The 54,950-nt window shown below is 67.8% G+C and carries 56 protein-coding genes and 2 pseudogenes (2 of these 58 running past the window's edge); 30 read left to right on the forward strand and 28 right to left on the reverse strand.

Going from position 1 to position 54,950, the window contains the following annotated elements; all coding sequences use genetic code 11:
* The 3 genes and pseudogenes from VL129_RS17085 to VL129_RS01685 form a co-directional block, all read right to left on the reverse strand.
* Nucleotides 1–300: the 5' portion of a methyl-accepting chemotaxis protein gene (locus VL129_RS17085; protein ID WP_414705111.1), read on the reverse strand. 564 nt of this gene lie to the left of the window's left edge; 300 of the gene's 864 nt are visible here — the first part of the coding sequence; the start codon lies at nt 298–300; its stop codon lies beyond the left edge, outside the window.
* Nucleotides 301–339: 39 nt separating this feature from the next.
* Nucleotides 340–1,356, reverse strand: a pseudogene (locus tag VL129_RS17090) (methyl-accepting chemotaxis protein); the annotation flags it as partial.
* 214 nt (nt 1,357–1,570) lie between these two features.
* A complete protein-coding gene (locus tag VL129_RS01685) occupies nt 1,571–2,350 on the reverse strand; it encodes an exodeoxyribonuclease III (RefSeq protein ID WP_325409411.1) in 780 nt (259 codons plus the stop codon).
* A gap of 233 nt (nt 2,351–2,583) precedes the next feature.
* Here VL129_RS01685 and pyrE point away from each other — a divergent pair, with 233 nt between their 5' ends.
* Nucleotides 2,584–3,225, forward strand: a complete 642-nt coding sequence (gene pyrE, locus VL129_RS01690; protein WP_325409413.1) for an orotate phosphoribosyltransferase — start codon at nt 2,584–2,586, stop codon at nt 3,223–3,225.
* Between the two features lie 202 nt (nt 3,226–3,427).
* Nucleotides 3,428–4,906 (forward strand): DUF3360 family protein, encoded by a 1,479-nt coding sequence (locus VL129_RS01695; RefSeq protein WP_325409415.1) that lies wholly within the window; start codon nt 3,428–3,430, stop codon nt 4,904–4,906.
* Nucleotides 4,907–5,061: 155 nt separating this feature from the next.
* Here VL129_RS01695 and argB read toward each other — a convergent pair whose 3' ends face one another.
* The 4 genes and pseudogenes from argB to coaBC form a co-directional block, all read right to left on the reverse strand.
* Nucleotides 5,062–5,964, reverse strand: a complete 903-nt coding sequence (gene argB, locus VL129_RS01700) for an acetylglutamate kinase (protein ID WP_325409417.1) — start codon at nt 5,962–5,964, stop codon at nt 5,062–5,064.
* Between the two features lie 86 nt (nt 5,965–6,050).
* Nucleotides 6,051–7,433, reverse strand: a pseudogene (locus VL129_RS01705) (phosphomannomutase/phosphoglucomutase); the annotation flags it as partial.
* A gap of 15 nt (nt 7,434–7,448) precedes the next feature.
* On the reverse strand, nt 7,449–7,904 hold the full coding sequence (dut, locus tag VL129_RS01710) for a dUTP diphosphatase (RefSeq protein ID WP_325409419.1): 456 nt from the start codon (nt 7,902–7,904) through the stop codon (nt 7,449–7,451).
* Between the two features lie 8 nt (nt 7,905–7,912).
* Complete coding sequence (gene coaBC, locus VL129_RS01715) at nt 7,913–9,121, reverse strand: bifunctional phosphopantothenoylcysteine decarboxylase/phosphopantothenate--cysteine ligase CoaBC (RefSeq protein WP_325409421.1); 1,209 nt, start codon at nt 9,119–9,121, stop codon at nt 7,913–7,915.
* A 159-nt stretch (nt 9,122–9,280) separates the two neighbouring features.
* Here coaBC and radC point away from each other — a divergent pair, with 159 nt between their 5' ends.
* The 3 genes from radC (at nt 9,281) to rpmG (ending at nt 10,569) form a co-directional block, all read left to right on the forward strand.
* Nucleotides 9,281–9,955: a RadC family protein gene (gene radC, locus VL129_RS01720; RefSeq protein WP_325409423.1), complete on the forward strand. Its 675-nt coding sequence runs from the start codon at nt 9,281–9,283 to the stop codon at nt 9,953–9,955.
* 211 nt (nt 9,956–10,166) lie between these two features.
* Nucleotides 10,167–10,403, forward strand: coding sequence for a 50S ribosomal protein L28 (gene rpmB / locus VL129_RS01725; protein ID WP_003457710.1), 237 nt, complete (start codon nt 10,167–10,169; stop codon nt 10,401–10,403).
* A 10-nt stretch (nt 10,404–10,413) separates the two neighbouring features.
* Complete coding sequence (gene rpmG, locus VL129_RS01730) at nt 10,414–10,569, forward strand: 50S ribosomal protein L33 (RefSeq protein WP_003464575.1); 156 nt, start codon at nt 10,414–10,416, stop codon at nt 10,567–10,569.
* A 263-nt stretch (nt 10,570–10,832) separates the two neighbouring features.
* Here rpmG and VL129_RS01735 read toward each other — a convergent pair whose 3' ends face one another.
* Complete coding sequence (locus tag VL129_RS01735) at nt 10,833–12,023, reverse strand: alpha-hydroxy acid oxidase (protein ID WP_325409426.1); 1,191 nt, start codon at nt 12,021–12,023, stop codon at nt 10,833–10,835.
* A 200-nt stretch (nt 12,024–12,223) separates the two neighbouring features.
* Here VL129_RS01735 and VL129_RS01740 point away from each other — a divergent pair, with 200 nt between their 5' ends.
* Nucleotides 12,224–13,714 (forward strand): aldehyde dehydrogenase, encoded by a 1,491-nt coding sequence (locus VL129_RS01740; protein ID WP_325409427.1) that lies wholly within the window; start codon nt 12,224–12,226, stop codon nt 13,712–13,714.
* A gap of 172 nt (nt 13,715–13,886) precedes the next feature.
* Here the strand turns inward: VL129_RS01740 and VL129_RS01745 are convergent, their stop codons facing one another.
* Together VL129_RS01745 and VL129_RS01750 are read right to left on the reverse strand one after the other, a co-directional pair.
* A complete protein-coding gene (locus tag VL129_RS01745; RefSeq protein WP_325409429.1) occupies nt 13,887–15,425 on the reverse strand; it encodes a phospholipase D family protein in 1,539 nt (512 codons plus the stop codon).
* A gap of 29 nt (nt 15,426–15,454) precedes the next feature.
* Nucleotides 15,455–16,414 carry an AraC family transcriptional regulator gene (locus VL129_RS01750; protein ID WP_325409431.1) on the reverse strand — a complete coding sequence of 320 codons (960 nt, stop codon included), beginning with the start codon at nt 16,412–16,414 and terminating at the stop codon, nt 15,455–15,457.
* Between the two features lie 140 nt (nt 16,415–16,554).
* On the opposite strand from VL129_RS01750, the gene VL129_RS01755 reads away from it, so the two are divergent.
* Nucleotides 16,555–17,880: a tetratricopeptide repeat protein gene (locus VL129_RS01755; RefSeq protein WP_325409433.1), complete on the forward strand. Its 1,326-nt coding sequence runs from the start codon at nt 16,555–16,557 to the stop codon at nt 17,878–17,880.
* A 3-nt stretch (nt 17,881–17,883) separates the two neighbouring features.
* On the opposite strand, the gene VL129_RS01760 is transcribed toward VL129_RS01755, so the two are convergent.
* Entirely contained in the window at nt 17,884–19,179 is a 1,296-nt protein-coding gene (locus VL129_RS01760) for an NAD(P)/FAD-dependent oxidoreductase (RefSeq protein ID WP_325409434.1), read from the reverse strand.
* A 75-nt stretch (nt 19,180–19,254) separates the two neighbouring features.
* Nucleotides 19,255–19,743 carry an Lrp/AsnC ligand binding domain-containing protein gene (locus VL129_RS01765; protein ID WP_325409436.1) on the reverse strand — a complete coding sequence of 163 codons (489 nt, stop codon included), beginning with the start codon at nt 19,741–19,743 and terminating at the stop codon, nt 19,255–19,257.
* 125 nt (nt 19,744–19,868) lie between these two features.
* On the opposite strand from VL129_RS01765, the gene VL129_RS01770 reads away from it, so the two are divergent.
* From VL129_RS01770 to VL129_RS01785, 4 genes are all read left to right on the forward strand, one after another.
* Nucleotides 19,869–21,170, forward strand: coding sequence for a D-amino acid dehydrogenase (locus VL129_RS01770; protein WP_325409438.1), 1,302 nt, complete (start codon nt 19,869–19,871; stop codon nt 21,168–21,170).
* Nucleotides 21,171–21,239: 69 nt separating this feature from the next.
* The gene (locus VL129_RS01775; RefSeq protein ID WP_325409440.1) at nt 21,240–21,596 is read left to right on the forward strand and encodes a RidA family protein; all 357 of its coding nucleotides are present in this window, start codon (nt 21,240–21,242) and stop codon (nt 21,594–21,596) included.
* 95 nt (nt 21,597–21,691) lie between these two features.
* The gene (locus tag VL129_RS01780; protein WP_325409443.1) at nt 21,692–22,240 is read left to right on the forward strand and encodes a cupin domain-containing protein; all 549 of its coding nucleotides are present in this window, start codon (nt 21,692–21,694) and stop codon (nt 22,238–22,240) included.
* Nucleotides 22,241–22,395: 155 nt separating this feature from the next.
* Nucleotides 22,396–22,818 carry a c-type cytochrome gene (locus tag VL129_RS01785; protein ID WP_325409445.1) on the forward strand — a complete coding sequence of 141 codons (423 nt, stop codon included), beginning with the start codon at nt 22,396–22,398 and terminating at the stop codon, nt 22,816–22,818.
* 84 nt (nt 22,819–22,902) lie between these two features.
* On the opposite strand, the gene VL129_RS01790 is transcribed toward VL129_RS01785, so the two are convergent.
* A complete protein-coding gene (locus VL129_RS01790) occupies nt 22,903–23,475 on the reverse strand; it encodes a xanthine phosphoribosyltransferase (protein ID WP_325409447.1) in 573 nt (190 codons plus the stop codon).
* 204 nt (nt 23,476–23,679) lie between these two features.
* On the opposite strand from VL129_RS01790, the gene VL129_RS01795 reads away from it, so the two are divergent.
* Nucleotides 23,680–24,318 (forward strand): peroxiredoxin, encoded by a 639-nt coding sequence (locus VL129_RS01795; RefSeq protein WP_325409449.1) that lies wholly within the window; start codon nt 23,680–23,682, stop codon nt 24,316–24,318.
* A 28-nt stretch (nt 24,319–24,346) separates the two neighbouring features.
* On the opposite strand, the gene VL129_RS01800 is transcribed toward VL129_RS01795, so the two are convergent.
* From VL129_RS01800 to rph, 7 genes are all read right to left on the reverse strand, one after another.
* Nucleotides 24,347–24,640 (reverse strand): cyd operon YbgE family protein, encoded by a 294-nt coding sequence (locus VL129_RS01800; RefSeq protein WP_325409451.1) that lies wholly within the window; start codon nt 24,638–24,640, stop codon nt 24,347–24,349.
* Complete coding sequence (gene cydX / locus VL129_RS01805) at nt 24,630–24,746, reverse strand: cytochrome bd-I oxidase subunit CydX (RefSeq protein WP_325409453.1); 117 nt, start codon at nt 24,744–24,746, stop codon at nt 24,630–24,632. The genes VL129_RS01800 and cydX overlap by 11 nt, the downstream gene beginning before the upstream one ends.
* Before the next feature lie 69 nt (nt 24,747–24,815).
* Entirely contained in the window at nt 24,816–25,958 is a 1,143-nt protein-coding gene (gene cydB, locus VL129_RS01810) for a cytochrome d ubiquinol oxidase subunit II (protein ID WP_325409455.1), read from the reverse strand.
* Nucleotides 25,959–25,970: 12 nt separating this feature from the next.
* Entirely contained in the window at nt 25,971–27,545 is a 1,575-nt protein-coding gene (locus VL129_RS01815) for a cytochrome ubiquinol oxidase subunit I (RefSeq protein WP_027591308.1), read from the reverse strand.
* A gap of 28 nt (nt 27,546–27,573) precedes the next feature.
* Entirely contained in the window at nt 27,574–27,759 is a 186-nt protein-coding gene (gene cydP / locus VL129_RS01820; protein WP_325409458.1) for a cytochrome oxidase putative small subunit CydP, read from the reverse strand.
* Nucleotides 27,760–28,029: 270 nt separating this feature from the next.
* Entirely contained in the window at nt 28,030–28,401 is a 372-nt protein-coding gene (locus tag VL129_RS01825) for a DUF4870 domain-containing protein (protein WP_325409460.1), read from the reverse strand.
* 6 nt (nt 28,402–28,407) lie between these two features.
* Nucleotides 28,408–29,130, reverse strand: coding sequence for a ribonuclease PH (gene rph, locus VL129_RS01830; protein ID WP_325409462.1), 723 nt, complete (start codon nt 29,128–29,130; stop codon nt 28,408–28,410).
* Between the two features lie 138 nt (nt 29,131–29,268).
* On the opposite strand from rph, the gene VL129_RS01835 reads away from it, so the two are divergent.
* The 5 genes from VL129_RS01835 (at nt 29,269) to VL129_RS01855 (ending at nt 33,771) form a co-directional block, all read left to right on the forward strand.
* Complete coding sequence (locus VL129_RS01835) at nt 29,269–30,132, forward strand: YicC/YloC family endoribonuclease (protein ID WP_325409464.1); 864 nt, start codon at nt 29,269–29,271, stop codon at nt 30,130–30,132.
* Nucleotides 30,133–30,142: 10 nt separating this feature from the next.
* Nucleotides 30,143–30,763 carry a guanylate kinase gene (gmk, locus tag VL129_RS01840; protein ID WP_325409466.1) on the forward strand — a complete coding sequence of 207 codons (621 nt, stop codon included), beginning with the start codon at nt 30,143–30,145 and terminating at the stop codon, nt 30,761–30,763.
* A 103-nt stretch (nt 30,764–30,866) separates the two neighbouring features.
* On the forward strand, nt 30,867–31,133 hold the full coding sequence (rpoZ, locus tag VL129_RS01845) for a DNA-directed RNA polymerase subunit omega (RefSeq protein WP_027591302.1): 267 nt from the start codon (nt 30,867–30,869) through the stop codon (nt 31,131–31,133).
* Nucleotides 31,134–31,201: 68 nt separating this feature from the next.
* A complete protein-coding gene (gene spoT / locus VL129_RS01850; RefSeq protein ID WP_325409468.1) occupies nt 31,202–33,328 on the forward strand; it encodes a bifunctional GTP diphosphokinase/guanosine-3',5'-bis pyrophosphate 3'-pyrophosphohydrolase in 2,127 nt (708 codons plus the stop codon).
* A 62-nt stretch (nt 33,329–33,390) separates the two neighbouring features.
* Complete coding sequence (locus VL129_RS01855; protein WP_325409470.1) at nt 33,391–33,771, forward strand: RidA family protein; 381 nt, start codon at nt 33,391–33,393, stop codon at nt 33,769–33,771.
* A gap of 63 nt (nt 33,772–33,834) precedes the next feature.
* Here VL129_RS01855 and VL129_RS01860 read toward each other — a convergent pair whose 3' ends face one another.
* Complete coding sequence (locus tag VL129_RS01860) at nt 33,835–34,692, reverse strand: NAD-dependent epimerase/dehydratase family protein (protein WP_325409472.1); 858 nt, start codon at nt 34,690–34,692, stop codon at nt 33,835–33,837.
* 142 nt (nt 34,693–34,834) lie between these two features.
* On the opposite strand from VL129_RS01860, the gene exbB reads away from it, so the two are divergent.
* From exbB to VL129_RS01890, 6 genes are all read left to right on the forward strand, one after another.
* Nucleotides 34,835–35,791 (forward strand): tonB-system energizer ExbB, encoded by a 957-nt coding sequence (exbB, locus tag VL129_RS01865; RefSeq protein WP_325409474.1) that lies wholly within the window; start codon nt 34,835–34,837, stop codon nt 35,789–35,791.
* 3 nt (nt 35,792–35,794) lie between these two features.
* Nucleotides 35,795–36,220, forward strand: coding sequence for a TonB system transport protein ExbD (gene exbD / locus VL129_RS01870; protein WP_325409476.1), 426 nt, complete (start codon nt 35,795–35,797; stop codon nt 36,218–36,220).
* Complete coding sequence (locus VL129_RS01875; protein WP_325409478.1) at nt 36,217–36,975, forward strand: energy transducer TonB; 759 nt, start codon at nt 36,217–36,219, stop codon at nt 36,973–36,975. Before exbD ends, VL129_RS01875 begins: the two co-directional genes overlap by 4 nt.
* An 82-nt stretch (nt 36,976–37,057) precedes the next feature.
* On the forward strand, nt 37,058–37,990 hold the full coding sequence (locus VL129_RS01880; protein WP_325409479.1) for a hydrogen peroxide-inducible genes activator: 933 nt from the start codon (nt 37,058–37,060) through the stop codon (nt 37,988–37,990).
* A complete protein-coding gene (gene recG, locus VL129_RS01885; RefSeq protein WP_325409481.1) occupies nt 37,987–40,062 on the forward strand; it encodes an ATP-dependent DNA helicase RecG in 2,076 nt (691 codons plus the stop codon). The genes VL129_RS01880 and recG overlap by 4 nt, the downstream gene beginning before the upstream one ends.
* Nucleotides 40,063–40,146: 84 nt before the next feature.
* A complete protein-coding gene (locus VL129_RS01890; protein ID WP_414705106.1) occupies nt 40,147–41,574 on the forward strand; it encodes an HDOD domain-containing protein in 1,428 nt (475 codons plus the stop codon).
* Nucleotides 41,575–41,657: 83 nt separating this feature from the next.
* On the opposite strand, the gene VL129_RS01895 is transcribed toward VL129_RS01890, so the two are convergent.
* From VL129_RS01895 to VL129_RS01910, 4 genes are all read right to left on the reverse strand, one after another.
* On the reverse strand, nt 41,658–42,032 hold the full coding sequence (locus VL129_RS01895; RefSeq protein ID WP_325409483.1) for a helicase: 375 nt from the start codon (nt 42,030–42,032) through the stop codon (nt 41,658–41,660).
* Nucleotides 42,033–42,158: 126 nt separating this feature from the next.
* Nucleotides 42,159–42,431 (reverse strand): HU family DNA-binding protein, encoded by a 273-nt coding sequence (locus VL129_RS17095; RefSeq protein WP_414705107.1) that lies wholly within the window; start codon nt 42,429–42,431, stop codon nt 42,159–42,161.
* Nucleotides 42,432–42,635: 204 nt separating this feature from the next.
* Entirely contained in the window at nt 42,636–43,790 is a 1,155-nt protein-coding gene (locus VL129_RS01905) for an NAD(P)/FAD-dependent oxidoreductase (protein WP_325409485.1), read from the reverse strand.
* Complete coding sequence (locus VL129_RS01910; protein ID WP_325409487.1) at nt 43,790–43,960, reverse strand: rubredoxin; 171 nt, start codon at nt 43,958–43,960, stop codon at nt 43,790–43,792. Before VL129_RS01910 ends, VL129_RS01905 begins: the two co-directional genes overlap by 1 nt.
* Nucleotides 43,961–44,094: 134 nt before the next feature.
* Between VL129_RS01910 and VL129_RS01915 the strand changes: the two genes are divergently transcribed.
* Together VL129_RS01915 and ubiA are read left to right on the forward strand one after the other, a co-directional pair.
* Nucleotides 44,095–44,640 carry a chorismate--pyruvate lyase family protein gene (locus VL129_RS01915; protein ID WP_414705108.1) on the forward strand — a complete coding sequence of 182 codons (546 nt, stop codon included), beginning with the start codon at nt 44,095–44,097 and terminating at the stop codon, nt 44,638–44,640.
* A gap of 24 nt (nt 44,641–44,664) precedes the next feature.
* Nucleotides 44,665–45,555 carry a 4-hydroxybenzoate octaprenyltransferase gene (ubiA, locus tag VL129_RS01920; RefSeq protein ID WP_325409489.1) on the forward strand — a complete coding sequence of 297 codons (891 nt, stop codon included), beginning with the start codon at nt 44,665–44,667 and terminating at the stop codon, nt 45,553–45,555.
* A 239-nt stretch (nt 45,556–45,794) separates the two neighbouring features.
* Here ubiA and VL129_RS01925 read toward each other — a convergent pair whose 3' ends face one another.
* Nucleotides 45,795–46,166, reverse strand: coding sequence for a COG4315 family predicted lipoprotein (locus tag VL129_RS01925; protein ID WP_414705109.1), 372 nt, complete (start codon nt 46,164–46,166; stop codon nt 45,795–45,797).
* A gap of 154 nt (nt 46,167–46,320) precedes the next feature.
* Between VL129_RS01925 and phoB the strand changes: the two genes are divergently transcribed.
* The 3 genes from phoB (at nt 46,321) to VL129_RS01940 (ending at nt 49,743) form a co-directional block, all read left to right on the forward strand.
* Nucleotides 46,321–47,010: a phosphate regulon transcriptional regulator PhoB gene (gene phoB, locus VL129_RS01930; protein WP_325409491.1), complete on the forward strand. Its 690-nt coding sequence runs from the start codon at nt 46,321–46,323 to the stop codon at nt 47,008–47,010.
* A gap of 2 nt (nt 47,011–47,012) precedes the next feature.
* Nucleotides 47,013–48,335, forward strand: coding sequence for a phosphate regulon sensor histidine kinase PhoR (phoR, locus tag VL129_RS01935; RefSeq protein WP_325409493.1), 1,323 nt, complete (start codon nt 47,013–47,015; stop codon nt 48,333–48,335).
* Between the two features lie 67 nt (nt 48,336–48,402).
* On the forward strand, nt 48,403–49,743 hold the full coding sequence (locus VL129_RS01940; protein WP_325409495.1) for a hemolysin family protein: 1,341 nt from the start codon (nt 48,403–48,405) through the stop codon (nt 49,741–49,743).
* A gap of 57 nt (nt 49,744–49,800) precedes the next feature.
* Here VL129_RS01940 and ligB read toward each other — a convergent pair whose 3' ends face one another.
* Complete coding sequence (gene ligB / locus VL129_RS01945) at nt 49,801–51,486, reverse strand: NAD-dependent DNA ligase LigB (protein WP_325409497.1); 1,686 nt, start codon at nt 51,484–51,486, stop codon at nt 49,801–49,803.
* 200 nt (nt 51,487–51,686) lie between these two features.
* Between ligB and VL129_RS01950 the strand changes: the two genes are divergently transcribed.
* Nucleotides 51,687–51,917: a hypothetical protein gene (locus tag VL129_RS01950; RefSeq protein ID WP_325409499.1), complete on the forward strand. Its 231-nt coding sequence runs from the start codon at nt 51,687–51,689 to the stop codon at nt 51,915–51,917.
* A gap of 9 nt (nt 51,918–51,926) precedes the next feature.
* On the opposite strand, the gene yccS is transcribed toward VL129_RS01950, so the two are convergent.
* Nucleotides 51,927–54,113, reverse strand: a complete 2,187-nt coding sequence (gene yccS, locus VL129_RS01955; RefSeq protein WP_325409501.1) for a YccS family putative transporter — start codon at nt 54,111–54,113, stop codon at nt 51,927–51,929.
* Nucleotides 54,114–54,432: 319 nt separating this feature from the next.
* On the opposite strand from yccS, the gene VL129_RS01960 reads away from it, so the two are divergent.
* Nucleotides 54,433–54,950 carry the beginning of an NfeD family protein gene (locus tag VL129_RS01960; RefSeq protein WP_325409535.1) on the forward strand. 811 nt of this gene lie beyond the right edge of the window, so 518 of the gene's 1,329 nt are visible here — the first part of the coding sequence; its start codon is at nt 54,433–54,435; its stop codon lies beyond the right edge, outside the window.

The following is a 54,950-nucleotide window of genomic DNA, read 5'->3' on the forward strand; positions in this document are numbered from 1 at the left end:
GACCTCGTTGGCCAGGCGCTCGATCTGCGCAATCACTTCGTTGACCACCCGGTCGCCGTCGCGGGCCTGACTGTCCGCGTCGTTGGCCGCCTTGGCCGCCAGCTCGGCGTTGCGCGCCACGTCCTGCACGGTGGCGGACATCTCGTGCATCGCGGTGGCGACCTGATCGGTTTCCACCTTCTGCTTGCCAACGCCCTGGCTGGTCTGGTCGGTCACCACCGACAGCTCTTCGGCGGAGCTGGCGATCTGGTTGGCGCTGTCGCGAATCCCGGCGATCAGCTCGCGCAGGGTACCGGCCATGTCCTGGATGCCCTGCTGCAGGGTGCCCAGCTCGTCGCGGCGGGTGACCCGGGTGTCGCTGGTCAGGTCGCCGGCGGCGATACGCCTGGCGATCTCCAGGGTCTGCTGCAGCGGCTGGGTGATCTGGCGGGTGATCACCACGGCGGCGAGCAGGCTGAGCAGCAGCGCGCCCAGGGCGCCGGCGATCTGCAGCAGGCGGGCCTGGCTGCTGTCGTTGTCGCGGTGTTCGACCTGGTTCCGCTGCAGCTGCTCGGTCAGACGCAGCAGCTCGTTGGCATGCTCGGTCATGTGCGGGCCGATTTCCTTCACCGCGCGCAGGCTGCGCTTGTAGTCGTCCAGCGAGGCGAAGTAGCCCTGCAGGGCGCTCTTGAGCTGCTCCAGATCACCGGGGAACAGGCGGGCGAACAGCGGCTCGATCTGCTCCAGGGCGGCCAGGGTGGTCTTCATCTGGTTGTCCAGGGTGCGCTCGCGATCGGCCGAGCCGGTCATCATGAAGCCGCGCACCTCGTAGCGGGTGACCAGCATCTGGTCGTTGAAGCCGGTGAACGCCTGGAACAGCCGGGCGCGCTGTTCGGCCGAGTCCTGCTCGTCGATGCGTGCGCGCACGGCGTTGATGCGGCCGACCACCCGGTTGCCCTGGGCGATCATGTCCCGCCGCGCGACCTGCGTGCCGGCCACGGCGGCGAGCATCTGCTCCAGCGCTTCTTCATAGTCGGCGATACCGCCGGTCATGTCCTTGAGCAGGCGGATGTCGGCGGGGTAGGCGGCCAAGCGCTCGACGTGCTCGCGCAGGTCGCGCAGCGCCTTCAGGTCGGCCTGCGCGGTGCGCGCGGCCTCGGCGTCGCCATCGGTGAGCATGTACTCCAGGCGACTGACCTGCACCCGGTTGGTGGCGGCGGCGAGGTCGGTGATCAGCGTCATGCGGTCGCTGCGGTGGATCATGTTGTCCAGGCTGTTCCAGCCGATCAGGGCCAGGGCCAGGGTGAAGAGCAGAACCAGGCCGAAGCCCAGGCCGAGCTTGCGATTCACGCTCAGGTTGCCGAACCAACTCAACATCAGGTGTTCTCCAGATTTCCCGAAAAGTGGGCGGAAAAGGCTGAGGCTGGAGAGAATTCTTGGCGCCAGCTTTTTGCCATTACGAGGGGGCTATCGGCCACTCCGGTAGGGGCTTGAATGGAGTCCGCCAGGCGAAATTGGATTTCGATTCGGGCGGATTTCGCCACCAATGAAAACGCCGCAGGGGGCTGCGGCGTTTCGGGGCGCGGTCAGGTCAGACGCTGAGCAGCCAGTCGTAGTCGACGGTCAGCGGCGCATGCTGGGAGAAGCGCGGCTGGCGCGGCAGCCGGGCGGTGCGCACGAAGCGGCGCATGCCGGGGGTGAGCAGCTGGTAATCCAGACGCCAGCCGAGGTTGAGGGTTTCGGCCTGTTCGCTGTCCGGCCACCAGCTGTACAGATCGCCTTCGCGGGTCACCTCGCGCAGCGCGTCCACATAGCCCATGCTGCCCAGCACCTCGTCCATCCAGGCGCGTTCGGGCGGCAGGAAGCCCGGCAGTTGCTGGCAGTCGCGCCAGTTCTTCACGTCCAGCTTCTGGTGAGCCAGGAACAGCGAGCCGCAATAGCAGTACTCGCGGCGCTTGCGGCGCTGCTTGTCCAGGTAGCGGGCGAAGTCTTCCATGAACTTGAACTTCTGGTTCAGCTGCTCGTCGCCGCCATGGCCGCTGGGCAGCAGCAGACTGGCGATACTCAGCTTGTCGAAGTCGGCCTGCAGGTAGCGGCCATAGCGGTCGGCCAGTTCGAAGCCCAGGCCGTTGATCACCGCCTTGGGCTGCAGACGCGAATACAGCGCCACGCCACCCTGGCTGGGCACTTCGGCCTCGGCGGCGTACAGGTAGTAGCCGTCCAGCTGGAAGGCCGAATCTTCCAGCTCATAGACGGATGCACGGGTGTCCTGCAGGCAGATCACATCGGCATTCTGGGCCTGCAGCCAGCTGAGCAAGCCTCGTTCGGCGGCTGCCTGAATGCCATTCACGTTCAGGTTGATGATCCGCATAGATGATCCCAATAGGTCGGGTGGGGGCGAGCGGAAACGATTTCCGGCCCCGAGAATCGCTGGATAAGCGATTCGGGCGTTCAGAGAAAACCGGCTTCGTGAGCCAGTCGGCAAGATGGGGCGAATCTTATCACTGCCAGGCGCCGGAGCGCAGCCGGCGCCTGCAAATGCGGCGGGCGCGGCGCGGGTGTATCATGCCGCGCGTTTGCAACCGGCCAACTTCGGATTTCCTCATGCAGGCGTATCAGCGCGACTTCATTCGTTTTGCCATCGAGCGCGGTGTTCTGCGTTTCGGTGAGTTCACCCTCAAATCCGGGCGCACCAGCCCCTACTTCTTCAATGCCGGGCTGTTCAACAGCGGCGCCGCGCTGGCCCAGCTCGGACGGTTCTACGCCGAGGCCGTGGTCGACAGCGGACTGGCCTTCGACGTGCTGTTCGGGCCGGCCTACAAGGGCATCCCGCTGGCGGCGGCCACTGCCGTGGCGCTGGCCGAGCAGCATGACCGCGACCTGCCCTGGTGCTTCAACCGCAAGGAAGCCAAGGATCATGGCGAAGGCGGCACCCTGGTGGGCGCGCCGCTGCAGGGCCGCGTGCTGATCATCGACGATGTGATCACCGCCGGCACCGCGATCCGCGAGGTGATGCAGATCATCCAGGCCCAGGGCGCCACGCCGGCCGGCGTGCTGATCGCCCTCAATCGCCAGGAGCGCGGCCAGGGCGAGCTGTCGGCGATCCAGGAAGTCGAACGTGACTTCGGCATGCCGGTGGTCAGCATCGTCTCGCTGGAGCAGGTGCTCGAATACCTGGCCGGCGACGCGCAGCTCAAGCAGTACCTGTCGGCGGTGGAAGCCTACCGCGCCCAGTACGGGGTCTGAGGTCGCTCGCAGCGTGGCCGCTGGTCCGAATCCCGGCACGGCGGCGCGCAACGCGGGGCTTCGCGGGTCCAAGCGCTAGAGCCCTTGCGTTGCCCGCTAGCAAAGAACGCCCTGCTTTCACAATAGGGTAATGGTCGGGGCGAGGATTGCCGGCTTGCGCTGTACCTTGCGCGCGCTTTTCTGTTTGCGTGCGGACCCCGTTATGAACGACAAGACCCAGAGCTATCAGGCGCTCCACAAGCCCAGCACGGCGTTCGCGCGGCGGGCGGACTATCTGGAGCACGAGCTGACCATCATGGCGCCACGGCGCTGGCGGCCCAACCTTCCCTTCCGTGACTACCGTTTCGAGTACGAGGACTGGGTGCCGGCCATGGCCGCCACCATCGGCAAGATCGTCATGGTCGCCGCAGTGGTCGCCGCGTTCGCCGGTCCGCTGGGGCTGTCCAACGACTTCGTCATCGAGAACGTGCGCTACGAGATGCTGATCGCCGCGCTGCTGTTCGTGGTGGTCTTCTCCGGCTTCCTGATTCCCACCGCCAACCTGGCCGGCACCCACGGGCCGCTGATTCCGCTGATTCCGCTGATCGTCGCCTCCGGCGGCCATCCCATGGCGCTGGGCATCATGGTCGGTATGCTGGGCTTTCTGCTCGGCGTGCTGCGCGGCGGCAGCCTGCTGGCGCGGCTGACCAGCGACGGGGTGTGCGGCGGGCTGCTGCTCTACCTGGGCTTCATCGGCGTGGTGGCGCAGATCAAGTCGCTGTTCGCCTGGGCGAACGGCTTCGACATGGGCTACCTGGCCTTCGTGGTGGTGCTGGCCACCATCGTGCTGTACGCCTATCTGGAGCACCTGCGTGCGCGCTGGCTGGCGATTCCGCTGGGCTGCGCGCTGGCCGCGCTGATCGCCTTCGCCCTCGGCGCGCCGTTCGAGTTCCATACCGAGCCGGGCATTCCCAACCTCAATCCGATGTACTGGTGGGGCGAGAACAGCGGCTGGCAGCTCGGCCTGCCGCAGCTGGAGCACTTCGTCGCCGTGGCGCCGTTCGCCGTGCTGGCGGTGGCCATGTGGTCGCCGGACTTCCTCGGCCATCGCATCTTCCAGCAGCTCAACTACCCGCATAAGGCGCAGAAGGTGTTGATGAACATCGATGACACCATGTGCGTCGCCGCCGCGCGCCAGGCGGTGGGTACTGCGCTGGGCGGCGGCAACCTGGCCTCGTCCTGGGGCACCTACATGGTGCCGGCGGCCATCGCCAAGCGGCCGATCCCGGCCGGGGCGATCCTCACCGGCCTGCTCTGTGTGGTGGCGGCGCTGTGGGGCTACCCGATGGACCTGGCGATCTGGCCGCCGGTGCTCAGCGTGGCGCTGATGGTCGGCGTGTTCCTGCCGCTCTTGGAAGCCGGCATGCAGATGACCCGCGAGGGCAAGACCTCGCAATCGGCGGCCATCGTGATCTTCTCCTCGGCGCTGGTGAACCCGGTGTTCGGCTGGTCGCTGACCGTGCTGCTCGACAACCTCGGGCTGATCGGCGACAAGGAGCGCGGCAAGGGCCTGGGCCACCTGCAGCGCTGGATCATCCCGCTGCTGATGTTCGCGCTGCTGTGCGGCGTGATGGCGGCCATCGGCATGTTCCCGGGCGTGCCGGCGCTGATGGAATCGTTCCGCGGCCTGAGCGCGGCGTAGCGACCCGATGGTTGCCGTGGCTCGACTGTAGGAGCGGCTTCAGCCGCGATGCTTTTGGCTGTGTAGCCGATCGCGGCTGAAGCCGCTCCTACAGGTTGGGTGTGGTGAATGAAAAAGGGGAGCCCGAGGGCTCCCCTTTTTCGTACGCGTAGCGGTTAGGCGGGACGGTTGTTGGTGATCAGCGTGCCGACGCCGGAGTCGGTGAAGATCTCCAGCAGCACCGCGTTGGGCACGCGGCCGTCGACGATGTGCGCGCTGTTCACGCCCCCCTGCACGGCTTCCAGGGCGCAGCGGATCTTCGGCAGCATGCCGCCGTAGATGGTGCCGTCGGCGATCAGTGCGTCCACCTGCTCGGTGGACAGGCCGGTCAGCACCTTGCCCGACTTGTCCATCAGGCCGGCGATGTTGGTCAGCAGCATCAGCTTCTCGGCCTTCAGCGCCTCGGCCACCTTGCCGGCCACCAGGTCGGCGTTGATGTTGTAGGACTCGCCGTCCTTGCCCACGCCGATCGGCGCGATCACCGGGATGAAGTTGCCGTTCACCAGGCGGTTGATCAGCTCGGCGTTGATGCTTTCCACCTCGCCGACCTGGCCGATGTCGATGATCTCCGGCTGAGTCATTTCCGGGGTCTGGCGGGTCACCTTCAGCTTGCGGGCGCGAATCAGGTTCGCGTCCTTGCCGGTCAGGCCCAGGGCCTGGCCGCCGTGGCGGTTGATCAGATTGACGATGTCCTTGTTCACCTGGCCGCCGAGCACCATTTCCACCACGTCCATGGTGGCGCTGTCGGTGACGCGCATGCCGTCGATGAAGTGGCTCTCGATGGACAGGCGCTTGAGCAGGTCACCGATCTGCGGGCCGCCGCCGTGCACCACCACCGGATTGATGCCCACCGCCTTCATCAGCACGATGTCGCGGGCGAAGCCGGTCTTCAGCTCGTCGCTTTCCATGGCGTTGCCGCCGTACTTGATCACCAGCGTCTTGCCGACGAAGCGGCGAATATAGGGCAGCGCCTCGGACAGGACCTTGGCGACTTGGGTGGCATCATCACGGCTGAGCATGCGGAACTCCGATGGAACCAATCAGGGTTGGGGGCGAATAACGGCAATTAGACGCCCGGGTGATACGAAAAGTCAGTGGCGCCGCCTCAGAAGGGCAGCGTCAGTTCAGGCGCGACACGCTGCAGGCGTGAACGGAACACCGCCTGGATGCGCGCCAGTTCCTTGGCGCTTTCCGCCTCGAAGCGCAACACCAGCACCGGGGTGGTGTTGGAGGCGCGCACCAGGCCCCAGCCGCGCGGGTAATCCACGCGCACGCCGTCCAGGGTGGCCACGTCGGCCTCGGCGCCCCAGTCGGATTCGGCCTGCAGGGCCTGGATGATGCCGAACTTGCTCTCGTCGGTGACCTTCACGTTGATCTCCGGCGTGGCCAGATCGCCCGGGAAACCGGCGAACAGTTCGTCGGCGCCCCGCGCCTGGTGGCTGAGGATCTCCACCAGACGGGCGCCGTTGTACAGGCCGTCGTCGAAGCCGAACCAGCGCTCCTTGAGGAACATGTGGCCGCTCATCTCGCCGCCCAGCAGGGCGCCGGTTTCGCGCATCTTCTTCTTGATCAGCGAGTGGCCGGTCTTCCACATGCGCGGCTGGCCGCCGTGGCTGCGCACCTGCGCGGCGACATGGCGGGTGCACTTCACGTCGTAGATGACTTCCGCGCCGGGATTGCGCGACAGCACGTCCTGGGCGAACAGCATGAGCAGGCGGTCGGCAAAGATCATGTTGCCCTGCTCGGTGATCACGCCCACGCGGTCGGCGTCGCCGTCGAAGGCCAGGCCCAGGTCGGCCTGTTCGGCGCGCACGCGCTCGATCAGGTCTTCCACGTTTTCCCGATGGCTCGGGTCCGGGTGGTGGTTGGGGAAGGTGCCGTCCACGTCGCAGAACAGCGGGATGACGGTGCAGCCGATGGCTTCGAACAGTTCCTGCGCCACCACGCCGCCGACGCCGTTGCCGCAGTCGATCACCACCTTCATGGGCCGCGCCAGCTTCACGTCGTTGCGGATGTAGTCCACATAGGCCGGCAGGATGTCGACCGCTTCCACACTGCCCTGGCCGCTGGCCAGATCGCCGTTGTCGATGCGGGTCTTCAGCGCGGTGATCTGCTCGTTGGCCAGGGTGTCGCCGGCGACGACGATCTTGAAGCCGTTGTAGTCCGGCGGGTTGTGGCTGCCGGTGATCATGATGCCGGTGCGGCCCGGCAGGGTGTTGGTGGCGAAATACAGCACCGGGGTCGGCACCATGCCCAGGTTGCTGACCTGGCAGCCGCAATCCACCAGCCCACGGATCAGCGCTTCGAGCAGCTCGGGGCCGGACAGGCGACCGTCGCGGGCCACCGCCACGCGCGGCTCGCCCTGGGCCAGGCTTTCCGAGCCGACGGCGCGGCCCAGCCAGTAGGCGGTTTCGGCGTTCAGGGTCTGGCCGACGATGCCGCGCACGTCATAGGCGCGGAAGATGCTGGCCGGAAGGTTGGGTGCTTGCATGTCGAGTTCCTTTCAATGGCTGCCGGAATGGCCGAAACCACCCGCGCCGCGTTCACTGTTGTCGAATTCGTTGACCAGTTCGAAATGGGCCTGCACCACCGGCACCAGCACCAGCTGGGCCAGGCGCTCGCCGACCTTGAGGGTGAAGGTGTCGTTGCCACGGTTCCAGCAGGAGACCATCAGCTCGCCCTGGTAGTCCGAGTCGATCAGGCCGACCAGGTTGCCGAGCACGATGCCGTGCTTATGGCCCAGGCCCGAGCGCGGCAGGATCAGCGCGGCCAGGCCGGGATCGGCGATGTGAATGGCCAGGCCGGTGGGAATCAGCACGGTCTGGCCGGGCTCCAGGCTCAGGTCGTCCTTGAGCATGGCGCGCAGGTCGAGGCCGGCCGAGCCGGGCGTGGCGTAGCTGGGCAGCGGAAAGTCGCTGCCCAGGCGGGGATCGAGAATCTTGGCTTGCAGGGCGTGCATGGGTGGTCTCAGCGGGCTTGGTAGCGGTCGGCGATGAAGGCGATCAGCTGGCGGGCGATCTTGCCCTTGCTGGTCTGAGCGAAGGAAGTCTGCCGCAGTTCCCGATCGATCACGGTGATGGCGTTTTCTTCGCTGTTGAAGCCGATGCTCGGGTTGGCGACGTCATTGGCGACGATCAGGTCGAGGTTCTTGGCCTTGAGCTTGCGGGAGGCGTATTCCAGCAGGTTCTCGGTCTCGGCGGCGAAGCCGACGCTGAACGGGCGATCCGCGCGTCCGGCCAGGGTGGCCAGGATGTCCGGGTTGCGCACCATCTGCAGGAACAGGCCGTCGCCGCTGTTGGGGTCTTTCTTGAGCTTGTGCGCGGCCACCACTTCCGGACGGTAATCGGCCACGGCGGCGGCCGCGATCAGGATATCGGCGGGCATGCCGGCTTCGCAGGCGGCCAGCATGTCGCGGGCACTGACCACGTCGATGCGCTGCACGCGATCCGGCGTGGGCAGGAACACCGGGCCGCTGACCAGCGTCACCTGGGCGCCGGCTTCCACCGCTGCTTCGGCGAGGGCGAAGCCCATCTTTCCGGAGCTGTGGTTGGTGATGTAGCGCACCGGGTCGATGTTTTCCTGGGTCGGCCCGGCGGTGATCAGCAGGCGCACGCCATCCAGCACGTTGCGCTGGAAGCAGTCGGCGGCCCGTTGCGCCAGATCGTCGGCTTCCAGCATGCGCCCCATGCCGATATCGCCGCAGGCCTGGCTGCCGGCGCCCGGACCGAACAGGCGGATGCCACGCTGTTGCAGCAGTTCGGCGTTGGCCTGGGTGGCCGGGTCGCGCCACATGGCCTGGTTCATGGCCGGCGCCAGCGCCACCTGGGCGTCGGTGGCCAGCACCAGGGTGGTCAGCAGGTCATTGGCGATGCCCTGGGCCAGGCGGGCCATCAGGTCGGCGGTGGCCGGGGCGATCAGCACCAGATCGGCCCAGCGCGCCAGCTCGATGTGGCCCATCGCCGCCTCGGCGGCGGCGTCCAGCAGGTCCAGGTGTACCGGATGCCCGGACAGCGCCTGCAAGGTCAGGGGCGTGATGAACTCGCGTCCGCCCTGGGTCATCACCACGCGCACTTCGGCGCCCTGGTCGCGCAACCGGCGCACCAGTTCGGCACTCTTGTAGGCGGCGATGCCACCACCCACGCCCAGGACGATGCGTTTCCGATACAACCGCTGCATGGTCGGCCTTTTATAAGAAGGAATGGAGGAGGGCGCGACGCGGTGCGCCGCGCGCGCGGTGGGCTACGATAGCACAGCCCCCATGGGCCTTCGGAGCGGTCAGGGGCGGGATTTTCGCGCGGGGAAAGGGAGTTTCCCCCACAACGACAAGGAGAGGTCATGAGCATTCGCGACTGGCCGGCGGCCGAGCGCCCCCGGGAAAAACTGCTGGAGCAGGGGCCGGCGGCGCTGTCGGACGCCGAGCTGCTGGCCATCTTCCTGCGCACCGGCGTGGCCGGCTGCAGTGCGGTGGATCTGGCTCGCCAGTTGCTGAGCGATTTTGGCAGCCTGCGCGCCCTGCTGGAGGCCGACCGGGTCGGCTTCAGCGCCCGGCTGGGCCTCGGCCCGGCCAAGTACGCGCAGCTGCAGGCGGTGCTGGAAATGGCCCGCCGCCATCTGGCCGAACGCCTGCGCCGCGACTCGGCGCTGGAAAGCCCGCAGGCGGTGCGCGATTACCTCAAGGCGCAGCTGCGTCACGAGCATCACGAGGTGTTCGGCTGCCTGTTCCTGGACTCCAAGCATCGGGTGCTGGCCTACGAAGCGCTGTTTCGTGGCACCATCGACGGCGCCAGCGTGTATCCGCGCCAGGTGGTCAAGCGCGCCCTGGCGCATAATGCCGCCGCGCTGATCCTGACTCACAACCACCCGTCGGGTGTCGCCGAGCCAAGCCAGGCCGACCGGCTGCTTACCGAGCGGCTCAAGGACGCGCTGGCGCTGGTGGATATCCGGGTGCTGGACCACTTCATCGTCGGCGACGGCGAGCCGCTGTCGATGGCCGAACGGGGCTGGATGTGAGGATTCGCCATGTGTGACGCGCCATGGCATTTCTTGCGAGCCCTGGGACCTTCTGGTATAAAGCAGCGCTCTTTTCTGGGGGCCCGGTTCCTGCTCGCGCAGTGGCCGCCGAACGACCCCGGCGAATCTGGCGCCCCGCGCGCTAAAAGAAGCAGAGATCAAGCGGCCAACCCATGCCGGGTTGGGCATGTGGTTTATAGAGGGCTGAGGCATGTCGAGAGTCTGTCAAGTTACCGGTAAGGGTCCGGTAACCGGGAACAACATTTCCCACGCTAACAACAAAACCCGTCGTCGTTTCCTGCCGAACCTGCAGCATCACCGTTTCTGGGTCGAGTCCGAGAAGCGTTTCGTGCGTCTGCGCGTTTCCGCCAAGGGCATGCGCATCATCGACAAGCGCGGCATCGACGCAGTTCTGTCCGAACTGCGCGCCCGCGGCGAAAAGGTTTAAGGAGACTGTCATGCGTGAACTGATCCGTTTGGTGTCCAGCGCCGGTACCGGCCACTTCTACACCACCGACAAGAACAAGCGCACCACTCCCGACAAGATCGAAATCAAGAAATTCGATCCGGTTGTGCGCAAGCACGTGATGTACAAGGAAGCCAAGATCAAGTAATTGGTCCGCTTTCGCTGAAAGAGCCCGCTTCGGCGGGCTTTTTCATGCCTGGGATTCGGGGTTTGAGAGGGAAAATCCGGGTTGCTCATGTGGGGCCGGGTTTATCCCGGCCAGCGAGGTAGCGGCCCTCACCTGAGGCGTCAGACCCCCAACCCCGTCGGCCGGGATAAACCCGGCCCCACACGGCCCCCAACCCGCCGGCACGGCGGACAAACCCGGACCGGCGTAGGGCGGCCAACGCAGTTGGCCGCCGATGGGGCCACTCACCCCGCCAACACCGAACGCAACGCCACCAGCCTGCTGCGATCCAGCTCCGCCAGCCTGGGCGTCCCTACCAGCCCCAGCACGCGGCGCAGCTCCTGCTCCAGCAGGTTCAGGGCGTGGGCCGCGCCGGCCTGGCCGCCGACCGCCACGCCGAACAGGGTGGCGCGACCCAGCAGCACGGCGTCGGCGCCCAGCGCGCAGGCCTTGGCGATGTCGCTGCCGCGGCGGATACCGCTGTCCAGCAGGACGGTCAGTTGGCCGCGTACCGCCTCGGCAATCGCCGGCAGGCAGTCGATGGTCGCCGGCGCGCCGTCCAGCTGGCGCCCGCCATGGTTGGTGACCACGATGCCGTCCAGGCCCATTTCCATGCAGCGTCGGGCGTCGGCGGCGGTCTGCACGCCCTTGAGGATCAGTCGATGCGGCCAGCGCTTGCGCAGTTGCGCCAGGCTGTCCCAGCACAAGCCCATCTCCATCTTGTGGGCCATGAAATGCGCGGCGCCGGCGGTGTTGCTGGCGTCGGCCGGCAGGTAGGGCAGCAGGTTGCCCATCTTCGGCATGCCCTGTGGCCACAGCGCCTGGCGAATCCAGCCCGGATGGCGCAGCACGTCGAACTTGTTGCGCCAGGTGAGCTGCAGCGGGCGGGCGAAGTTGCGCCGGTCCCACTCGCGGTTGCCGATCAGCACCGCGTCGCTGGTCAGCAGCAGGGTGCGCACGCCGGCGGCCTCGGCGCGGCGCAGCAGGTCTTCCTGCACGTCGGCATCGTTGAGCCAGTAGAGCTGGAACCACAGCTCGCCGTCCGGCACGGCGGCGGCCACTTCCTCCAGCGAGTTGCTGGACACGGTGCTCAGGCTGAACGGCACGCCCTTGTCACGGGCGGCGCGGGCCAGGGCGATGTCGGCGTCCTTGTGCAGCATGCCGTTGAAGCCGGTCGGGCCGATGGCCAGCGGCAGCGGCCGGGTGGTGCCGAACAGCTGGCGGGAGGTGTCCAGCTCGGCGCAGGAGATCAGCGTCGACGGCAGCAGGCCGATGTCGGCAAACGCCTGGCGGTTGCGGCGCAGGGTGATTTCCTCCTCGGCGCCGCCGGCCAGGTATTCCCAGGCGAAGTTCGGCAGTCGGCGGCGGGCCATGTGTTCCAGTTCGGCGATGCTGTGGGCCTGGTCGAAACGGGTGTCGGAGCGGTAGCGGCGCATGGGTGGATCCTGATACGGCAAGGTCAGGCGACAGGTTACCCGATGCCCACCGCCGGTCGGCAGAGGCGTTACCGTCGATCTCCACGACTAAGCTGCCTTGTTTGATAAAACGCACGCTGCAGCCAGTGCGTCAAAAATATTGAAAAGGCCGCGCCCTCTGCGTAGGGTTCGAGGCCGTAACCCCTTCAGAGGAACCTGCCATGAGCCTGACCCGCCAGGAGTGGGAGCGCCGCGCCCGCGAGCTGCGCATCGAGACGCGTGCCTTCATCGACGGCCATTACCGCGCGGCGGTGGAGGGCGACACCTTCGACTGCCTGAGCCCGATCGACGGGCGCAGCCTCGGCCAGGTGGCCAGTTGCGGGCCGGCGGATGCCGATCTGGCCGTGCAGGTGGCCCGTGAGCGCTTCGAGTCGGGCGTCTGGTCGCGGCTGGCGCCGGTCAAGCGCAAGCAGGCGATGATCCGCTTCGCCGAGCGGCTCGACGCGCATCGCGACGAGCTGGCGCTGCTGGAAACCCTCGATATGGGTAAGCCGATTACCGATGCCCTGAAGGTGGACATTCCCGCCGCCGCGCGGGCGCTCCGCTGGTGCGGCGAGGCGATCGACAAGCTCTACGACGAGGTGGCGGCCACGCCCCATGACGAACTGGGGCTGGTCACTCGCGAGCCGATCGGCGTGGTGGCCGCCATCGTGCCCTGGAACTTCCCGCTGCTGATGGCCTGCTGGAAGCTCGGTCCGGCTCTGGCGGCCGGCAATTCGTTGGTGCTCAAACCCTCGGAGAAGTCGCCACTCACCGCCATCCGCGTGGCGCAGCTGGCGGTCGAGGCCGGCATTCCGGCCGGCGTGTTCAACGTGCTGCCCGGCTACGGCCACACGGTGGGCAAGGCGCTGGCGCTGCACATGGATGTGGATTGCCTGGTGTTCACCGGCTCCACCCGCATCGCCAAGCAGCTGATGATCTACGCCGGCGAATCGAACATGAAGCGCGTCTGGCTGGAGGCCGGCGGCAAGAGTCCGAACATCGTATTCGCCGATGCGCCGGACCTGCAGGCGGCGGCCGAGGCGGCCGCCAGCGCCATCGCCTACAACCAGGGCGAGGTGTGTACCGCCGGCTCGCGGCTGCTGGTGGAAAACAGCATCAAGGACGACTTTGTCGCCCGGGTGGTCGAGGCCCTGAAGACCTGGCAGGTGGGGCACCCGCTGGACCCGGCCAGCAAGGTCGGCGCCCTGGTGGATCGGCAGCAGATGGAGACGGTGCTCGGCTATATCGAGGCCGGACATCGCGAAGGTGCGCGACTGCTGTGCGGTGGCCAGCGGCTGCTGGAGGACACCGGCGGCACCTACGTGGCGCCGACCCTGTTCGACGGCGTGGACAACGCCATGAAGATCGCCCGCGAGGAAATCTTCGGGCCGGTGCTCTCGGTGCTCGGCTTCGATGGCGATGAAGAAGCCGTGCGCATTGCCAACGACACCCCCTACGGGCTGGCGGCGGGCGTGTGGACCAGCAACCTGTCGCGCGCCCACCGCGTGGCCCGGGCGCTGCGCGCCGGCAGCGTGTGGGTGAACCAGTACGATGGCGGCGACATGACCGCGCCGTTCGGCGGCTTCAAGCAGTCCGGCAACGGTCGCGACAAGTCGCTGCACGCTTTCGACAAGTACACAGAGCTCAAGGCGACCTGGATCAAGCTGTAGGGGCAACGCTGTTCCTTGTCCACCACGGCCGCCGCACGACGGCCCTGTGGCGGCCAGAAAAGCACTGGCCGCCCTACGGTGCGGGTAGGAGCGGCTTCAGCCGCGATTGGCTTGCAAGGGCATCGCGGCTGAAGCCGCTCCTACAGTCCATCCGCCACATCGCAGCGGGCGCTCACAGCATCTTCTCCAGCCCCAGCCGGCGCGCCAGCCAGGCGTGCAGGTGGCGCCACAGGCTGCCGGGCTCGCGGCGCAACGTTTTCAGCTCGCCATCCTCGTCGGTGGCCAGCCAGACCAGTTGGTCCCCTTCCAGCGCCACCTGATAGCTCACCCCGTGGCTCATGCCTTCCAGCAGCAGCTCGCGCACCTGGCTGGCCAGCACCGGGCTGTCGACCAGCACCCCGACCTCGGTGTTCCACAGCACCGAGCGCGGGTCGAAGTTGAACGAGCCGATGAACACCTTGCGCCGGTCGATGACCAGCGCCTTGCTGTGCAGGCTGGACTCCGACGAACCGCCGAAGCTGTAGCTGCTCTTCTCGTCGGGCTGGCGGCGCAGCTCCCACAGCTGGATGCCAGCCTTGAGCAGGCTGCGCCGGTAGGGCGCATAGGCGCCGTGGACGATCGGCACATCGGTGGCTTCCAGCGAATTGGTCAGCAGGCGCACATCCACGCCGGCCCGGGCCGTCTGACTCAGGTTGAGCAGGCCCTGCCGCGCCGGGATGAAATAGGAGGACACCAGCAGCAGCTCCTCACGCAAATCCTGCAGGTGGGGCTCCAGCTGGGTGATCAGCAGCCACTCGGGAGCCGGCTCGGCTTGGGCCAGCAGCTTGTTCGGCGCATCCCACAGCGCCAGCCCGTGTGCCCAGGTAAGCGTGCTCAGCCACTGGTTCAGTTGCGGCTCGCGGTGGTAGCGGATCAGGCGCGCATAGCGCTGCGGATCCTGCTGGCGGTCCCGGGCGATGTCCCGGTCCAGCCGATGGCGCGCGCGGATCAACTGCGACGGTCCCGGCGGCCGGCGCAGGAACTGCTGCAGCGGCACGCTCAGCCGGTGATTCCAGAATTGGTCGAAGCTCACCGCCAGCTGCGCGGCCACCGGCCCGCCAGCCAGCAAGTCGATGTCGGTGAAGTTCAGGTAGGGCTCGGCATCGAAATACTCGTCGCCCAGGTTGCGCCCGCCGACGATGGCCAGGCTGCTGTCGGTCAGCCACAGTTTGTTGTGCATGCGCCGGTGCTGGCGGTTGAGGTTGAGCAGCCGCACCAGCAGACGCGTGGGGCCGGTGGCGCGCCCCATATGCAACGGATTGAACACGCGCACCTCGATGTTCGGATGCGCAGCCAGCACGGCGATCTCGTAGTCACGGCCGTCGCTGGTCAGGTCATCGAGCAGGATGCGCACCCGCACGCCGCGGTCGGCGGCGGCCAGCAGCTCCCGTACCAGCAGGCCGGTGCTCAGGCCGTCGTGGAAGATGTAGTACTGCAGGTCCAGGCTGCTGCGCGCGGCGCGGATCAGCTCGGCACGCGCCTGAAAGGCGTCGTCGCTGGCGGCCAGCAGGTAGAAGCCGGAGTGGCCGCGCGGCTGGCTGGCTGCCTGCCGGACCAGCCGCTCGGACAGCGGGGAGTCCCCGGACTGCAGGGCCTGGCTGGTGTGGGGCGGATCGGCGAGGCTGGCACAGCCAGCCAGGCTCAGCAGGCCTAGCAGCAGGAGTAGGCGCACCGGGTTTCCTATTCGGCGGGGCAGTCCTCTCAGCGTAGCGGCGGATTGGCGCTGTGCTGGCGACGCCAGGTGGCCGGTGGCAAACCGAAGTGGTGGCGGAAGGCGCGATTGAGCGCCGCTTCCGAGCCGTAGCCGACGTCGGTGGCGATGCGCGCCAGCCCACGGCCTTCACGCAACTGGCGGGCCGCCAGCTGCAGGCGCCAGGCGCACAGGTAGCGCATCGGCGGTTGTTCGAGCAGGTGCGTGAAGCGCGCGGCGAACGCCGAGCGTGACAGGCCCACCGCGCGCGCCAGCGCCTCGGTGGTCCAGGGCCGGCCCGGTTCGCCGTGCAGCAGCGCCAGGGCGCGGCCGATCTGCGGGTCGCGCAGCCCGGCCAGCCAGCCGCTGTGCGTCTCGGGCAGGGTCTCCAGGTAGCCGCGCACCGCCTCGATGAACAGCAGCTCGGCCAGGCGGGCGAGCACGGCGGCCGAGCCGGGGCGCTGGCCGGCCACTTCCGCGACGGCGCGGCGAAACGACAGGTCGATCCAGGTACCCGGCGCCACGCGCAGGCCCAGGCTGGCCGGTAGCAGGCGCAGCAGCGGGTTGTCCGGCACCTCGCAGCCGATGAAGCCGCAGATCAGCCGCGTGCGCGCCCCGCCGCCGCCGTAGCGCAGGCGCGCCAGCCCGCCACCCGGCGCGGGTTGTACCAGTGGCTCGATGCGTTGCGCGGGCAGCCGTGGGTCGCTGCTCAGCACATGCGGCGGGTTGCGCGGCAGCAGGATGATCTCGCCGGCCCCCACCGCCCGCGGCGGCTGGCCGTCCAGGCCGAGCCACAGACGACCGTCGAGCACATAGTGGTAGGCCATCAGGCAGGCGGGTATCTGCCCGGGCAGCGGGCAGTCCTCGGGGCCGACCTGGGCGCGGATGCTCCAGGGCTCGGTGAACTCGGCCTGCAGGAAGGCCCCCGCGCACAGGCGCACGGCTTCGAGCAGCTGGGACAGCGCATCCACAGGGGCCTCACGTTCATCGTCAGCCGGCGGCTGGATCAAGAATGCCGGCGGCCGGGCTATAGGCGGCCGCCGGCCTCCTTTCTACCGTAGCACCCACGCGCCCGGCACGACGGGTGCGCCGGTAGCATGAGGATTTCGTCATGACGATGCGTGATCACCTGGGTCTGGCCATGTCCGGCGCCGACCCCGACAGCCTGGCCGGCTATCAAAGCGCCCTGGCTCACTTCCAGTGTTACGTCGGCGACCCGCTGGCCGAGCTCGACGACGCCCTGGCGCAGCGTCCGGAGCTGCTCATGGCGCACGTGCTGAAGGCCTGGCTGAACCTGCTGGGTACCGAAGCCCAGGGCCTGGCGGTGGCCGCCGAGGCGCACCGCGCGGCCAGCGCCCTGCCGGGCAACGCCCGCGAACGCGCCCACCTGGCGGCGATCGGCGAACTGCTGGGCGGCCGCTGGCAGGCCGCCGGCCGGGTGCTCGAGGACCTGACCATCGCCTGGCCGCAGGACATCCTCGCCCTGCAGGCCGGCCACCTGATCGATTTCTACACCGGCCAGCAGCGCCTGCTGCGCGACCGCATCGCCCGGGCACTGCCGGAATGGCAGGCGGAGATGCCGGGCTACCACGCGCTGCTCGGCATGCATGCCTTCGGCCTGGAGGAAAACGCCGATTATGCCGGCGCCGAGCGCGCCGGGCGGCGTGCCGTGGAGCTGCAGCCGCGCGACGGCTGGGGCCAGCACGCGGTGGCCCATGTGCTGGAGATGCAGAACCGCACCGGCGAGGGCATCGCCTGGATGCGCGAGCGGGTGCCGTACTGGGCCGGCGACAGCTTCTTCCAGGTGCACAACTGGTGGCACCTGGCGCTCTACCACCTGGATCGGGAAGAGATCGACGAGGTGCTGGCGCTGTTCGACGGGCCGATCTTCGGCGACCGTTCCCCGCTGGCGCTCGACCTGGTGGATGCCTCGGCGCTGCTCTGGCGCCTGCAGCTGCTGGGCGTGGAGCTGGGCGCGCGCTGGCAGCCGCTGGCCGACCTGTGGGAGGCGCATGCCGATGCCGGCAACTATGCCTTCAACGATGCCCACGCGCTGATGGCGTTTCTCGGCGCCGGTCGCGCCCCGGCCGTCGAACAGCTGTTCGCCGCCCAGCGGCGCGCCCTGGCCGGCGAGGGCGACAACCGGCAGTTCACCGCCGAGGTCGGCCAGCCGCTGTGCCGGGCCATCCAGGCCTTCGCCGCCGACGAGTATGCCGAATGCGTGCGCCTGCTGCGCCCGCTGCGCCTGATCGCCCAGCGCTTCGGCGGCAGCCATGCGCAGCGCGACCTGCTCGATCTGACCTTGCTGGAGGCGGCGCGCCGCAGCGGACAGGAGGCCCTGGCGCGGGCGCTGGTCAACGAGCGGCTGCAGCTGCGGCCGGACAGTCCGCAGACCCGCCGGCTGGCGCTGCGCGTGGCGCCGGCGCACGCCGCATAGCCGTTACAGCAGCTCCTTGAGGCGGTACCAGAGCATGCCCAGCGCCAGCAGCGGCGAGCGCAGGTGGCGGCCGCCGGGAAAGGTCAGGTGCGGCACCCGGGCGAACAGGTCGAAGCCGCCGCCCTGCTGGCCGGTGATGGCTTCGGCCAGCAGCTGGCCGGCCAGGTGCGTGGCGTTCAGCCCATGGCCGGAATAGGCCTGGGCGTAATAGACATTGGCCTGCCCCGGCAGGCGGCCGATCTGCGGCAGGCGGTTGGCGCCGATGCCGATCATGCCGCCCCACTGGAAGTCGATGCGCACCTCGGCCAGCTGCGGGAACACCTTGAGCATCTTGGGCCGCATGTAGGCGGCGATGTCCTGCGGGTCGCGGCCGGAATAATGGCAGGCGCCGCCGAACAGCAGGCGGTGATCGGCCGACAGGCGGAAGTAATCCAGCGCCACGCGCTGGTCGCACAGCGCCATGTTCTGCGGAATCAGCTGGCGCGCGCGGGCCGCGCCCAGCGGCTCGGTGGCGATGATGTAGCTGCCGGCGGGCAGCACCTTGCCGCCCAGGGCCGGCTCCAGGTCGCCCAGGTAGGCGTTGCCGGCCAGCACCAGGCTGTTGGCCTCCACCTGGCCGTTGGGCGTATGCACCCGCACGCGGGCGCCGTACTCCAGGCGGGTGACCGGCGACTGTTCGAACAGACGTACGCCGAGCTGCGCGGCGGCGGCCGCCTCGCCGAGCGCCAGGTTGAGGGGGTGCAGGTGTCCCGAGCCCCGGTCGATCATGCCGCCCACGTAGCGTTGGGAGTCGATCACTTGCGGCAGCTCCGCCGCGTCGAGCAGGCGCAGCTCGTGCGGGTAGCCGAGGGCGAGCAGCTCCTCGCGTTCGGCGGCGAAGTCCTCCAGATGCGCGGGCGTGTTGGCCAGGTCGCAGTAGCCCCAGGTCAGATCGCAATCGATGGCGTGGCGTTCGATGCGCCGGCGCACCAGCTGCACCGCTTCCAGGCCCATGCGCTTGAGCTCGCGCACGCCCTCGGCGCCGAGCTGCGGGGCGAAGCGTTGCAGGTCATGGCCCAGGCCGCGGATGAGCTGACCGCCATTGCGCCCGCTGGCGCCCCAGCCGATCCGCCGGGCTTCCAGCAGGATCACCGACAGGCCGCGCTCGGCCAGCTCCAGCGCGGTGTTCAGGCCGGTGAAGCCGCCGCCGACGATGCACACATCGGCGCGCTGGCCGCCTTGCAGGGTGGGGAACTCCAGCGTGCGGTTGCGGCTGGCGACATAGTAGGACGGAGCATGTTGTGGCGGCGCGGCGCTCATGTGCGAAATTCCGTGGCGGCTGTGCGGCAAATTTTACGCAGGGTAGTCGCCGCACCGGCAGGGCGACAACCCTGCTCAACCGGGCACCGGTAACTGCAGGGTCTCCTTCAGTTCCTCCATGACGATGTAGCTCTTGGATTCGCGCACGTGGGGCAGCTTGAGCAGGATGTCGCCGAGCAGCTTGCGATAGGAGGCCATTTCCGAGATGCGCGCCTTGATCAGGTAGTCGAAGTCGCCCGACACCAGGTGGCATTCCAGCACCTGCGGCAGCTTGAGCACGGCGCGGCGGAATTCCTCGAAGATGTCCCCGGACTTGTAGGCCAGGTTGATTTCCACGAATACCAGCAGACCGGCCTTGAGCGTGTGGGGATTGAGTCGCGCGCTGTAGCCGAGAATCACGCCGTCGCGCTCCATGCGCCGCACCCGCTCGGTGCAGGGCGTGGTGGACAGGCCGACCCGTTCGCCCAGCTCGGTGAAGGAGATGCGGCCTTCCTCCTGCAGGATGCGCAGGATGTTGCGGTCGATCCGGTCCAGCTCGCGACGTGCCTGATGGCCGTTGCCCATAGGGAATCTTCCTGTGATAAGCCCTTCGGCTGAGTGTTTTTCGTCACTGTAGTTTGTTAAATGGCGAGTAACACCAGGCGACACTTCGTAGACTCGAAGCCAGTGCTCAACAGCGGGAGGTCGGCATGCGCGTCTTGGTATTGGGTGGCGGCGTCATCGGCATCAGCAGCGCCTATTACCTGGCGCGCGAGGGCTTCGAGGTGGTGGTGGTCGACCGCCAGCCGGGGCCGGCGCTGGAAACCAGCTTCGCCAACGCCGGCCAGGTGTCGCCCGGCTATGCCTCGCCGTGGGCCGCGCCCGGTGTGCCGCTCAAGGCCATCCGGTGGCTGTTCCAGCGCCACGCGCCGCTGGCCATCCGCTTCACCGCCGATCCAGCCCAGTACCTGTGGATGGCGCGCATGCTGCGCAACTGCACGGCCGCGCGCTATGCGCTGAACAAGGAACGCATGGTGCGCCTGGCCGAATACAGCCGCGATTGCCTGGACGAGCTGCGCGCCGAAACGGGTATCGCCTACGAAGGCCGCCAGTTGGGCACCACCCAGCTGTTTCGCAGCCAGGCGCAACTGGACGCGGCGGCCAAGGACATCGCCGTGCTGGAGCGCAGCGGCGTGCCCTACGAACTGCTCGACCGCGCCGGCATCGCCCGCGTCGAACCGGCGCTGGCGGCGGTGGCCGGCAAGCTGGCCGGCGCGCTGCGCCTGCCCAACGACCAGACCGGCGACTGCCAGCTGTTCACCACCCGGCTGGCCGAACTGGCGCGCGGCCTGGGGGTGGAATTCCGTTTCGGTTGCACGCTGCAGCGCTTCGAACAGCAGGGCGGACGCATCAGCGGCGCCTGGATCGACGGTCGTCTGGAGACCGCCGACCGCTATGTGCTGGCGCTGGGCAGCTACAGTCCGCAACTGCTCGCGCCGCTGGGCATTCGTCTGCCGGTCTACCCGCTCAAGGGGTATTCGCTGACCGTGCCGATCGGCAACCCGGCGGCCGCGCCGAGCTCCACCGTGCTCGACGAAACCTACAAGGTCGCCATCACCCGCTTCGAGCAGCGCATGCGCGTCGGCGGCATGGCCGAGATCGCCGGCTACGACCTGCGCCTGAACCCGCGCCGGCGGGAAACCCTGGAGAGGGTCACCCGCGACCTGTTTCCCCGGGCCGGCGAGCTGGGCCAGGCCGAGTTCTGGACCGGCCTGCGCCCGGCGACTCCGGACGGCACGCCGCTGGTTGGCGCCACCCCGCTGGCCAACATGTTCCTCAACACCGGGCATGGCACCCTCGGCTGGACCATGGCCTGCGGCTCCGGCCGGCTGCTCGCCGACCTGCTGGCGCGCAAGCGGCCGCAGATCCGCAGCGACGGCCTGGACCTGTTCCGCTATGCCGGCCGAGGGGCACGCGCCGCTGGCGCCGGCGAGCCGTTGCCGGTGCGCTGAGCGCTTCCGGTACACTGCCGGCGCCGGGGGCTGCCTCGGCTTTTTTTCGTTCCTTTTCCGGAGTCGGCCATGTCCATCCAGCGTCTGCACGTCGCCTCGCGTTACAGCGAGGCGGTCATCCACAACGGCGTGATCCATCTTGCCGGCCAGCTGGCCGACGACCTGTCCGGCGACATTCGCCAGCAGACCCGCGAAACCCTCGCCGCCATCGACCGCCGGCTGGCCGAGGCCGGCAGCGACAAGACCCGCATTCTGTCCGCCACCATCTACCTGCGCGACATCGACGCCGACTTCGCCGGCATGAACGCCGAGTGGGACGCCTGGGTCGCGCCGGGCGCCGCACCGGCGCGCGCCACCGTGCAGGCCCGCCTGTATGCCCCCGAGGTACGGGTGGAAATCCAGATCGTCGCCGCCCAGGCCGAGTAGTCACGGCCTGTGCGGGGGCTGTTGTAAATACTGAACACTGTTGCCATGATACCGCCCACTTTTCGCCCGCTCCGTTCCGGAGGAGGAACCTGTCATTGGACGTCGGTGTTCGACTGCAATCCATTCGCAAGATGAAGGGCCTGTCCCAGCGTGAGCTGGCCAAGCGCGCCGGGGTGACCAACAGCACCATCTCGATGATCGAGAAGAACAGCGTCAGCCCCTCCATCAGTTCGCTGAAGAAGGTACTGTCGGGCATTCCGATGTCGCTGGTGGATTTCTTTTCGCTGGATCTGCCGGAAGAAAGCCGCGCACAGGTGGTCTACAAGGCCGACGAGCTCATGGACATCGGCAGCGGCTCGGTGGCCATGAAGCTGATCGGCAAGGCGTTTCCCAACCGCGCGCTGTCGATGCTCGACGAGACCTACCCGCCGAACAGCGATACCGGCGCGGAAATGCTCTATCACGAGGGCGAGGAAGCCGGCGTGCTGGTTTCCGGCCGCCTGGAACTGACGGTGGGCGAGGACGTGTTCGTGCTGGAATGCGGCGACAGCTACTACTTCCAGAGCAACCAGCCGCACCGCTTTCGCAATCCCTACGAAGTGCCGGCGCGGCTGATCAGTGCCACCACCCCGGCGAATTTCTGAAGCCCGCAAGCCCTGGCGTCTCGGCGTCCGTGCGACGCAATGCCGCAACCCCGCGTTGGCCGTGGGGTTGTTTCGGCAGGTCGGCCTTGCCGTTATACTGTCGCCCGCTCGCGAACCGTGGCCGCGAGCGTTTCTAGCCACGATGAGGGTGTAAGGTGAACTGGACTAAGAAGATTCTGGTGGCCAACGCTGCCGTATTGGCCCTGTGGGCGGTGAGCGCTCAGGCTACGACCAATGAAGCGATCGCCGAGCGTCTGAAGCCGGTTGGCGAAGTCTGCATCCAGGGTCAGGAGTGCAAGGGCGTTGGCGCCGTTGCTGCCGCCGCTGGTGGCGCCGCCCGCAGTGGCGCCGACGTGGTCGCCAAGTTCTGCAACGCGTGCCATGGCACCGGCCTGCTGAACTCGCCGAAGAACCATGACACCGCCGCCTGGAAGGCTCGTGCCGATGCCAAGGGTGGTCTGGACGGTCTGGTCAAGAGCGCCATCACTGGCCTGAACGCCATGCCGCCGAAGGGCACCTGCAGCGACTGCTCCGACGACGAGATGCGCGCCGCCATCAAGGAAATGTCCGGCCTGTAAGCCGACCTTCCTGTCACGAAAAAGCCGCCTTCGGGCGGCTTTTTCGTTTTGCGGCGGACGTAGGGCAGTCGGCGTCGTTCGGCCTCAATCGATAAATGTCACCTGGCCATCGGCCAGCGATTGGATGCGCGCCAGGGACTCGATGCGCAGGCCCATGCCTTCCAGTTCGGCGCGGCCGGGCTGGAAGGATTTCTCGATGACGATGCCCAGGCCGGCGACGCTGGCCCCGGCCTGCTGGATGATCGACACCAGGCCCTTGGCCGCCTGGCCGTTGGCCAGGAAGTCGTCGATCACCAGCACGCGATCGCTCGGGCTCAGGTAACGGGCGGCGACGGCGATGGTGCTCTCCACCCGCTTGGTGAACGAATACACCTGGGCGGTCAGCAGGTCGTCCTTGAGGATCAGCGAGCGGTGCTTGCGGGCGAACACCACCGGCACGCCCAGTTCCAGGCCGGCCATCACCGCCGGTGCGATGCCGGATGACTCGAGGGTGAGGATCCGGGTGATGCCCGCGTCGCGGAAACGCCGGGCGAATTCCTGGCCGATCTGCTGCATCAGCAGCGGGTCGATCTGGTGGTTCAGGAAGGTATCGACCTTCAGCACCTGATCGGACAACACCACACCGGCGGTGCGGATCTTTTGTTTCAACAGTTCCACGGAGGGACTCCGGCTTCGCGAGAAAGCCGCGCATTCTCGCTGATTCCGCTCTGCGCCAAAAGCGGCGCGGCGGTTCAGCCGGTCAGATTGTTGACCGTTTATGCTTTAAAGGAATAAATAAATCTGTATTTATTCTTTTTATTTTTCGGAGCGCAGCGGCAAATTGAGGTCCACATCATCACGACTGACCCAAGGAGCAACGACATGAGCATCCACCTCGGCGACATCGCCCCCGACTTCGAGCAGGAATCCAGCATCGGCCGCATCCGCTTCCATGAGTGGCTGGGTAACAGTTGGGGCATCCTGTTCTCCCACCCGGCCGACTTCACCCCGGTGTGCACCACCGAACTGGGCTTCACCGCCAAGCTCAAGGACGAATTCGCCAAGCGCAACGTCAAGGCCATCGCGCTGTCCGTTGATCCGGTGGATTCGCACCTCAAATGGATCGACGACATCAACGAGACCCAGAACACCCAGGTGAATTTCCCGATCCTGGCCGACGCCGACCGCACTGTCTCCGAGCTGTACGACCTGATCCACCCGAACGCCAGCGACACCCTGACGGTGCGCTCGCTGTTCGTCATCGACCCGAACAAGAAGGTGCGCCTGACCATCACCTACCCGGCCAGCACCGGTCGCAACTTCCACGAGATCCTGCGGGTGGTGGATTCGCTGCAGCTCACCGACAACTACAAGGTGGCCACCCCGGCCAACTGGCAGGACGGTGACGAGGTGGTGATCGTGCCGTCCCTGAAGGACGAGACCGAGCTCCGCGAGCGCTTCCCCAAGGGCTATCGCGCGGTGCGTCCGTACCTGCGTCTGACGCCGCAGCCCAACAAGTAGTCGGCCTTCCGGTGGCGCAGCGCTGTTCTCAGCCCTGCGCCTGCCAGAGGATCAGGTAACCCAGCCCCATCAGCAGCCAGCCGCCCAGCGGATGGAACAGCGTGCGCCACAGGCGGCTGTGCGGATCGAAGCCGACGCCGTGGATGAAACCGCTGGAGATGCCCCACATCACCAGCATCAGCAGGCCGTGGCTGTAGCCGCCCTCGGCGTCCAGCATGGCCGCCGGGTGGATCAGCAGCAGCAGCGCCAGCGGCGTGGCCAGCAGCAGGGAAGCGGCGCGGCTGGCGCCGCGTCGCAGCCAGGGGCGTGGTTCAGTCACCACCCGCGGCCTCCTCGTCGAGGTTCTGGGTGGTTTCCAGCCACAGGGCATTGATGATGCCGAAGCTGCAGGCGAGCAGTACGCCGAGAATCCAGGCGAAATACCACATCGTTCGTTCTCCTTGGCCCTGAGCGGGCTCGTCTGGCGACCGGTGCGCACGGCTCCGGCCGCCGGGGTTTCAGTACAGGCCGTGCGGGTTGGCGTCGATGGTCTGGCTGGTCACGCGGCCCCACATGCGGATGTAGCACCACAGGGTGTAGAGCAGGATCAGCGGCACGAAGATGCCGGCCACCACCAGCATGATGCCCAGGGTCTTCTGACTGGATACCGCATCCCAGAGCGTCAGGCTCGAGGCCGGGTCGATGCTCGACGGGAACACGAAGGGGAACAGCGCGAAACCGGCGGTGCAGAGGGTGCCGACGATCGCCAGGCTGCTGCCCAGGAACGCCACGCCGCCGCGGTTGAACTGCGCACCGAGCAGCGCCAGCAGGCCGCCGGCCAGGCCGAGCAGCGGGGCGACGCGGGTCAGCGGGTACTGGGCGTAGTTGGCCAGCCAGCCGCTGTTGTCCATGACCACCTGCTTGTGCAGCGGATTGAGCGCCACGCCCAGGTCGGCGAAGCCGCCGGCCAGGCTCATGCCCGGCAGGCCCAGGCTCAGCCACAGGCCGGCGCCGCCGAAGGTCAGCAGGAACAGCAGGGCGCACAGGCGGGTGGCCAGGCGCGAACGCTGGTGCAGCTCGGCGTCGGTGCGCAGCATCAGCCAGGCGCCGCCGTGGGCGCAGAGCATGCTCAGGCTGACCAGGCCGGCGAGCAGGGCGAACGGATGCAGCAGGCCGAAGAACGAGCCTTCGTAGCTGGAGCGCATCAGCTCGTCGAGGCGGAAGGGCAGGCCGAGGAACAGGTTGCCGAAGGCCACGCCGAACAGCAGCGCCGGTACCGCGCCGCCGGTGAACAGTGCCCAGTCCCAGGCGCTGCGCCACTTCTGGTTCTCCAGCTTGCTGCGGTAGTCGAAGCCGACCGGCCGGCAGAACAGCGCGAACAGCACCAGCAGCATCGCCCAGTACAGCCCGGAGAAGGCCACCGCGTAGACCATCGGCCAGGCGGCGAACAGCGCGCCGCCGGCGGTGATGAACCACACCTGGTTGCCGTCCCAGTGCGGGGCGATGGTGTTGATCGCGGCGCGCCGCTCGTTGTCGGTCTTGCCGACGAAGGGCATCAGCGCCATGGCGCCCATGTCGAAGCCGTCGGTGAGGGCGAAGCCGATCAGCAGCACGCCGATCAGCACCCACCAGAGCAGTTTCAGGGTTTCGTAATCGAACATGGTGGTTTCTCCTCAGGCCTTGGCCGCTTGGGCGGCGGCCAGACGCTCGAAGTGGTAGCGGCCGGTGTGCAGGCTGGACGGGCCGAGACGGGCGAACTTGATCATCAGGTACATCTCGATCACCAGCAGCAGGCTGTAGAAGGCGATCAGCGCGACCAGCGAACCCCAGACGTCGCCGCTGGACAGGCTGGAAGCCGACAGGTGGGTGGGCAGCACCTCGCCGATCGACCAGGGCTGGCGGCCGTGTTCGGCCACGTACCAGCCGGTCTGCGCGGCGATCCACGGCAGCGGCAGGGCCAGCAGGGCGAAGCGCAGCAGCCACGGCTTGTCCTCGGCGTTGCGCTTGACCGACGCCCAGCTGGCCAGGACGAACAGCAGCAGCATCAGGAAGCCGGAGGCGACCATGATCCGGAAGGTCCAGAACAGGCTGGGCACATGCGGGATGGTGTCCAGCGCGGCCAGCTTGATCTGCTCCTCGCTGGCGTCCACCACGTTGGCGGTGTACTTCTTGAGCAGCAGGCCGTAGCCCAGATCCTGCTTGACCTCGTTGAAGGCGGCGATGGCTTCCGGCGACTTGTCACCGGCGCGCAGCGCCTCGAGCCGCGCATAGGCGGTCATGCCGTTGCGAATGCGCCCTTCGTGCTCGGCGATCAGGTCCTTGATGCCCTTGACCTCCTCGTCCAGCGAGCGGGTGGCGATCAGCCCCAGCGCGTAGGGGATCTTCACCGCGTAGTCGGTGCGCATCTCCTCCTGGTTGGGCAGGCCGAACAGGGTGAAGCTGGCCGGCGCCGGGTGGGTGTCCCACTCGGCCTCGATGGCGGCCAGCTTGGTCTTCTGCACGTCGCCGATCTCGTAGCCGGATTCGTCACCGAGGATGATCACCGACAGCGACGCGGCCAGGCCGAACACCGCGGCGATGGCGAACGAGCGGCGGGCGAAGCCCAGGTCGCGCTTCTTCAGCAGGTACCAGCTGGAGATCGCCAGCACGAAGATCGCGCCGGTGACGTAGCCGGCCGACACGGTGTGCACGAACTTCACCTGCGCCACCGGGTTGAACAGCAGCGCGCCGAAATCCACCAGCTCCATGCGCATGGTCTCGAAGTTGAACTCCGAGCCGACCGGGTTCTGCATCCAGCCGTTGGCGATCAGGATCCACAGCGCCGACAGGTTGGAACCCAGCGCCACCAGCCAGGTCACCGCCAGGTGCTGCACCTTGGAGAGGCGATCCCAGCCGAAGAAGAACAGGCCGATGAAGGTCGATTCGAGGAAGAACGCCATCAGCCCCTCGATGGCCAGCGGCGCGCCGAAGATGTCACCCACGTAGTGGCTGTAGTAGGCCCAGTTGGTGCCGAACTGGAATTCCATGGTCAGGCCGGTGGTGACGCCGAGGGCGAAGTTGATGCCGAACAGCTTGCCCCAGAACTTGACCATGTCCTTGTAGACCTGCTTGCCGGTCATCACATAGACCGACTCCATGATGGCCAGCAGGAAGGCCAGCCCCAGGGTCAGGGGTACGAACAGAAAGTGGTACATCGCGGTCATGGCAAATTGCAGACGCGACAGGTCGACGACGGTTTCCGAGATCATCTCGGCGCCTCCTCGGTGGGGAAAGGAATTACGGCTGCGTTGCGGGGCCGAACAGACGTTCGCTGACTCGCTCGCTACCGTTGACCGGCACGGTTGGCTCGGTGAACCAGACCGCCTTGATGGTGAGCAGGATGGCCAGCTTGATCAGCAGGATGATGCCGATCTCGCGAACCAGGGGGATGCGCCAGGGGGGTTGCGGAGGGGTATGCGACATGACGGAGCTCCTGAAACTGCTTGCCACCGGGGGGACAGCGAACCCTGGCTCGGCGAGTCAGATCCGGGGTTCCGGTCGCAAACGTTGGCTCGTCCATGCATCGAAGCAGGTGCACAGGCGAAACGACTTACGAGGCGGATTCTACTCCCCGGGGTATGCCTTGGGGGCGAGAGAGGCATTTGGTCGCAGCGCCATGGCGCGCAGGTGTCTGGCTCGGACCACCGGCATGCCTTGAAAGCAAAAGGCCCTGCGTTCGCAGGGCCTTTTGGCTCATTTCACCAGTCGCCAGCAGAGCGGGTAGCGATAGGCCACCCCTTCGTTGGCCCGGATGCCGGCGATGATGGTCAGCACCAGGCCGAACAGGCCGACCAGCGCCATCAGCGGGAAGCCGATCAGCACCCAGGCCAGCAGGCCGCAGACCATCAAGGCCAGGCTGATGGTGATCTGGAAGTTGAGCGCTTCCTTGCCCTGCTGGTCGACGAAGGGATCGAGGTCCTTCTTCAGTTGCCAGACGATCAGCGGTCCGATCACATTGCCGATCATCGGCGCCAGGAACCAGGCGAACGCCGCGTAGTGGCAGAGCATGGCCCAGCGCCGGGCTTCCGGGCCGGGTGGCGGGATCAGGGACTGGTCGTCATGCATGGTGGCTTACTCGGTTTCCAGCGCCACGCGCTGCAGGGCGAACAGTTCGTGCAGGCCGTCGCGGGCCAGGGCCAGCATGGCGTTCAGCTCCTCGGGCTGGAACGGCTCGCCCTCGGCGGTGCCCTGCACCTCGATGAAACCGCCGGCGCTGGTCATCACCACGTTCAGGTCGGTTTCGGCGGCGGAGTCTTCCAGGTAGTCCAGGTCCAGCACCGGCTCGCTCTGGTAGATGCCCACGGAGACGGCGGCGACCATCTGCTTGAGCGGATCCTGCTTGAGCTGACCACGCTTCTTCATCGCGGCCAGGGCGTCGACCAGCGCCACCATGGCGCCGGTGATCGAGGCGGTGCGGGTGCCGCCGTCGGCCTGGATCACGTCGCAGTCGACGTACAGGGTGTTCTCGCCCAGCTTGCCCATGTCCAGCGCGGCGCGCAGCGAACGACCGATCAGGCGCTGGATCTCCAGGGTGCGGCCACCCTGCTTGCCGCGGCTGGCTTCGCGCTGGGTGCGTTCACCGGTCGCGCGCGGCAGCATGCCGTACTCGGCGGTCAGCCAGCCCTGGCCCTGACCCTTGAGGAAGCGCGGCACGCCGCTTTCGACGCTCACCGTACAGATGACCTTGGTGTCGCCGAACTCCACCAGCACCGAGCCTTCGGCGTGCTTGGTGTAATGGCGGGTGATGCGAATCGCGCGCAGCTCGGTGGCGGCGCGGCCGCTGGGTCGCTTCATGGGTACGTCCTGCTGGGAATGAAATCAGCCGGCATTATAGGTGTCTGACGCAGCGAAGACAGTCTCGCCGTGGGCGATGTGGTCGCACTGCGCTACAATTCCGCCCCTTTTCGCAACCCGACTCCGAGAGGTACGCCCATGGTGCACAGCATGACCGCCTTCGCCCGCAGCGAACGCGCGGGGGCCTACGGCACCCTGAGCTGGGAGCTGCGTTCGGTCAACCACCGCTATCTGGAACCGCACCTGCGCCTGCCCGACAGCTTCCGCGACCTGGAAGGCCCGGTGCGCGAGGCGCTGCGCCAGGGCCTGTCGCGCGGCAAGGTGGAATGCACCTTGCGCTTCACCGAGGCCGGTAGCGGCCAGACCCTGCAAGTTGACCGCGAGCGCGCCGCGCAGCTGATCACCGCCGCCGAGGAAGTGGCCGCGCTGATTCGCCAGCCGGCGCCGATCAATCCCCTGGAAGTGCTGGGTTGGCCGGGCGTGCTGGTCGGCGATGCCGCCGATCCGCAGGCGCTCAACGCCGCCGCCCTGGAGCTGTTCGGCGAGGCGCTGGCCCAGCTGCGCGAAGGTCGCGCGCGGGAAGGCGCCGAGCTGGCGCGCCTGCTGGAGGAGCGTCTGGACGCCATTCGCGCCGAGGTCGCCACGCTACGCGAGCAGGTGCCGCAGATGCTCGGCCTGCAGCGGCAGAAGATCCTCGATCGCTTCGCCGAGCTGAGGCTGGAGGCCGACAGCCAGCGCCTGGAGCAGGAGCTGGTGATGCTGGCGCAGAAGAGCGACGTGGCCGAGGAGCTGGACCGGCTGAACACCCACGTCGGCGAAGTGCGCCGCGTGCTCAAGTCCGGCGGCGCCGCCGGCCGGCGCCTGGACTTCCTGATGCAGGAGCTCAACCGCGAGGCCAACACCCTGGGCTCCAAGGCCTACGACCCGCGCAGCACCCAGGCGGCAGTGAACCTCAAGGTGCTGATCGAACAGATGCGCGAACAAGTGCAGAACATCGAGTGACGAGAACGACATGAGCGCCAGCAGCGGTACCCTCTACATCGTTTCCGCCCCCTCCGGGGCCGGCAAGACCAGCCTGGTCAAGGCGCTGATCGACAGCATGCCGCAGGTACGCGTGTCGGTGTCGCACACCACCCGGTCGATGCGTCCGGGCGAGGTGGATGGCGTGAACTACCACTTCGTGAATCACGAGCGCTTCAAGGCCATGCTCAACGAGAATGCCTTCCTGGAGCACGCCGAGGTGTTCGGCAACTTCTACGGCACCTCGCAGCGCTGGGTCGAGCAGACCCTGGCCGAAGGCTACGACCTGATCCTGGAAATCGACTGGCAGGGCGCCCAGCAGGTGCGCCGGCTGTTACCCGACGCCCGCTCCATCTTCATCCTGCCGCCGACCCAGCAGGCCCTGCGCCAGCGCCTGACCAACCGCGGCCAGGACAGCGACGAGGTGATCGAGCGGCGCATGCGCGAGGCGGTCAGCGAGATGAGCCACTATGTCGAATACGATTACCTGGTGATCAACGATGATTTCGCCCATGCGCTGGACGACCTCAAGGCGGTCTTTCGCGCCAACCAGCTGCGCCAGCGCCGCCAGCAACAGCGTCATGTGACGCTGCTCGAAGCGCTGCTCGGCTGAAACGTCCGTCGGTCCGGCGCTTGCCGCTGGCCCGACGCCTTCTTTAGACTACCGGGTCCGTTCGCCCAGCCCGGGCACGCCCCACGCTACTCAGAGGAACACCATGGCCCGCGTTACCGTTGAAGACTGCCTGGAAAACGTCGATAACCGCTTCGAACTGGTCATGCTGGCTACCAAGCGTTCCCGTCAGCTGGCTACCGGCGGCAAGGAACCCAAGGTCGCCTGGGAAAACGACAAGCCCACCGTGGTGGCCCTGCGCGAAATCGCCAGCGGCCTGGTGGACTACGACGTCATCGCCCAGGAAGAGCTGATCGAGGAAGAACCGATCTTCGCGGCGTTCGAGGAAGAGGCCAAAGACGAGGCCCTGTAAGATGCGCGCGCGAGGCCGTTCGCAGCCGTTACCGCCGATGCAGTATGCTGCTGGCGGGAGGTACCGCCATGGCTGGTAATCTCGACGCCCTCGCAGATCGCATCTCGTCCTATCTGGCTGCGGATCAGGTCAACTTGGTCCGGCGCGCCTACTACTACGCCGAGCAGGCCCACGACGGCCAGCGCCGGCGCAGCGGCGAAGCCTACGTCACCCATCCGCTGGCGGTGGCCAACATCCTTGCCGAAATGCACATGGACCATCAGAGCCTGATGGCCGCCATGCTGCACGACGTGATCGAGGACACCGGCATCGCCAAGGAAGCCATCAGCTCGCAGTTCGGCGAAACCGTCGCCGAGCTGGTGGACGGGGTCAGCAAGCTGACCCAGATGAAGTTCGAGAACAAGGCCGAAGCGCAGGCCGAGAACTTCCAGAAGATGGCCCTGGCCATGGCCCGCGACATCCGCGTGATCCTGGTCAAGCTGGCCGACCGCCTGCACAACATGCGCACCCTGGACGCCATGCCGCCGGAAAAGAGCCGGCGCATCGCCCGCGAGACCCTGGAAATCTACGCGCCCATCGCCAACCGGCTGGGCATGCACGCCATGCGTATCGAGTTCGAGGACCTGGGCTTCCGCGCCATGCACCCGATGCGCTGCGAGCGCATTCGTGCGGCGGTGCGCGGCGCGCGCGGCAACCGCAAGGAAATCGTCGCCAAGATCGAGGAGTCGCTGCAGCACTGCCTGGAGCGCGAAGGGCTGCCCGGCCAGGTCAGCGGCCGGGAAAAGCACCTGTTCAGCATCTACAAGAAGATGCGCGGCAAGCGCAAGGCGTTCGCCGACATCATGGATGTCTATGCCTTTCGCATCGTGGTCGACAAGGTCGATACCTGCTACCGCGTGCTGGGTGCCGTGCACAGCCTGTACAAGCCGCTGCCCGGGCGCTTCAAGGACTACATCGCGATTCCCAAGGCCAACGGCTACCAGTCGCTGCACACCACGCTGTTCGGCATGCACGGCGTGCCCATCGAGATCCAGATCCGCACCCAGGAAATGGAGGACATGGCCAACAACGGCATCGCCGCGCACTGGCTGTACAAGTCCAGCGGCGACGATTCGCCACGCAGCAGCCATGCCCGCGCCCGTCAGTGGGTCAAGGGCATCCTCGAACTGCAGCAGCGCGCCGGCAACTCGCTGGAATTCATCGAGAGCGTGAAGATCGACCTGTTCCCCGACGAGGTCTACGTGTTCACGCCCAAGGGCCGCATCATGGAGCTGCCGCGCGGCTCGACGGCGGTCGACTTCGCCTACGCGGTGCACACCGACGTCGGCAACACCTGTATCGCCTGCCGCATCAACCGGCGCCTGGCGCCGCTGTCGCAGCCGCTGGAAAGCGGCGAGACGGTGGAGATCGTCACCGCGCCCAGCGCTCGCCCCAACCCCGCCTGGCTCAACTTCGTGGTCAGCGGCAAGGCGCGCACGCACATCCGTCACGCGCTCAAGCAGCAGCGCCATTCGGAGTCCGTCAGCCTTGGCGAACGCCTGCTGAACAAGGCGCTGGCCAGCTTCGAAACCGATCTGGAACACATCCCGGCGCAGCGCATCCAGGCGGTGCTGGTGGAATACAAGCTGAACGAGCTCGAAGACCTGCTGGAAGACATCGGCCTGGGCAACCGCATGGCGCTGGTGGTGGCGCGTCAGCTGATGGAAGGCAGCGAGGAGCTGGAATTGGCCGAACAGACGCCGGACAACGAAGGCCCGCTGGCCATCCGCGGCACCGAAGGGCTGGTGCTCAGCTACGCCAAGTGCTGCACGCCGATTCCGGGCGACCCGATCGTCGGCCACCTGTCGGCCGGCAAGGGCATGGTGGTGCACCTGGACGGCTGCCGGAACATCGCCGAGATCCGCACCAATCCCGAGAAGTGCGTGCCCCTCACCTGGTCGCGCGAGGTCGGTGGCGAGTTCAACGTCGAACTGCGTGTCGAGCTGGAGCACCAGCGCGGCCTGATCGCCCTGCTGGCCGGCAGTGTCACCGCCGCCGACGCCAACATCGAGAAGATCAGCATGGACGAGCGCGATGGCCGGCTCAGCGTGGTGCAGATGGTGGTCAGCGTGCACGACCGCGTGCATCTGGCGCGGGTCATCAAGAAGCTGCGCGTGCTGATGGGTGTGTCGCGCATCACCCGCGTGCGCGCCTGACGCGTCATCGTTGTCTTCACGGCCGCTGATCCTCGGTGGCCGTTTTCTTCAGGGAGCCTTCCATGAGCAAGACCGTCATCAGCACCGACCAGGCGCCCGCCGCCATCGGCACCTACTCGCAGGCCATCAAGGCCGGCAACACCGTGTACCTGTCCGGACAGATCCCGCTCGACCCGGCCACCATGCAGCTGGTCGAAGGCTTCGAGGCCCAGGCCGTGCGCGTGTTCGAGAACCTCAAGGCGGTGGCCGAAGCGGCCGGCGGCTCGCTGGCCGACATGGTCAAGCTGAACATCTACCTCACTGACCTGGGCAACTTTGCCACCGTCAACGAGGTGATGAGCCGCTACTTCCAGCAGCCCTATCCGGCGCGCGCCGCCATCGGCATCAACAGCCTGCCGCGCGGTTCGCTGGTCGAGATGGATGGGGTGCTCGTGATCGGCTAAGCCGCCGCCGGCCTGTCAGGCCTGCAATTGCAATGGATCTGTAGGGCCGGCGTAAAGCCGGCCCTACAGATCCGGCATCCCCTCCCCATACCCCTCGCGATAACTCGGATAGCGCGGCGCCCAGCCCAGGCTTCTGGCCCGCGCGTTGCGGCAGCGCTTGCTGCCGGCGCGGCGTTGCATCGGGGCGCTGGGCGGGGTGTCGATGCCGAACCGCCCACGCAGCCAGTGGGCCACCTCGTGCAGCGGCGCCGGCTCGTCATCCACGCCGAGATAGATCGACTCCAGCGGTTCGCCACGCGCATCGGCCCGCAGCAGGCAGGCCAGCAGCGCGGCGGCGTCGTCGCGGTGGATACGATTGCTGTACAGCGGCGGCTGCGCCGCGGGCATCAGGCCGGCGCGCAGCTGATCGACCAGCCAGCGGCTGTCGCCCTCATACAGACCCGCCAGGCGCACTACGCTGGCCGGAATGACGCTGTCCAGCGCGAGCTGCTCGGCCTCCAGCAGCACGCGCCCGGTGAAACCCTGCGGTTCGCAGGGCGACGCCTCGTCCACCCATTCGCCCTGGTGCTGCCCGTACACCGCCGTGCTGGAAACGAACAGCAGGCGCCTCGGCCGCTGGCCATGCTCGGCCAGCCAGCCCAGCACATGGCGCAAACCCTCGACATAGGCCGCGCGATACGCCGGCTCGTCGGAGCGCTCGGCGGCCGCGGCATACAGAAGATAATCGGGCGCCTGTGCGGGCCAGCCGGCCGGGCACTGGGGTTGGCTCAGATCGCCCTCCAGCGGCGCGATGGCGGCGGGCAGCCCTGCGACCCGTCGTCGCAACCCCTGTACAGACCAGCCCTGACTGGCCAGCGTGACACCGGTACGACAACCCAGATCGCCGCAGCCGGCGATCAGAAGACGGGGAAATTCAGGCATTGGATGAGTCCCATCAAGGCGATGCGATTGTCCGGTCAGCGACAATCAACTTTGAATTAACGAGAATTAATTGCAATAATCTCGGCCGTTTTTGCTGCTGCCTCATCGGCAGGGCTTCGCTTTCCAGTTCAGGTCAGGCCTCATGAACAGAACCGCCCCACGCGCTCAGTCCCTTTTTGCAGCCTTGCTGATCGGCTGTCTGCTGGCGCCGATCGTACAGGCACAGACGCCGGCGTCCACCACGCCGGTGGAGCAAGCTGTCGCCGCGCCGGCGCCCGAAGCGCCTGCCAACGCGGGCGTGCCGCAGAGCCCGGCCGCCCCGAGCGCAGCCATCCCGGCCGACGCCCCCGTCGCCAGTGAAGCCATGCCGCCTCAGCCGGTGGAAGTCGAGCACGGCCTGAGCCATGACCTGTCACCCTGGGGCATGTATCAGGCTGCGGACTGGGTGGTCAAGGCGGTGATGATCGGCCTGGTGCTGGCTTCGGTGCTCACCTGGACCATCGCGCTGGCCAAGGGCCTCGAGCTGGGACGCGCCAAGCGTCGCCTGGGTGACGAGCTGGTCGGCCTGAAAGCTTCCCGCAACCTCAAGCAGGCCGCCGAACAGCCGCGCGTCGAGGGCAGCCTGACCGGCCGCCTGGTCGAGGAGGCACGCCACGAGCTGGAACTGTCCGGCAAGGCCGACAAGGAAGGCATCAAGGAGCGCGTCAGCTTCCGCTTCGACCGCATGGTCGGCGCAGCGGGCCGGCAGATGTCGCAGGGCACCGGCGTGCTGGCCTCGGTCGGCTCGGTATCGCCCTTCGTCGGCCTGTTCGGTACCGTGTGGGGGATCATGAACAGCTTCATCGGCATCGCCAAGAGCCAGACCACCAACCTCGCGGTGGTGGCGCCGGGTATCGCCGAGGCGCTGCTGGCCACCGCCATCGGCCTGGTTGCCGCCATTCCGGCGGTGGTGCTGTACAACATCTTCGCCCGCGCCATCACCGGCTATCGGGCGCAGGTCGGCGACGCCGCCGCCGAAGTGCTGCTGCTGGTCAGTCGCGATCTGGATCACCAGGCCAGCGGCGAGCGCCAGGTGCCGCATGTGGTGAAGGTGGGCTGAGCCATGGGCATGCAGCTGAAGGAAGGCGGCGACGATCTGGCGGAAAACAGCGAGATCAACGTCACCCCGTTCATCGACGTGATGCTGGTGCTGCTGATCATCTTCATGGTCGCCGCGCCGCTGGCCACCGTGGACATCAAGCTGGACCTGCCAGCTTCCAGCGCCAAGCCGTCCAAGCGTCCGGACAAGCCGATCTACCTCAGCATCAAGGAAGACCACCGCCTGTACGTGGGTAACGAGGAAACCAGCCTGGAGCGTCTCGGTGCGGCGCTGGACCTGGCCGCGGCGGGCGACAAGACCACCACCATCTTCGTGCGCGGCGATACCGCGCTGGAGTACGGCAACCTGATGGAGATCATCGACGGTCTGCGCGGCGCCGGTTACCTGAAGATCGGCCTGGTTGGTCTGGAGACGGTTGGCGCGCAATGAGTCTTCTGCGCAGATTCGGCCACTGGGGCCTCAGCCTGCTGATCGTGCTGCTGGTGCATTTCGGCCTGGCCTTCTGGTCGCTGTTCTGGCAACCCCAGGCCGCGCCGCTGGCCGCCACGCCGGCGCCGGCCATGATGCTGGAGCTGGCGCCGCTGCCCGAGGCGCCAACGCCGACCCCACCGCAGGCCGAACCAGAGCCGGAGCCTGAGCCAGAGATCGAGCAGCCCAAGCGGGTCGAGGCGCCGGAGCCGGAAATCGAGCTGCCGCCGCCCCCGCCGCCGAAACCCAAGCCCAAGCCGAAACCGCCCAAGCCGAAGAAGCCCGAGCCCAAGCCGGAACCCGAGCCCGTGCCCGAGGAGCCGAAGCCGGTCGAGGAACTGCCGCCGGCGCAGCCGGCCCAGCAGGCTCGTGCGCCGGAGACCGCCTCCACGCAGTCGGCCAGCAGCCAGGTCGCGCAGGGCCAGCCCAGTTGGGAAAGCCTGTTGCTCGGCCATCTCAACCGGCACAAGCGCTACCCGCACGATGCCCGTCAGCGTGGGCACGAAGGCACGGTCAAGGTGCGCATGGTGATCGACGGTCGCGGCCGGGTGCTTGACCATCAGGTGCTGGCCGGTTCCGGCAGCCGCTCGCTGGATCGCGCCACGCTGCAGATGATCCGCCGCGCCCAGCCGTTGCCGCCGCCGCCGGCGGAGCTGCTGAACAACGGGAGCCTGGAAGTGATCGCGCCCTTCGTGTATTCCCTGGAGCGCGGCTAGGCGCCACACTGCGGCGGCGCGCGTCTCTTGGTTCCATACAAGGCAGCCGCTATGCTTGCGGCCAGCCCAATGGATATCCACTATGACGCTCACTGAACTGCGCTACATCGTCACCCTCGCCCAGGAACAGCATTTCGGGCGAGCCGCCGAACGCTGCCATGTCAGCCAGCCGACCCTCTCGGTGGGCGTCAAGAAGCTCGAGGACGAGCTGGGCGTGCTGATCTTCGAACGCAGCAAGAGCGCGGTGCGCCTCACCCCGGTGGGCGAGGGCATCGTCGCCCAGGCGCAGAAGGTGCTCGAACAGGCCCAGGGCATTCGCGAACTGGCCCAGGCCGGCAAGAACCAGCTGGCCGCGCCGCTCAAGGTCGGCGCCATCTACACCGTCGGCCCCTACCTGTTCCCGCACCTGATTCCGCAGCTGCACCGGGTCGCCCCGGACATGCCGCTGTACATCGAGGAAAACTTCACCCACGTGCTGCGCGACAAGCTGCGCACCGGCGAACTGGACGCCATCATCATCGCGCTGCCGTTCCAGGAAGCCGACGTGCTGACCAAGCCGCTGTACGACGAGCCCTTCTACGTGCTGATGCCGGCCGCGCATCCCTGGACTGCGCGCGCCAGCATCGACGCCGCGGATCTCAACGACAAGAGTCTGCTGCTGCTGGGCGAGGGTCACTGCTTCCGCGACCAGGTGCTGGAAGCCTGCCCGACCACCCGCAAGGGCGATGCCGCCAGCCACACCACCGTGGAATCCAGCTCGCTGGAAACCATCCGCCACATGGTCGCCTCCGGCCTGGGCGTCTCGGTGCTGCCGTTCTCGGCGGTGGAGAGCCATCATTACGCGCCGGGAGTGCTGGAAATCCGTCCGCTGACCCCGCCCGTGCCGTTCCGCACCGTGGCCATCGCCTGGCGCGCCAGCTTCCCGCGACCCAAGGCCATCGAGATCCTGGCCGACTCCATCCGCCTGTGCTCGGTGGCGCGGCCGCAGGCACCGGTCACCGCCGAGCCGGCATGAGCGAACTGGCACAGGTGCCGGTGACCACCCTCAAGGGGGTGGGCGCGGCGCTGGCGGAAAAACTCGCCAAGGTCGGCCTGGAGACGCTCCAGGACGTGCTGTTTCACCTGCCGTTGCGCTACCAGGACCGCACCCGAGTCACGCCGATCGGCGCGCTGCGTCCCGGCCAGGACGCGGTGGTGGAGGGCGTGGTGGCCGGCGCCGATGTGGTCATGGGCCGGCGGCGCAGCCTGCTGGTGCGCCTGCAGGACGGCAGCGGCACGCTGAGCCTGCGCTTCTTCCATTTCAGCCAGGCGCAGAAGGACGGCCTCAAGCGCGGCACCCCGCTGCGCTGCTACGGCGAGGTGCGCCCCGGCGCCACCGGCCTGGAAATCTATCACCCGGAATACCGCGCCATGAGCGGCGGCGAAGCGGCGCCGGTCGAGCAGACCCTGACGCCGATCTATCCGACCACCGAGGGGCTGACCCAGCAGCGCCTGCGCTCCCTGAGCGAACAGGCGCTGGCGCGGCTCGGCCCCAACAGCCTGCCTGACTGGCTGCCGGCGGAACTGGCCAAAGAGCACCGGCTCGGCCCGCTGGCCGAGGCGATCCGCTATCTGCACCGCCCGCCGCCGGATGCCGACCTGCACGAACTGGCCGAGGGCCAGCACTGGGCGCAGCAGCGCCTGGCGTTCGAGGAACTGCTCACCCATCAACTGTCCCTGCAGCGCCTGCGCGAGAGCATTCGCGCCCAGCAGGCCCCGGCGCTGCCGCCGGCCACGCGCCTGCCGGGGTTGTACCTGCAGGGTCTGGGCTTCGCGCCCACCGGCGCGCAACGCCGCGTCGGCGCCGAGATCGCCTACGACCTGGCGCAGCCCGAACCCATGCTGCGCCTGGTGCAGGGCGATGTCGGCGCCGGCAAGACGGTGGTCGCCGCGCTGGCCGCCCTGCAGGCGCTGGAGGCCGGCTACCAGGTGGCGCTGATGGCGCCCACGGAAATCCTCGCCGAGCAGCATTTCCTCAACTTCAGCCGCTGGTTCGAACCGCTGGGCATCGACGTCGCCTGGCTGGCCGGCAAGCTCAAGGGCAAGGCCCGCGCCGCCGCGCTGGAACGGATCGCCGGCGGCTGCCCGATGGTGGTCGGCACCCACGCGTTGTTCCAGGACGAGGTGCGCTTCGCCCGCCTGGCGCTGGTGATCATCGACGAGCAACACCGCTTCGGCGTGCAGCAGCGCCTGGCGCTGCGCCAGAAGGGCGTGGACGGCCGGCTGTGCCCGCACCAGCTGATCATGACCGCCACGCCGATCCCGCGCACCCTGGCGATGAGCGCCTACGCCGATCTGGACACCTCGATCCTCGACGAACTACCGCCCGGCCGCACGCCGGTGAACACCCTGGCCATCGCCGACAGTCGCCGCCCGGAAGTCATCGAGCGGGTGCGCGCGGCCTGCCACGAGGGGCGTCAGGCCTACTGGGTGTGCACGCTGATCGAGGAATCGGAAGAACTGACCTGCCAGGCGGCGCAGACCAGCTACGAGGAACTGTCCGCCGCCCTCGGCGAGCTGCGCGTCGGGCTGATCCACGGGCGCATGAAGCCGGCCGAGAAGGCGGCGGTGATGGAGGCGTTCAAGGCCGGCGAGCTGCAGCTGCTGGTGGCCACCACGGTGATCGAGGTAGGCGTGGACGTGCCCAACGCCAGCCTGATGATCATCGAGAACCCCGAACGCCTCGGCCTGGCCCAGTTGCACCAGCTGCGCGGGCGCGTCGGTCGGGGCAGTGCGGTCAGCCACTGCGTCCTGCTCTATCATGCGCCGCTGTCGCAACTGGGCCGCGAACGCCTGGCGATCATGCGCGAGACCACCGATGGCTTCCTGATCGCCGAAAAGGATCTGGAGCTGCGCGGTCCCGGCGAGATGCTCGGCACGCGGCAGACCGGCCTGCTGCAGTTCAAGGTCGCCGACCTGATGCGTGACGCCGATCTGTTGCCGGCGGTGCGCGAGGCGGCGCAGCAGTTGCTGGCGCGCTGGCCGCAGCACGTCGCGCCGCTGCTGGCACGCTGGCTGCGCCATGGTCAGCAGTACGGTCAGGTGTGACATTTTCGTGACGGACGGCCCTTGGGAAAATCCAGGTGCCGCCGATACGCCTTGCAAACGCCCGTTTCGGATCCGGATGTACCCATGAACGAGTGCACCATCGTCCCGGCTGACCAGCCGTCGACCGTTCCCCTGTTGATGCAGCAACTGCTGCGCCGGCTGGCCGTGCCCCTGCGCACCCGCCCGGACGAGCCCGGCGTCCCGCCGGCCCAGCGCATCCAGGCCGTGCTGCTGGAAGACAGCCTGGGCGCGGTACTGGTGCTGTATCCGCGCAACCAGTTGCTCGATCTCAAGCGGCTGGCCGCCTTCAGTGAGCGCCAGCTTGGCCCGGTACGTCCCGAGCGTCTCAAGCGCATGCTCGGCCGCCATGGCCTGATCTGCCTGCCGGCGCTGCCGGCGATCACCAGTTCGCCGTGTCTGTATGACGATCGGCTGCTGGAACAGCCAGTGCTGCTGATCGAGTCCGGAACGCCGGGCCTGCTGTTGGAGATCGGCCGCGAGCATTTTCAGATGCTGCTGGCCAAGGCGCGTCCCGGTCACTTTGGTGAGCCGCTGGGCAACATCCGCCCGAACCTCGACCGTCCGGGCGACGACAGCAGCGAAATCGACCAGGCGGTGAAGACCTTCACCGCGCGGCGCATCCAGCAGCGTCTCGGCGAGACCATGGAGATTCCGCCGCTGACCCGCACCGCGCAGCGCATCATCAAGCTGCGCGCCAACCCGAACGCGACCATCGAGGACATCACTTCGGTGGTGGAAACCGACCCGGCGCTGGCCGCGCAGGTGATGCGCTGGGCGAGCTCGCCGCTGTATGCCGCGCCCGGCAAGGTGCGCTCGGTGGAGGATGCGATCATCCGCGTGCTGGGTTTCGATCTGGTGATCAACCTGGCCCTCGGCCTGGCCCTGGGCCGACACCTGAGCCAGCTCAGCGATCCCAACCAGCAGAACACCCCCTACTGGCAGCAGGCGATCTACACCGCCGCGCTGATCGAGGGGCTGACCCGCATGATGCCCGTCGCCCAGCGTCCGGAGACCGGCCTGGCCTACCTCGGCGGGCTGCTGCACAACTTCGGCTACCTGCTGCTGGCGCATATCTTCCCGCCGCACTTCAACCTGATCTGCCAGCACCTGGAAACCAACCCGCACCTCTGGCATGGGCACATCGAGCAGCACCTGCTGGGCATCACCCGCGAGCAGATCGGCAGCTGGATGATGCGCAACTGGGAGATGCAGGAGGAGATTTCCACCGCGCTGCGCTTCCAGAACGACCCGGATTACGCCGGGCCACACTGCGCCTACGCCAATCTGGTGTATCTGGCGGTCAACCTGCTGCGCGGGCAGAAGATCGGCCACGGCCTGCAGCAGCCGGTGCCCGAGGCGCTCTATCAGCGCCTGGGCATCAGCGCCGAGCAGGCCGAGGATGCGTTGCAGAAGGTGCTGCGCGCCGAAGCGGCGCTGCGCGAGATGGCCAGCCAGTTCCAGAACTCGCGCAGCGACGAGCCGCAGGAGTAAGGCGCGGGCCCGGTGCAGCGCCCCGCTGAGGTGTAGGGCCGGGTTTATCCCGGCCAACGGCCGGCGCCAGCCGGCCCAGGGGATCAGGCCTGCTTCTTCGGCTTCAGGTACTTGGTCAGGCCCTGGAACCACATCACCAGCATCGGATTGCCCTGGATCTGGATGTCCTTGTCCTGGATGCCTTTCATGAAGGCCAGCTGCTTGTTCTTGGCGGTGAAGGTGGCGAAGCCGTAGGCGGCGTCGCGAAAGCCCAGGGCGAAGGCCGGCTGCTGCGCGGGGCCGCGTTTGCTGGTCACCCGCTGATCCTTGACGATGAAGTGGCGGGCCACCTTGCCGTCCAGGGTGTGCAGCTGGAACACCAGGTCCTTGTCGGCCAGTTGCTGCTGGAATTCGGAATTGGTGCGGCTGGCCTTTTTCATCAGGCGGCCCAGCATCCAGAGGAGAAAACGAAATTTCATCGCGGCCTCGAAAGGGGGGAGATTGTTGTTAGGCGCGCGATTCTAGCGGCCACATACCCCACAAGCAGCCGAACTTGTGTAGAAAAATGCAAACAACGGCCCGCCTGCGGGCGGGCCGTGCGGCGATCAGTTGATGGCGTCGCGCAGCGACTTGCCGGGTTTGAAGGCCACGGTGTTGCTGGCCTTGATCTTCACGGGTTCACCGGTCTGCGGGTTCTTGCCGGTGCGGGCGCCCCGGTGACGTTGCACGAAAGTGCCGAAGCCGACCAGCGTGACGCTTTCCTTGCGGTTCAGCGCATCGGTGATTTCGTCCAGGACGGCGTTGAGCACGCGATTGGCCTGCTCGCGGGTGAGATCGGCCTTGTCCGCGATGGCGGCGGCGAGTTCCGGTTTACGCATAGAGGTGCCTCTTTCGACGGTGTCATTGTTGTTCTTGTTGTTGTGTCCGTGCTGCTCGGCTGAACAGCGCCCCGAGCTGCTGCGAAGCTCTAGCCTGCGGCAGTCGCTTCGAGGATGGCATGTGCCTACGGGCCACGCCAGTCCTGGGAAGACCCCCGCCCTGCCAACTGTGCCCCAGATCCGACGGAACGCACGCCTCTGCGTTCAGTCGAGCAGCGGCGGCAGCTCCCGGTTGAGCGCCAGCCGACCCTGCACGGCCTGGCCGCTGAGGCCGTAGCCCAGCAACTTGCCGTCGGCATCGCGGCACAGCGCCTGCCAGTCCGGGCCTTCGCCTTGCAGTTCCCAGTTACCAACGTGGCCGGGCGGCGGCAGCGCCACCACCAGCGGGCAGGCCGGCGTCTTCACCGTCACCGGCATGGGTCCGTAGCGCACTTCGCTGGGTTCGCCAGCCAGGGTGCGCGCCAGGGCGCGCACGCCGGCCATCAGCGGCATCACGTACAGCAGGTTGAGTCCGTCGACTTCGGCGCAGTCGCCCAGGGCGTAGACATGCTCGGCGGAGGTCTGCAGCCGGCGGTCGACGCGGATGCCACGCCCGCAGGCCAGCCCGGCGGCGTTGGCCAGCGCGACGCGCGGACGCAGGCCGACCGCCGAGAGCACCAGGTCGCAGCTCAGGCGCGTGCCATCGGACAGCAGCGCCTGCAGGCCGTCGTCGGCCGGGTTCAGGCTGGCCAGCGTGCGGCCCAGATACAGGCCCACGCCGAGCTGTTGCAGGGCGTCGCGCAGGGCGCCGCCCAAGGCCGGTTGCAGCAGCTCGGGCATCGGCTGTTCGGACAGGCCGACCAGATCCACCTGGTAACCGCCCAGGCGCAGGTCGTTGGCGAACTCGCAGCCGATCAGTCCGGCGCCGAGGATCAGCACTCGCTGCTTGCCCGCCAGCGCGCTGCGAAAGCGCGCGTAGTCCTCCAGATCGTTGATCGTGAGAATGCGCCCGGTGGCATCGCCATCCACCGGCACCCGCACGCACTCGGCGCCCAGGGCCAGCACCAGGTCGCGGTAGTCGACCGGCTCGTTACCGAGCCACAGGCGGCGCGCCTGCGGGTCGATGGCGGTCACCCGGGTGTGGGTGCGGATCTCGGCGTTCAGCTGCTCGGCCAGCGCGCCCGGTTCGGCCATCACCAGCGCCTCGGCATCCTGGCCCTTGGCGAAGGCGGTGGAGAGCATCGGCTTGGAATAGGAACGGCCGTCGTCGGCGCTGATCAACAGCAGCGGGGTTTGCGCATCGAGCTTGCGAAGCTCCCGGGCCAGGCCGTAGCCGGCCAGCCCGGTGCCGACGATCACCACGGGGGCGGGTCGCGTCATCAGGCCACCACTTCCATCATCACGAAGTCACTCTTGCTGACGCCACAGTCGGGGCACAGCCAGTCCTCGGGCACCTGCGCCCAGGGGGTGCCGGGGGCGATGCCGTCTTCGGGCCAGCCCTTGGCTTCGTCATAGATCAGTCCGCATACCGCGCATTGCCAGGTCTTCATCTGTATTGGTCTCGCTGGGTTGCCATGAACCGGCACGCTATCCCAAGCACCGCGATGCGCCAAGGGCGGCAGACCCTTTCCTTGGTAGGGTGCGGTAGACTGCCGGCCTTCGTACCCCAGCTGCCGATTCCATCGTGTCCGACCTTTCTCCCTGGCTGACCGCCGATCGCCTGGCCGCCCCGCTCGATGTCAGCGTGCGGGACTGGCTGTTCGAGCCGGGCTCCCTGACCCTGCGCCTGACCACCCTGGCCGGGGGCGATTTTTCCGTGCGCCCGCTGCTGGAAGGCTGGCATAGCCTGCGCGACGACGAATGCGCCGCCCTGGGCCTGGCGCCGGGCAGCACCGGCTGGGTGCGCGAGGTCTATCTGTGCGGGCACGGCGAGCCCTGGGTGTTCGCCCGCAGTGTGGCCAGTCGCGAGGCCCTGCAGGCGCTGGAACTGGATCTGCAGCACCTGGGCAAGCGCCCGCTGGGCCATCTGCTGTTCAGCGACAAGGCCTTCGGGCGCAGCCCGTTCGAGATCTGCTACTACCCGCCCGCCTGGCTGCCCGCCGAGGTGAGCCAGGCCGGGCTCTGGGCGCGGCGTTCCTGCTTCCAGCGCGGCGCGGTCGGCGTGCTGGTCGCCGAGATCTTCCTGCCGCCGCACTGGCGGGCGGTACGCGCCGCCGACGACAAACTCTAGTCAGCGCTTCACACCGGAGAACCCATGTACACGCAGCTGCTGCAATCGTTCAATCGCCTGCATCCCCGCGCCTGGGACTTCATCCAGCTGATGCGCCTGGACAAGCCGATCGGCATCTACCTGCTGCTCTGGCCGACCCTGGCGGCGCTGTGGATCGCGGGCGAGGGCGCGCCGAGTGTCGGCCACGTGGTGATCTTCACCCTGGGCGTGATCCTCATGCGCTCGGCCGGCTGCGTGATCAACGACTTCGCCGACCGCAACTTCGACGGTCACGTGGCGCGCACCCGCCAGCGACCGCTGGCCAGTGGCCGGGTGCAGGTGAAGGAAGCCTGGGCGCTGTTCGCCGTGCTGGTGGCGCTCAGCTTCGGCCTGGTGTTGCTGACCAACGTCGTCACCGTGTGGCTGTCCTTCGGCGCCCTGGCGGTGGCCGCGCTGTACCCGTTCATGAAGCGCTACACCTACTACCCGCAGGTGGTGCTCGGCGCGGCCTATTCGTGGGGCATCCTCATGTGCTTCACCGCCGAGCGCGGCGTGCTGCCGCCGGAAGCCTGGGTGCTGTTCATCGCCAACGTGGTGTGGACGGTCGGCTACGACACCTACTACGCCATGGCCGACCGCGAGGACGACCTGAAGATTGGCGTGCGCTCGACCGCCATCCTGTTCGGCGAGGCTGACCGGCTGATCATCTTCACCCTGCAGTGCCTGTCGCTGGCCTTCCTGCTGCTGGCCGGCGCGCGTTTCGAACTGGGCCTGTACTTCCATCTCGGCCTGGGCGTGGCGCTGGCCTGCTTCCTCTGGGAGTTCCACCGCACCCGCAAGCGTGAGCCGCTGGTGTGCTTCCAGGCCTTCCTGCACAACCACTGGGCCGGGCTGGCGATCTTCATCGGCGTGGTGGTGGATTACCTGCTGCGCTAGTCGAGCTGCCGAACCCCTGTGGGGCCGGCTTAATGCCGGCCAGCGGAGCCGAATCCGATGCCTGGGTGTCGTTCCCACTGCCGTCGGCCGGGATAAACCCGGCCCTACAGGTATTACCGGGCTGCCGGCCGCACCGAACCCCTGTGGGGCCGGCTTTACGCCGGCCAGCGGGGCTGAATCCCGCGCCTAGGTGTCGTTCCCACCGCCGTCGGCCGGGATAAACCCGGCCCTACAGCACCCTACGGCTTGGCCACATGCCAGACGCCCATCAGGGTGTCGCCGGTGGTGTCGCCGGGCTGCTTGTCCTTGGCGTAGGTGTATAACGGCTTGCCGTCGTAGGCCCATTGCACGGTGCCATCCGGGCGGGTGACCAGGCTCCACTTGCCGCTCGGTTGCGCGCCTTCCTCGGCGATCAGCGGCGGCCAGATGTCTGCGCATTGCTCGGTGCAGTTGGATTGGCCCTCGCTGTCCTTGCCGTAGGTGTACAGCGTCATGCCCTGGGCATCCACCAGACGCCCATCCTGGACCGCTGCCGGTTCCTGGGCGTGGGCCGGGCCGGACAGCAGCGCCAGCAGGGCGATGGAGTTGAACAGCGGAACGGGCATTCTCATGGCATGTCTCCCTCAGGATGGTGAGCCAATTGGAGTGCGCGCAACGGCCGATTGCCGGCGCGGGCCGACGCACGGCCGGCCACGCAACTGTCACACCGCTGCAACAATTCCGTTATCTAATGCGCGGCAATGACGGAAACCGCATAGGGAAACCATGGCAGGCAAGACCATTCTGATCGTCGATGACGAGGCGCCGATCCGCGAGATGATCGCGGTGGCGCTGGAAATGGCCGGCTACCAGTGTCTGGAAGCGGCCGACAGCCAGCAGGCGCACAGCCTGATCATCGACCACAAGCCGGACCTGATCCTGCTCGACTGGATGCTGCCCGGCACCTCGGGTATCGAGCTGGCGCGACGCCTGAAGCGCGACGAGATGACCGCCGCCACGCCGATCATCATGCTCACCGCCAAGGGCGAAGAGGACAACAAGGTCCAGGGCCTGGAGGTCGGTGCTGACGACTACATCACCAAGCCGTTCTCGCCCCGCGAATTGGTGGCGCGCCTGAAGGCCGTGCTGCGCCGCGCCGGCGCGGATGATAGCGAAACGCCCATCGAGGTGGGCGGCTTGCGTCTGGACCCGGTCAGCCACCGGGTGACCATCGACGGCCAGGCGGCCGAGATGGGCCCCACCGAATACCGTCTGCTGCAATTTTTCATGACCCACCAGGAGCGCGCCTACACCCGTGGCCAGTTGCTGGACCAGGTCTGGGGTGGCAACGTCTACGTGGAAGAGCGTACCGTGGATGTGCATATCCGCCGGTTGCGCAAGGCGCTGGGCAGCGACTACGAATCGCTGGTCCAGACGGTGCGCGGCACTGGCTACCGATTCTCCACCCGAGCCTGAATGTGAACACCAATCCCGCCGGCCTGCTGCTGCGCCACGGTCTGATCCTGCTGGGCGTGGCCCTGTTGCTGGGCCTGCTCAGCGGCGCCTGGGGCTGGAGCCTGGCGCTGTGCCTGGCCGCCTATCTCGTCTGGCTGCTGCGTGACCTGCTGCGCCTGCAGCACTGGCTGGAGAACGCCAATCCCCGCGACGAGGTGCCCGAGGCGCGCGGCCTGTGGGAAGCGCTCTATGACCGCATCTACCTGCTGCAGCGCCGCAACCGGGAATCCCGCGAGCGGCTGCAGGCGGTGATCGACCGCGCCCAGCAATCCACCACCGCCCTGCAGGACGCGGTGGTGATGCTCGACAGTGATGGCAACCTGGAGTGGTGGAACCCGGCCGGCAGCCGCCTGCTGGGCCTGAAGAGTCCGCAGGACAGCGGCCAGCCGGTGATCAACCTGGTGCGCCATCCGCGCTTCAAGGAATACTTCGAGCGCAAGGATTTCCGCGAACCCCTGAGCCTGCGCTCGCCGGTGGACCCGAACCTGCATCTGCAGATCTTCGTCACCCTGTACGGCCAGCGCGACCACCTGATGGTGGTGCGCGACGTGACGCGCATGCAGCAGCTGGAACAGATGCGCAAGGACTTCGTGGCCAATGTTTCCCACGAGCTGCGCACGCCGTTGACGGTGATCAGCGGCTACCTGGAAACCCTGCTCGACCATGCCGACAGCCTGGCGCCGCGCTGGCTGCGCCCCATGCAGCAGATGCAGCAGCAGGCCACGCGCATGTCGCACCTGCTGGATGACCTGTTGCTGCTGGCGCGTCTGGAGGCCACCGATTACCCGGCCGAGAGCCAGCCGGTGGCGGTCGAGCGTCTGCTGCAGACGATCCGCGCCGATGCCGTGGCGCTGTCCGGTGCGCGCGGCCACCGGATTTCCCTGGAGGTCGAGCCCGGGCTGCTGCTCAAGGGCAGTGACAGTGAACTGCGCAGCGCCTTCTCCAACCTGGTATTCAACGCGGTGAAGTACACCCCGGACGGTGGCGAGGTGCATATCCGCTGGTGGCGCGACGAACAGGGCGCGCACCTGGCGGTGCGCGACAGCGGCATCGGCATCGAAGCCAAGCACATCCCGCGCCTGACCGAACGCTTCTACCGGGTGGACGCCAGCCGCGCCGCCGATACCGGCGGCACCGGGCTGGGTCTGGCCATCGTCAAGCATGTGCTGCTGCGCCATCGCGGCCGGCTGGAAATCGTCAGCCAGCCGGGACAGGGCAGCACCTTCACCTGTCATTTTCCGCCGGCCCTGTGCGTCCGCTACACGGCGCAGAGCGCCACGGATTGACCGTCGGGCTTGAAAAAGCCCGAGCGAATAGCCATCTTGCGCGAATCATTGGCCAACCCGAACCACCATGGACCCTTCCCCTAGTCTCAGCGTTTCCTCCTACTTCGCCGATTTCGGCCTTGTCCTGTTCGCCTTCTTCCTCGTTCTGCTCAACGGTTTCTTCGTGGCCGCCGAATTCGCCATGGTCAAGCTGCGCTCGACCAAGGTGGAGGCCATCGCCAGCCAGCATGGCTGGCGCGGACACATCCTGCGCACCGTGCACCGCCAGCTCGACGCCTACCTGTCGGCCTGCCAGCTGGGCATCACCCTGGCCTCGCTGGGCCTGGGCTGGGTCGGCGAGCCGGCCTTCGCGCACCTGATCGAGCCGCTGTTCGCCGCGTTGGGCGTGGAGAACCCGGTGGTCATCCATGGCGCCGCCTTCGCGGTTGCGTTCTTCTTCATTTCCTACCTGCACATCGTGGTCGGCGAGCTGGCGCCCAAGTCCTGGGCCATCCGCAAGCCGGAGCTGCTGTCGCTGTGGACGGCGGTGCCGCTGTACCTGTTCTACTGGGCGATGTACCCGGCGATCTTCCTGCTCAACGCCAGCGCCAACGCCATCCTGCGCTTCGCCGGCCAGGGCGAGCCGGGGCCGCACCATGAACATCACTACAGCCGCGACGAGCTGAAGCTGATCCTGCACTCCAGCCGCGCCCACGACCCCAGCGACCAGGACATCCGCGTGCTGGCCTCGGCGGTGGAAATGGGCGAGCTGGAAGTGGCCGACTGGGCCAACTCCCGCGAAGACCTGGTGTACATCAAGCGCAACGCCAGCCTCGACGAGCTGTTCGGCGTGCTGCGCCGCCACAAGTACAGCCGGTATCCGGTGTACGACGAGGCCAGCGGCGAGTTCGTCGGCCTGGTACACATCAAGGACCTGTTGCTGGAACTGGCCCGCCTCGGCGAGCTGCCGGAGCAACTGGACCTGGACGAGGTGATCCGCCCGGTCGAGCGCATCTCCCGGCACATGCCGCTGACCACCCTGCTGGAGGAGTTCCGCAAGGGCGGCGTGCACTTCGCCCTGGTGGAGGAGGCCGACGGTAAGGTGATCGGCTACCTGACCATGGAAGACGTGCTGGAGGCGCTGGTCGGCGACATCCAGGACGAACACCGCAAGGCCGAGCGCGGTGTGCTGGCCTACCAGCCGGGCAAGCTGCTGGTGCGCGGCGACACCCCGCTGTTCAAGATCGAACGCCTGCTGGGCGTCGACCTGGACCACATCGAGGCTGACACCCTGGCCGGGCTGATCTACGAAACCCTCAACCGCATGCCCGAGGAAGAGGAAGCCCTGGAAACCTCCGGACTGCGCATCATCGTCAAGAAGATGAAGGGACCGAAGGTGGTGCTGGCCAAGGTGGTCAAGCACGACTGAGCCGCCGCTCATCGCGGCTGAAGCCGCTCCTACGCGTCGATTTCTGTAGGAGCGACTTCAGTCGCGATCGACCCCCGCGAATCCGCCCACCCGCAGATCTCCCAACTGCGCCGCCAGCGCCTGCACGGCGGGATGCTGGAAAAAGCGCTGGGCCTGACGGGCCCGCTGTGCGCCCAGTCCCGTGTGCCGCCGCCACTGTTCTGCCGAACGGCTGGACAGGCGTTGCCAGTCGTCGCCCTCTGCCAGCCGAATCCCGGGCGGCATGCCCAGCGCGGTCAGCCAGCGTTCTAAGGGGCGTCGGCGCGCCAGTTCGGCGCCCTCCATCAAGGGTTTGGCCCGTACGCCCGGCACCCGAGCGAGCTCGCGGGGTGTGAGCCGCATCCAGGCCAGAAGGCCTTCGTCCAGCTGCCCGGTCTCCAGCAACGCGCGCCAGCTGCCCGGGCCGAGCCCGGGCAGATCCAGCCCTTGCCGGCCCGCCAGCCATTCCAGCCGCGCCAGGAACTGTCCGGCGCAGCCGGGCGTTGGTTGCCAGCAGCTCAGCGGGTGGTGGGCGGCGGGGTCCGGCGCGTCCACCATCACGCGCTGCGACGAGCGCCAGACCACGCCGTCCAGCCGCGGGATGCTGCCGCCGGCCAGGCCGATGGCGACCTGATCGCCGGGCCGGATATCCAGCGCCCGCCAGCGCGATAGCGAGCCGGCCGACACCTTGCGCACGTTGCGGTCGTCCAGCCGCACCGGTTGCAGATGCAGCAGCGGCGTGATGCGTCCGCTGCGCCCGACGCGAAACTCCACCGCGCGCACTTCGGCCAGCGCCTGGCGCGCCGGGTATTTCCAGGCGGCCGCCCAGCTCGGCGGCCGCGCCTGCCAGTGTTGCCCATGCGGACGTGCGGCCTGGCGCAGCACCACACCATCGGTGGCGAAGGGCAGGGCGCTGCGAAACCAGTGCTCCCGCCAGTGCCGCGCCTCGCCGGCATCGGCGATGCGATGGCTGAAGGCCGGGCTGTCGGCAAAGCCCAGGCGTTCGAGAGTGGCCAGCCGCTGCGCCGGATCGGCGGGGCCGTCCGGCCAGTCCCAGACGAACAGGCCGATGCCGGCGGCTTCCTCGGCGGCAAGCGTCTGGCGCGCCAGCAATCCGGCGACCCGTGCGCGGGCGCCCTGGCCGCCGCGTTCGGCCTGCACATGGCCCGGCAGGCGCCAGTACAGTTCGCCCTGCAGCACGGCATCGAGCGCCTCGGGGAGTTGTGCGGGCACGGCGGGCAGAGCGCGCACGGTTGCCGTCCAGTCCTGGCCGTGGCGGCCATCGCCCCGGCTGATGGCCTGTGCCAGCCGGCCGGCGCGGTACGCCAGGGTCACCGCCACGCCATCCACCTTGGGCTGGATCCACACCGCCTCGCGCCTCGCCAGCCAGTCCTCGACCTCATCGTCCGCCAGCTTGTCCAGCCCGGTCTGCGCCACCGGATGGGCGACGGGGCCGGCCAGCCCGGCCAGGGGCTGCGGTGCGGGCGGCGCCTGTTGCGGAAAGCAGTCGCGCCAACGGGCGAAGCGCTGGCGGGCCTGGTCGTAGAGTTCGTCGGCAATGGGCGAGCGACCATCGCGGTGGTAGGCGCTGTCCCACTGCGCCAGTTGGCCGGCGAGCTGGCTCAGTTCGGCCGTGGCGCGCGCGCCGGACCAGCCGGGGCAGGCCTGGGCCAGCGGCATGCACAGGCCGAGCGCGGCCAGCAGCGGCGGGCGAATGAAGGGCATGAATGCATCCGTGCAGGAAATCGGTCCGGGAGCATAGCCAAGCCATAGGCGGATCGCTGCGCCCTGTCTGCCCTGCCTTGACTGCGCTCGGGCACTCTCGCGGCCATTCGCAGTCAGACAGACGTGGCCCGGTAGTCGACGGCGCCGTTCCGTTCTAACCGGCTGGTCTAGTCCGGCCCCTGGTTCATGGAGGTAAACCCATGCGTCTTGCGCATCTCATCCTGCCGGCGCTGCTCGGTGTCGTGCTGGTGGGCTGTGGTCCCGATGAAGAAGATCGGATCGATACCACCCCGGCCCCCCAGACCAACGAGCCGGTCACCCCGGTTCCGCCGGCCGAGCCGGCGCCGCCCGTCACGCCGACTCCGCCGCCCACCACGCCGAGTGGCGTGCCGGAAGAAAGCGACATGAACACCAACCCGGCCCAGGACTGATACACCGCCTCAGTGCGCGGTGGCCGCCTGTTCGCGCTTGAGCAGGTGGCTGCCGAGCGTGCGCAGGCGGGCCAGTTGCCGGCAGATCAGTGCCAGCTGGGTCTGCACCAGGCGGTGGTTGTCATCCAGGCTGTCCGGCAACTGCTCCAGTTGCTCGGCCAGCGCTTCTTCCTCCTCGCTGTGCACCGCCAGCGCCGCTTTGCCGGCCAGGCCGGCGGCAATTTCCTCCAGCGCCGCGACGATGCGTGCCCCGGCCTCCTCGAGCAGGGTGGCGTCCTGATCCGCGCCCAGCGGCGCGCGGTGGGCGCCCAGCGCCGACAGGTAGCCCAACAGGGTGTGGGTCACCACCAGGAAGCGGAAACCCTGTTCGGTGTCCCGGCGAAAGTGCCCCGGCTCCATGAGCATGTTGGACAGCGTGGTGGACAGTGCCGCGTCGGCGTTGTGCGCGTCGCGCCGCGCCACCCGGTAGGCCAGGTCGTCGCGCTTGCCGCTCACATACTGGGCGAGGATCTCGCGCAGGTACTCGGCGTGGCTGGTCAGCGTGCTGGCCAGCAGGCGGTCGAGGCGCCGGCCCTGCCAGTCCGGCAGGATCAGGAACACCGCGACGATGGCGATCAGGCTGCCCAGCAGGGTGTCGAACAACCGGGGCCAGATCAGCCCGTAGCCGTCGCCGATCTGGTTGAAGCTCAGCAGCACCAGCAGGGTGATCGCCGCGGTGGCGACGGTGTAGCGGCTGGCGCGGGTGGCGAAGAACAGCACGCCGGCGACCACCGCCAGGAACGCCTGTAGCAGCGCCTGCGGGAACAGGCTGATCAGCGCCCAGCCGCACACCAGGCCGAGCAGCGTGCCGAGGATGCGCTGCACCAGGCGCGCGCGGGTGGCGCCGTAATTCGGCTGGCAGACGAACAGCGTGGTGAGCAGGATCCAGTAGCCCTGGGTCGGATCGATCCAGTGCAGGATGCCGTAGCCGGCGCACAGTGCGATGGACAGCCGCAGGGCGTGGCGGAACACCAGCGAGGTGGGCGTGAGCTGCAGGCGAATGCGCTGCAAGGCCTCGCCCAGGCTGTGCGGGGAGCGGTCGAACAGGCTGGGGTCCTGCTCGTCGGCCAGGGCGTCCGGATTGCTGGCGCCGGCCAGCTTGCGCTCCAGGGTTTCCAGGTTGTTGGCCAGCGCGCCCACCGAGCGCAGCAGCTTGCGCCATTCCGGCCGGTTCTGTTCGCGCAGGTGCGCCAGCGAAGTTTGCAGATCATCCAGCGCGGCGCGGCTCTCGCCGTGATCGAACGGCTCGCGCAGGCGGATGGCCCGGCCCAGCGCGCGGCAGGCGTTGCCCTGCTGGTTGAGCAGGCGCTGGCAGCGGAACATCACGTCGCTGTGGAAGAACGCCTCGGCCAGTTCGTTGTACGGGTAGTGCGACGAACTGGCCCGCTCGTGAATGTCCTGGGCGGTGAAATACAGGCGCAGGTAGCGGCTCAGTCGCGCCGACGGCCGGCCGTTGGCGAAGCGGTGCAGCAGGATTTCCTTGGCCTGATTGAGCGCATTGACCACTCGACCGTTCTGCCGGGCTAGCTCCAGGCGGCGCTCCTCGACATCCAGCTGGCGCAGCGGCTCGAGCAGGCTGCTCTTGATCTTCAGGTACAGGCCCAGCTCTTCGAACAGGCGCGCCAGCCCCTGCTGCACAGGCTGGTGCACGAACAGCGCGGCCCACAGCACCGACAACGCGCCGTACCAGGCGGCGCCGGCCAACAGCAGCAGCGGCTCGTGCCAGAAGCTGCCGGGCACGCCGCCGCGCTGCTCCACGCCGATCATGGTGTAGATGGCCAGGATCAGCGTCGCCCAGCCGAGGGTGGCGTAGCGCGGGCCGACCGCGCCGAGCATGGTCAGTGCGAACGTGGTGACCGCCAGCCCGATGACGAACAGCCAGGGATGCAGGAACAGCAGCTGCACGGAGAAGGCCGCCACCGCAAAGCACACCAGGGTCACCGCGACCGCCTGCAGACGGCCCAGCCAGTTGTCGTCGGTTTCCGCCAGCGCGCTGGCGATCACCCCGAGGAACAGCGGGATCAGCAGATCCAGGCGGCCTTCCAGCAGGCCGACCAGCATGGCGCCGGCCAGCGCGATGAACACGCGCAGGCTGTAGGCGAGGGTGTCGGTACTCCACAGGCGCTGCAGGGAATGGCGAAGGGACGGCGAGGGCATCGAGAGCTCCGCTACGACGGGAACGCGGCCAGAGTAGCGAATTGCTCGCGGACGGGACACCGCTGATGGGTGAGCGCTGGGGCGTGGATCCCCGCACGGGCTGGCCCCCTCGCCCCTCGCGGGAGAGGGCGGGGGAGAGGGGGGTGCTCTTGTGTGCTGCCCTCCACCCTCTCCCCCAACCCCTCTCCCATCAAGGGAGAGGGGAGCAAGGCGACACGCCGCAGGATCGCCTTCCCCTCGCGGCAGAGAGCCAGCCCCCTGGCCGCCCTCGTCTATCCTGAGCAGACCGACCCCGCCAGGAGGTATCGCCGTGCGATACATGCTGCTCGGCCTGCTGCTGACGCTATCCGCCGGCCTGGCCCAGGCGGCGCCGGCACCGGTGTGGGTGCTGAGCGTCGACGGAGTGATCGGCCCGGCCAGCGCCGACTATCTGGTGCGCGGCCTGGGCCGGGCGGCCGAACAGGGCGCGCAACTGGTGGTGCTGCGCATCGACACGCCGGGCGGGCTGGATACCTCCATGCGCGACATCATCAAGGCGATCCTTGCCAGCCCGGTGCCGGTGGCCAGCTACGTGGCGCCCAGTGGCGCGCGGGCCGCCAGCGCCGGCACCTACATCCTCTACGCCAGCCATGTGGCGGCCATGGCGCCGGGCACCAACCTGGGCGCAGCCACGCCGGTGGCGGTGGGCGGCGCGCCAGGGGCGCCACCGCAACAGCCGTCGCCCGATGGCGAGCAGGCACAACAGCCGGACGACGCCATGACGCGCAAGCAGGTCAACGACGCCGCCGCCTACATTCGCGGGCTGGCGCAGTTGCGCGGGCGCAACGCCGAATGGGC

Source organism: Pseudomonas sp. (assembly GCF_035497915.1).
In the GTDB taxonomy this organism is placed as follows: Bacteria; Pseudomonadota; Gammaproteobacteria; order Pseudomonadales; family Pseudomonadaceae; genus Serpens.

Excerpts from the sequence above, each read along its gene's own strand:
- phoB (WP_325409491.1), top strand. The coding sequence starts at position 46,321 with ATGGCAGGCAAGACCATTCTGATCGTCGATGACGAGGCGCCGATCCGC.
- argB (WP_325409417.1), bottom strand. The coding sequence starts at position 5,964 with ATGCTCAGCCGTGATGATGCCACCCAAGTCGCCAAGGTCCTGTCCGAG.
- VL129_RS01855 (WP_325409470.1), top strand. The coding sequence starts at position 33,391 with ATGAGCAAGACCGTCATCAGCACCGACCAGGCGCCCGCCGCCATCGGC.
- VL129_RS01835 (WP_325409464.1), top strand. The coding sequence starts at position 29,269 with ATGGTGCACAGCATGACCGCCTTCGCCCGCAGCGAACGCGCGGGGGCC.
- VL129_RS01875 (WP_325409478.1), top strand. The coding sequence starts at position 36,217 with ATGAGTCTTCTGCGCAGATTCGGCCACTGGGGCCTCAGCCTGCTGATC.
- VL129_RS01815 (WP_027591308.1), bottom strand. The coding sequence starts at position 27,545 with ATGATCTCGGAAACCGTCGTCGACCTGTCGCGTCTGCAATTTGCCATG.
- VL129_RS01825 (WP_325409460.1), bottom strand. The coding sequence starts at position 28,401 with ATGCATGACGACCAGTCCCTGATCCCGCCACCCGGCCCGGAAGCCCGG.
- VL129_RS01795 (WP_325409449.1), top strand. The coding sequence starts at position 23,680 with ATGAGCATCCACCTCGGCGACATCGCCCCCGACTTCGAGCAGGAATCC.
- radC (WP_325409423.1), top strand. The coding sequence starts at position 9,281 with ATGAGCATTCGCGACTGGCCGGCGGCCGAGCGCCCCCGGGAAAAACTG.
- VL129_RS01695 (WP_325409415.1), top strand. The coding sequence starts at position 3,428 with ATGAACGACAAGACCCAGAGCTATCAGGCGCTCCACAAGCCCAGCACG.
- VL129_RS01760 (WP_325409434.1), bottom strand. The coding sequence starts at position 19,179 with ATGAGCGCCGCGCCGCCACAACATGCTCCGTCCTACTATGTCGCCAGC.
- recG (WP_325409481.1), top strand. The coding sequence starts at position 37,987 with ATGAGCGAACTGGCACAGGTGCCGGTGACCACCCTCAAGGGGGTGGGC.
- VL129_RS01685 (WP_325409411.1), bottom strand. The coding sequence starts at position 2,350 with ATGCGGATCATCAACCTGAACGTGAATGGCATTCAGGCAGCCGCCGAA.
- dut (WP_325409419.1), bottom strand. The coding sequence starts at position 7,904 with ATGCACGCCCTGCAAGCCAAGATTCTCGATCCCCGCCTGGGCAGCGAC.
- VL129_RS01950 (WP_325409499.1), top strand. The coding sequence starts at position 51,687 with ATGCGTCTTGCGCATCTCATCCTGCCGGCGCTGCTCGGTGTCGTGCTG.
- VL129_RS17095 (WP_414705107.1), bottom strand. The coding sequence starts at position 42,431 with ATGCGTAAACCGGAACTCGCCGCCGCCATCGCGGACAAGGCCGATCTC.
- exbB (WP_325409474.1), top strand. The coding sequence starts at position 34,835 with ATGAACAGAACCGCCCCACGCGCTCAGTCCCTTTTTGCAGCCTTGCTG.
- rpmG (WP_003464575.1), top strand. The coding sequence starts at position 10,414 with ATGCGTGAACTGATCCGTTTGGTGTCCAGCGCCGGTACCGGCCACTTC.
- gmk (WP_325409466.1), top strand. The coding sequence starts at position 30,143 with ATGAGCGCCAGCAGCGGTACCCTCTACATCGTTTCCGCCCCCTCCGGG.
- VL129_RS01905 (WP_325409485.1), bottom strand. The coding sequence starts at position 43,790 with ATGACGCGACCCGCCCCCGTGGTGATCGTCGGCACCGGGCTGGCCGGC.
- spoT (WP_325409468.1), top strand. The coding sequence starts at position 31,202 with ATGGCTGGTAATCTCGACGCCCTCGCAGATCGCATCTCGTCCTATCTG.
- VL129_RS01765 (WP_325409436.1), bottom strand. The coding sequence starts at position 19,743 with ATGGGCAACGGCCATCAGGCACGTCGCGAGCTGGACCGGATCGACCGC.
- VL129_RS01940 (WP_325409495.1), top strand. The coding sequence starts at position 48,403 with ATGGACCCTTCCCCTAGTCTCAGCGTTTCCTCCTACTTCGCCGATTTC.
- VL129_RS01925 (WP_414705109.1), bottom strand. The coding sequence starts at position 46,166 with ATGAGAATGCCCGTTCCGCTGTTCAACTCCATCGCCCTGCTGGCGCTG.
- VL129_RS01880 (WP_325409479.1), top strand. The coding sequence starts at position 37,058 with ATGACGCTCACTGAACTGCGCTACATCGTCACCCTCGCCCAGGAACAG.
- pyrE (WP_325409413.1), top strand. The coding sequence starts at position 2,584 with ATGCAGGCGTATCAGCGCGACTTCATTCGTTTTGCCATCGAGCGCGGT.
- VL129_RS01735 (WP_325409426.1), bottom strand. The coding sequence starts at position 12,023 with ATGCGCCGCTACCGCTCCGACACCCGTTTCGACCAGGCCCACAGCATC.
- VL129_RS01910 (WP_325409487.1), bottom strand. The coding sequence starts at position 43,960 with ATGAAGACCTGGCAATGCGCGGTATGCGGACTGATCTATGACGAAGCC.
- ubiA (WP_325409489.1), top strand. The coding sequence starts at position 44,665 with ATGTACACGCAGCTGCTGCAATCGTTCAATCGCCTGCATCCCCGCGCC.
- VL129_RS01860 (WP_325409472.1), bottom strand. The coding sequence starts at position 34,692 with ATGCCTGAATTTCCCCGTCTTCTGATCGCCGGCTGCGGCGATCTGGGT.
- VL129_RS01890 (WP_414705106.1), top strand. The coding sequence starts at position 40,147 with ATGAACGAGTGCACCATCGTCCCGGCTGACCAGCCGTCGACCGTTCCC.
- VL129_RS01775 (WP_325409440.1), top strand. The coding sequence starts at position 21,240 with ATGTCCATCCAGCGTCTGCACGTCGCCTCGCGTTACAGCGAGGCGGTC.
- VL129_RS01770 (WP_325409438.1), top strand. The coding sequence starts at position 19,869 with ATGCGCGTCTTGGTATTGGGTGGCGGCGTCATCGGCATCAGCAGCGCC.
- yccS (WP_325409501.1), bottom strand. The coding sequence starts at position 54,113 with ATGCCCTCGCCGTCCCTTCGCCATTCCCTGCAGCGCCTGTGGAGTACC.
- rph (WP_325409462.1), bottom strand. The coding sequence starts at position 29,130 with ATGAAGCGACCCAGCGGCCGCGCCGCCACCGAGCTGCGCGCGATTCGC.
- VL129_RS01740 (WP_325409427.1), top strand. The coding sequence starts at position 12,224 with ATGAGCCTGACCCGCCAGGAGTGGGAGCGCCGCGCCCGCGAGCTGCGC.
- cydX (WP_325409453.1), bottom strand. The coding sequence starts at position 24,746 with ATGTGGTATTTCGCCTGGATTCTCGGCGTACTGCTCGCCTGCAGCTTC.
- exbD (WP_325409476.1), top strand. The coding sequence starts at position 35,795 with ATGGGCATGCAGCTGAAGGAAGGCGGCGACGATCTGGCGGAAAACAGC.
- cydB (WP_325409455.1), bottom strand. The coding sequence starts at position 25,958 with ATGTTCGATTACGAAACCCTGAAACTGCTCTGGTGGGTGCTGATCGGC.
- cydP (WP_325409458.1), bottom strand. The coding sequence starts at position 27,759 with ATGTCGCATACCCCTCCGCAACCCCCCTGGCGCATCCCCCTGGTTCGC.
- VL129_RS01755 (WP_325409433.1), top strand. The coding sequence starts at position 16,555 with ATGACGATGCGTGATCACCTGGGTCTGGCCATGTCCGGCGCCGACCCC.
- rpoZ (WP_027591302.1), top strand. The coding sequence starts at position 30,867 with ATGGCCCGCGTTACCGTTGAAGACTGCCTGGAAAACGTCGATAACCGC.
- coaBC (WP_325409421.1), bottom strand. The coding sequence starts at position 9,121 with ATGCAGCGGTTGTATCGGAAACGCATCGTCCTGGGCGTGGGTGGTGGC.
- rpmB (WP_003457710.1), top strand. The coding sequence starts at position 10,167 with ATGTCGAGAGTCTGTCAAGTTACCGGTAAGGGTCCGGTAACCGGGAAC.
- VL129_RS01895 (WP_325409483.1), bottom strand. The coding sequence starts at position 42,032 with ATGAAATTTCGTTTTCTCCTCTGGATGCTGGGCCGCCTGATGAAAAAG.
- ligB (WP_325409497.1), bottom strand. The coding sequence starts at position 51,486 with ATGCCCTTCATTCGCCCGCCGCTGCTGGCCGCGCTCGGCCTGTGCATG.